Source organism: Priestia sp. AB (assembly GCF_028369225.1).
GTDB lineage: Bacteria > Bacillota > Bacilli > Bacillales > Bacillaceae_H > Priestia > Priestia megaterium.
The window spans coordinates 288,356-344,381 of the sequence record NZ_JAQMYN010000006.1 but is presented as its reverse complement, the minus strand read 5'-3'; the positions used below and the strand labels follow the sequence as shown (position 1 = coordinate 344,381).

General features: G+C 38.6%; 65 protein-coding genes and 1 riboswitch (2 of these 66 cut by a window edge). Of the genes, 14 read left to right on the top strand and 51 right to left on the bottom strand.

Annotation, left to right across the window (positions count from 1 at the left end):
- Together kapD and POF52_RS20000 are read right to left on the bottom strand one after the other, a co-directional pair.
- A protein-coding gene (gene kapD / locus POF52_RS20005) for a 3'-5' exonuclease KapD (RefSeq protein ID WP_013085312.1) crosses the window boundary here: on the bottom strand, nt 1–22 show its 5' end (the start). It extends 593 nt beyond the left edge of the window; 22 of the gene's 615 nt are visible here — the first part of the coding sequence; its start codon is at nt 20–22; its stop codon lies off the left edge, out of view.
- 348 nt (nt 23–370) lie between these two features.
- Nucleotides 371–754, bottom strand: coding sequence for a hotdog fold thioesterase (locus POF52_RS20000; protein ID WP_013085313.1), 384 nt, complete (start codon nt 752–754; stop codon nt 371–373).
- A gap of 106 nt (nt 755–860) precedes the next feature.
- Here POF52_RS20000 and POF52_RS19995 point away from each other — a divergent pair, with 106 nt between their 5' ends.
- From POF52_RS19995 to POF52_RS19985, 3 genes are all read left to right on the top strand, one after another.
- Nucleotides 861–1,229: a hypothetical protein gene (locus POF52_RS19995; RefSeq protein ID WP_271994324.1), complete on the top strand. Its 369-nt coding sequence runs from the start codon at nt 861–863 to the stop codon at nt 1,227–1,229.
- 176 nt (nt 1,230–1,405) lie between these two features.
- Nucleotides 1,406–1,942 (top strand): HD domain-containing protein, encoded by a 537-nt coding sequence (locus tag POF52_RS19990; protein ID WP_271994360.1) that lies wholly within the window; start codon nt 1,406–1,408, stop codon nt 1,940–1,942.
- Nucleotides 1,943–2,058: 116 nt separating this feature from the next.
- Nucleotides 2,059–2,250: a hypothetical protein gene (locus tag POF52_RS19985; RefSeq protein ID WP_271994322.1), complete on the top strand. Its 192-nt coding sequence runs from the start codon at nt 2,059–2,061 to the stop codon at nt 2,248–2,250.
- A gap of 51 nt (nt 2,251–2,301) precedes the next feature.
- Here the strand turns inward: POF52_RS19985 and POF52_RS19980 are convergent, their stop codons facing one another.
- Complete coding sequence (locus POF52_RS19980; RefSeq protein ID WP_016765810.1) at nt 2,302–3,621, bottom strand: Na+/H+ antiporter family protein; 1,320 nt, start codon at nt 3,619–3,621, stop codon at nt 2,302–2,304.
- Nucleotides 3,622–3,888: 267 nt separating this feature from the next.
- Entirely contained in the window at nt 3,889–5,382 is a 1,494-nt protein-coding gene (locus POF52_RS19975) for a leucyl aminopeptidase (RefSeq protein WP_271994318.1), read from the bottom strand.
- 245 nt (nt 5,383–5,627) lie between these two features.
- On the opposite strand from POF52_RS19975, the gene POF52_RS19970 reads away from it, so the two are divergent.
- Entirely contained in the window at nt 5,628–6,104 is a 477-nt protein-coding gene (locus POF52_RS19970) for a divergent PAP2 family protein (protein ID WP_013085319.1), read from the top strand.
- A gap of 42 nt (nt 6,105–6,146) precedes the next feature.
- On the opposite strand, the gene POF52_RS19965 is transcribed toward POF52_RS19970, so the two are convergent.
- The 3 genes from POF52_RS19965 to POF52_RS19955 form a co-directional block, all read right to left on the bottom strand.
- Nucleotides 6,147–6,794: a 3D domain-containing protein gene (locus POF52_RS19965; protein WP_271994357.1), complete on the bottom strand. Its 648-nt coding sequence runs from the start codon at nt 6,792–6,794 to the stop codon at nt 6,147–6,149.
- Between the two features lie 81 nt (nt 6,795–6,875).
- On the bottom strand, nt 6,876–7,199 hold the full coding sequence (locus POF52_RS19960) for a YuiB family protein (RefSeq protein ID WP_013085321.1): 324 nt from the start codon (nt 7,197–7,199) through the stop codon (nt 6,876–6,878).
- Between the two features lie 122 nt (nt 7,200–7,321).
- Nucleotides 7,322–8,536 carry an NAD(P)/FAD-dependent oxidoreductase gene (locus POF52_RS19955; protein ID WP_013085322.1) on the bottom strand — a complete coding sequence of 405 codons (1,215 nt, stop codon included), beginning with the start codon at nt 8,534–8,536 and terminating at the stop codon, nt 7,322–7,324.
- A 493-nt stretch (nt 8,537–9,029) separates the two neighbouring features.
- On the opposite strand from POF52_RS19955, the gene POF52_RS19950 reads away from it, so the two are divergent.
- Nucleotides 9,030–10,022, top strand: a complete 993-nt coding sequence (locus tag POF52_RS19950; RefSeq protein ID WP_176585282.1) for an NAD(P)/FAD-dependent oxidoreductase — start codon at nt 9,030–9,032, stop codon at nt 10,020–10,022.
- A 27-nt stretch (nt 10,023–10,049) separates the two neighbouring features.
- Here POF52_RS19950 and POF52_RS19945 read toward each other — a convergent pair whose 3' ends face one another.
- From POF52_RS19945 to POF52_RS19930, 4 genes are all read right to left on the bottom strand, one after another.
- The gene (locus POF52_RS19945; RefSeq protein WP_271994312.1) at nt 10,050–10,568 is read right to left on the bottom strand and encodes a hypothetical protein; all 519 of its coding nucleotides are present in this window, start codon (nt 10,566–10,568) and stop codon (nt 10,050–10,052) included.
- Nucleotides 10,569–10,716: 148 nt separating this feature from the next.
- A complete protein-coding gene (locus POF52_RS19940; protein WP_013059620.1) occupies nt 10,717–11,082 on the bottom strand; it encodes a HesB/IscA family protein in 366 nt (121 codons plus the stop codon).
- A gap of 75 nt (nt 11,083–11,157) precedes the next feature.
- Nucleotides 11,158–12,012 carry a diaminopimelate epimerase gene (dapF, locus tag POF52_RS19935; RefSeq protein ID WP_013085325.1) on the bottom strand — a complete coding sequence of 285 codons (855 nt, stop codon included), beginning with the start codon at nt 12,010–12,012 and terminating at the stop codon, nt 11,158–11,160.
- 302 nt (nt 12,013–12,314) lie between these two features.
- On the bottom strand, nt 12,315–12,554 hold the full coding sequence (locus tag POF52_RS19930; RefSeq protein WP_013059622.1) for a YuzB family protein: 240 nt from the start codon (nt 12,552–12,554) through the stop codon (nt 12,315–12,317).
- A 382-nt stretch (nt 12,555–12,936) separates the two neighbouring features.
- Here POF52_RS19930 and POF52_RS19925 point away from each other — a divergent pair, with 382 nt between their 5' ends.
- Nucleotides 12,937–14,001, top strand: coding sequence for an NAD(P)/FAD-dependent oxidoreductase (locus POF52_RS19925; protein WP_013085326.1), 1,065 nt, complete (start codon nt 12,937–12,939; stop codon nt 13,999–14,001).
- Nucleotides 14,002–14,044: 43 nt separating this feature from the next.
- On the opposite strand, the gene POF52_RS19920 is transcribed toward POF52_RS19925, so the two are convergent.
- A complete protein-coding gene (locus POF52_RS19920; protein WP_047931099.1) occupies nt 14,045–14,371 on the bottom strand; it encodes a YuzD family protein in 327 nt (108 codons plus the stop codon).
- A gap of 193 nt (nt 14,372–14,564) precedes the next feature.
- Here POF52_RS19920 and POF52_RS19915 point away from each other — a divergent pair, with 193 nt between their 5' ends.
- Nucleotides 14,565–14,795: a NifU family protein gene (locus tag POF52_RS19915; protein WP_013059625.1), complete on the top strand. Its 231-nt coding sequence runs from the start codon at nt 14,565–14,567 to the stop codon at nt 14,793–14,795.
- 89 nt (nt 14,796–14,884) lie between these two features.
- On the opposite strand, the gene thrB is transcribed toward POF52_RS19915, so the two are convergent.
- From thrB to yutH, 5 genes are all read right to left on the bottom strand, one after another.
- Nucleotides 14,885–15,799 carry a homoserine kinase gene (thrB, locus tag POF52_RS19910; protein WP_271994301.1) on the bottom strand — a complete coding sequence of 305 codons (915 nt, stop codon included), beginning with the start codon at nt 15,797–15,799 and terminating at the stop codon, nt 14,885–14,887.
- Nucleotides 15,793–16,854 carry a threonine synthase gene (thrC, locus tag POF52_RS19905; protein WP_026106720.1) on the bottom strand — a complete coding sequence of 354 codons (1,062 nt, stop codon included), beginning with the start codon at nt 16,852–16,854 and terminating at the stop codon, nt 15,793–15,795. The genes thrB and thrC overlap by 7 nt, the downstream gene beginning before the upstream one ends.
- Complete coding sequence (locus POF52_RS19900; RefSeq protein WP_013059628.1) at nt 16,854–18,155, bottom strand: homoserine dehydrogenase; 1,302 nt, start codon at nt 18,153–18,155, stop codon at nt 16,854–16,856. The genes thrC and POF52_RS19900 overlap by 1 nt, the downstream gene beginning before the upstream one ends.
- A 241-nt stretch (nt 18,156–18,396) precedes the next feature.
- The gene (locus POF52_RS19895) at nt 18,397–19,386 is read right to left on the bottom strand and encodes a 2-hydroxyacid dehydrogenase (RefSeq protein WP_271994299.1); all 990 of its coding nucleotides are present in this window, start codon (nt 19,384–19,386) and stop codon (nt 18,397–18,399) included.
- 117 nt (nt 19,387–19,503) lie between these two features.
- Nucleotides 19,504–20,505, bottom strand: coding sequence for a spore coat putative kinase YutH (yutH, locus tag POF52_RS19890; RefSeq protein ID WP_013059630.1), 1,002 nt, complete (start codon nt 20,503–20,505; stop codon nt 19,504–19,506).
- 176 nt (nt 20,506–20,681) lie between these two features.
- Between yutH and POF52_RS19885 the strand changes: the two genes are divergently transcribed.
- Nucleotides 20,682–21,182: a phosphatidylglycerophosphatase A family protein gene (locus tag POF52_RS19885; protein ID WP_013059631.1), complete on the top strand. Its 501-nt coding sequence runs from the start codon at nt 20,682–20,684 to the stop codon at nt 21,180–21,182.
- A 37-nt stretch (nt 21,183–21,219) separates the two neighbouring features.
- On the opposite strand, the gene POF52_RS19880 is transcribed toward POF52_RS19885, so the two are convergent.
- Together POF52_RS19880 and POF52_RS19875 are read right to left on the bottom strand one after the other, a co-directional pair.
- A complete protein-coding gene (locus POF52_RS19880) occupies nt 21,220–21,990 on the bottom strand; it encodes a TIGR01457 family HAD-type hydrolase (RefSeq protein ID WP_013059632.1) in 771 nt (256 codons plus the stop codon).
- A gap of 76 nt (nt 21,991–22,066) precedes the next feature.
- A complete protein-coding gene (locus POF52_RS19875) occupies nt 22,067–22,504 on the bottom strand; it encodes a DUF86 domain-containing protein (RefSeq protein ID WP_060745810.1) in 438 nt (145 codons plus the stop codon).
- Between the two features lie 162 nt (nt 22,505–22,666).
- On the opposite strand from POF52_RS19875, the gene POF52_RS19870 reads away from it, so the two are divergent.
- Complete coding sequence (locus tag POF52_RS19870; RefSeq protein ID WP_013059634.1) at nt 22,667–22,933, top strand: DUF3055 domain-containing protein; 267 nt, start codon at nt 22,667–22,669, stop codon at nt 22,931–22,933.
- 48 nt (nt 22,934–22,981) lie between these two features.
- On the opposite strand, the gene POF52_RS19865 is transcribed toward POF52_RS19870, so the two are convergent.
- Nucleotides 22,982–23,257 carry a YutD family protein gene (locus POF52_RS19865; RefSeq protein WP_013059635.1) on the bottom strand — a complete coding sequence of 92 codons (276 nt, stop codon included), beginning with the start codon at nt 23,255–23,257 and terminating at the stop codon, nt 22,982–22,984.
- A gap of 196 nt (nt 23,258–23,453) precedes the next feature.
- Here POF52_RS19865 and POF52_RS19860 point away from each other — a divergent pair, with 196 nt between their 5' ends.
- Nucleotides 23,454–24,095 (top strand): YhcN/YlaJ family sporulation lipoprotein, encoded by a 642-nt coding sequence (locus tag POF52_RS19860; RefSeq protein WP_176585277.1) that lies wholly within the window; start codon nt 23,454–23,456, stop codon nt 24,093–24,095.
- A gap of 38 nt (nt 24,096–24,133) precedes the next feature.
- On the opposite strand, the gene lipA is transcribed toward POF52_RS19860, so the two are convergent.
- The gene (lipA, locus tag POF52_RS19855; protein WP_013059637.1) at nt 24,134–25,033 is read right to left on the bottom strand and encodes a lipoyl synthase; all 900 of its coding nucleotides are present in this window, start codon (nt 25,031–25,033) and stop codon (nt 24,134–24,136) included.
- A gap of 316 nt (nt 25,034–25,349) precedes the next feature.
- On the opposite strand from lipA, the gene POF52_RS19850 reads away from it, so the two are divergent.
- Nucleotides 25,350–26,351: a M23 family metallopeptidase gene (locus POF52_RS19850; RefSeq protein WP_271994289.1), complete on the top strand. Its 1,002-nt coding sequence runs from the start codon at nt 25,350–25,352 to the stop codon at nt 26,349–26,351.
- A gap of 29 nt (nt 26,352–26,380) precedes the next feature.
- On the opposite strand, the gene POF52_RS19845 is transcribed toward POF52_RS19850, so the two are convergent.
- From POF52_RS19845 to POF52_RS19740, 22 genes are all read right to left on the bottom strand, one after another.
- Nucleotides 26,381–26,497 (bottom strand): methionine/alanine import family NSS transporter small subunit, encoded by a 117-nt coding sequence (locus tag POF52_RS19845; protein WP_080967536.1) that lies wholly within the window; start codon nt 26,495–26,497, stop codon nt 26,381–26,383.
- Complete coding sequence (locus POF52_RS19840) at nt 26,497–28,011, bottom strand: sodium-dependent transporter (RefSeq protein WP_034648496.1); 1,515 nt, start codon at nt 28,009–28,011, stop codon at nt 26,497–26,499. The genes POF52_RS19845 and POF52_RS19840 overlap by 1 nt, the downstream gene beginning before the upstream one ends.
- Nucleotides 28,012–28,258: 247 nt before the next feature.
- Nucleotides 28,259–29,011 (bottom strand): sporulation protein YunB, encoded by a 753-nt coding sequence (gene yunB, locus POF52_RS19835; RefSeq protein ID WP_013085335.1) that lies wholly within the window; start codon nt 29,009–29,011, stop codon nt 28,259–28,261.
- An 89-nt stretch (nt 29,012–29,100) separates the two neighbouring features.
- On the bottom strand, nt 29,101–29,403 hold the full coding sequence (locus tag POF52_RS19830) for a YunC family protein (protein WP_013059641.1): 303 nt from the start codon (nt 29,401–29,403) through the stop codon (nt 29,101–29,103).
- 131 nt (nt 29,404–29,534) lie between these two features.
- A complete protein-coding gene (locus POF52_RS19825; protein ID WP_013059642.1) occupies nt 29,535–30,389 on the bottom strand; it encodes a DUF72 domain-containing protein in 855 nt (284 codons plus the stop codon).
- A gap of 102 nt (nt 30,390–30,491) precedes the next feature.
- Nucleotides 30,492–31,889: a Fe-S cluster assembly protein SufB gene (sufB, locus tag POF52_RS19820; protein ID WP_013059643.1), complete on the bottom strand. Its 1,398-nt coding sequence runs from the start codon at nt 31,887–31,889 to the stop codon at nt 30,492–30,494.
- A gap of 45 nt (nt 31,890–31,934) precedes the next feature.
- Nucleotides 31,935–32,369 (bottom strand): Fe-S cluster assembly sulfur transfer protein SufU, encoded by a 435-nt coding sequence (sufU, locus tag POF52_RS19815; RefSeq protein ID WP_013085338.1) that lies wholly within the window; start codon nt 32,367–32,369, stop codon nt 31,935–31,937.
- The gene (locus POF52_RS19810; protein ID WP_074896357.1) at nt 32,359–33,579 is read right to left on the bottom strand and encodes a cysteine desulfurase; all 1,221 of its coding nucleotides are present in this window, start codon (nt 33,577–33,579) and stop codon (nt 32,359–32,361) included. The genes sufU and POF52_RS19810 overlap by 11 nt, the downstream gene beginning before the upstream one ends.
- Nucleotides 33,579–34,886, bottom strand: coding sequence for a Fe-S cluster assembly protein SufD (gene sufD, locus POF52_RS19805; protein WP_034648489.1), 1,308 nt, complete (start codon nt 34,884–34,886; stop codon nt 33,579–33,581). The genes POF52_RS19810 and sufD overlap by 1 nt, the downstream gene beginning before the upstream one ends.
- Before the next feature lie 17 nt (nt 34,887–34,903).
- Entirely contained in the window at nt 34,904–35,689 is a 786-nt protein-coding gene (gene sufC, locus POF52_RS19800; RefSeq protein ID WP_013059647.1) for a Fe-S cluster assembly ATPase SufC, read from the bottom strand.
- 239 nt (nt 35,690–35,928) lie between these two features.
- Nucleotides 35,929–36,294: a carboxymuconolactone decarboxylase family protein gene (locus POF52_RS19795; protein ID WP_013059648.1), complete on the bottom strand. Its 366-nt coding sequence runs from the start codon at nt 36,292–36,294 to the stop codon at nt 35,929–35,931.
- A gap of 122 nt (nt 36,295–36,416) precedes the next feature.
- Nucleotides 36,417–37,253 (bottom strand): MetQ/NlpA family ABC transporter substrate-binding protein, encoded by an 837-nt coding sequence (locus tag POF52_RS19790; protein ID WP_013059649.1) that lies wholly within the window; start codon nt 37,251–37,253, stop codon nt 36,417–36,419.
- A gap of 17 nt (nt 37,254–37,270) precedes the next feature.
- On the bottom strand, nt 37,271–37,939 hold the full coding sequence (locus tag POF52_RS19785; RefSeq protein ID WP_013085342.1) for a methionine ABC transporter permease: 669 nt from the start codon (nt 37,937–37,939) through the stop codon (nt 37,271–37,273).
- A complete protein-coding gene (locus POF52_RS19780) occupies nt 37,932–38,957 on the bottom strand; it encodes a methionine ABC transporter ATP-binding protein (RefSeq protein ID WP_176585274.1) in 1,026 nt (341 codons plus the stop codon). Before POF52_RS19780 ends, POF52_RS19785 begins: the two co-directional genes overlap by 8 nt.
- A gap of 131 nt (nt 38,958–39,088) precedes the next feature.
- Nucleotides 39,089–39,196, bottom strand: a riboswitch (SAM riboswitch).
- 180 nt (nt 39,197–39,376) lie between these two features.
- A complete protein-coding gene (locus tag POF52_RS19775) occupies nt 39,377–39,676 on the bottom strand; it encodes a thioredoxin family protein (RefSeq protein ID WP_013059652.1) in 300 nt (99 codons plus the stop codon).
- A 14-nt stretch (nt 39,677–39,690) separates the two neighbouring features.
- A complete protein-coding gene (locus POF52_RS19770) occupies nt 39,691–40,041 on the bottom strand; it encodes a toprim domain-containing protein (RefSeq protein ID WP_013059653.1) in 351 nt (116 codons plus the stop codon).
- A 181-nt stretch (nt 40,042–40,222) separates the two neighbouring features.
- Nucleotides 40,223–40,468, bottom strand: a complete 246-nt coding sequence (locus POF52_RS19765) for a YusG family protein (protein ID WP_013059654.1) — start codon at nt 40,466–40,468, stop codon at nt 40,223–40,225.
- A 79-nt stretch (nt 40,469–40,547) separates the two neighbouring features.
- Nucleotides 40,548–40,931: a glycine cleavage system protein GcvH gene (gcvH, locus tag POF52_RS19760; RefSeq protein ID WP_013059655.1), complete on the bottom strand. Its 384-nt coding sequence runs from the start codon at nt 40,929–40,931 to the stop codon at nt 40,548–40,550.
- 135 nt (nt 40,932–41,066) lie between these two features.
- Nucleotides 41,067–41,423, bottom strand: coding sequence for an arsenate reductase family protein (locus POF52_RS19755; protein WP_271994277.1), 357 nt, complete (start codon nt 41,421–41,423; stop codon nt 41,067–41,069).
- A 116-nt stretch (nt 41,424–41,539) separates the two neighbouring features.
- Nucleotides 41,540–43,324 carry an acyl-CoA dehydrogenase family protein gene (locus tag POF52_RS19750; RefSeq protein ID WP_013085347.1) on the bottom strand — a complete coding sequence of 595 codons (1,785 nt, stop codon included), beginning with the start codon at nt 43,322–43,324 and terminating at the stop codon, nt 41,540–41,542.
- A 23-nt stretch (nt 43,325–43,347) separates the two neighbouring features.
- On the bottom strand, nt 43,348–44,526 hold the full coding sequence (locus POF52_RS19745) for an acetyl-CoA C-acetyltransferase (protein ID WP_028409611.1): 1,179 nt from the start codon (nt 44,524–44,526) through the stop codon (nt 43,348–43,350).
- Nucleotides 44,527–44,538: 12 nt separating this feature from the next.
- Entirely contained in the window at nt 44,539–46,920 is a 2,382-nt protein-coding gene (locus tag POF52_RS19740) for a 3-hydroxyacyl-CoA dehydrogenase/enoyl-CoA hydratase family protein (RefSeq protein ID WP_271994353.1), read from the bottom strand.
- A gap of 184 nt (nt 46,921–47,104) precedes the next feature.
- On the opposite strand from POF52_RS19740, the gene POF52_RS19735 reads away from it, so the two are divergent.
- The gene (locus POF52_RS19735) at nt 47,105–47,254 is read left to right on the top strand and encodes a YuzL family protein (RefSeq protein ID WP_013059660.1); all 150 of its coding nucleotides are present in this window, start codon (nt 47,105–47,107) and stop codon (nt 47,252–47,254) included.
- 79 nt (nt 47,255–47,333) lie between these two features.
- Here the strand turns inward: POF52_RS19735 and POF52_RS19730 are convergent, their stop codons facing one another.
- The 6 genes from POF52_RS19730 to POF52_RS19705 form a co-directional block, all read right to left on the bottom strand.
- Nucleotides 47,334–48,251: a proline dehydrogenase family protein gene (locus tag POF52_RS19730; RefSeq protein WP_176585270.1), complete on the bottom strand. Its 918-nt coding sequence runs from the start codon at nt 48,249–48,251 to the stop codon at nt 47,334–47,336.
- A 173-nt stretch (nt 48,252–48,424) separates the two neighbouring features.
- Entirely contained in the window at nt 48,425–48,682 is a 258-nt protein-coding gene (locus POF52_RS19725) for a YusU family protein (RefSeq protein ID WP_271994272.1), read from the bottom strand.
- Nucleotides 48,675–49,445 carry an IucA/IucC family C-terminal-domain containing protein gene (locus POF52_RS19720; RefSeq protein ID WP_271994270.1) on the bottom strand — a complete coding sequence of 257 codons (771 nt, stop codon included), beginning with the start codon at nt 49,443–49,445 and terminating at the stop codon, nt 48,675–48,677. The genes POF52_RS19725 and POF52_RS19720 overlap by 8 nt, the downstream gene beginning before the upstream one ends.
- Nucleotides 49,435–50,262 (bottom strand): ABC transporter ATP-binding protein, encoded by an 828-nt coding sequence (locus tag POF52_RS19715; protein ID WP_013059664.1) that lies wholly within the window; start codon nt 50,260–50,262, stop codon nt 49,435–49,437. The genes POF52_RS19720 and POF52_RS19715 overlap by 11 nt, the downstream gene beginning before the upstream one ends.
- 26 nt (nt 50,263–50,288) lie before the next feature.
- Nucleotides 50,289–51,338, bottom strand: a complete 1,050-nt coding sequence (locus POF52_RS19710) for a FecCD family ABC transporter permease (protein ID WP_271994268.1) — start codon at nt 51,336–51,338, stop codon at nt 50,289–50,291.
- Nucleotides 51,335–52,339, bottom strand: a complete 1,005-nt coding sequence (locus POF52_RS19705; protein ID WP_013085355.1) for a FecCD family ABC transporter permease — start codon at nt 52,337–52,339, stop codon at nt 51,335–51,337. Before POF52_RS19705 ends, POF52_RS19710 begins: the two co-directional genes overlap by 4 nt.
- A gap of 181 nt (nt 52,340–52,520) precedes the next feature.
- Between POF52_RS19705 and POF52_RS19700 the strand changes: the two genes are divergently transcribed.
- Together POF52_RS19700 and POF52_RS19695 are read left to right on the top strand one after the other, a co-directional pair.
- Nucleotides 52,521–53,507: an ABC transporter substrate-binding protein gene (locus POF52_RS19700; protein WP_081363830.1), complete on the top strand. Its 987-nt coding sequence runs from the start codon at nt 52,521–52,523 to the stop codon at nt 53,505–53,507.
- Between the two features lie 111 nt (nt 53,508–53,618).
- Nucleotides 53,619–53,792: a YozQ family protein gene (locus POF52_RS19695; RefSeq protein ID WP_013085357.1), complete on the top strand. Its 174-nt coding sequence runs from the start codon at nt 53,619–53,621 to the stop codon at nt 53,790–53,792.
- Nucleotides 53,793–53,825: 33 nt separating this feature from the next.
- Here POF52_RS19695 and POF52_RS19690 read toward each other — a convergent pair whose 3' ends face one another.
- Nucleotides 53,826–53,963, bottom strand: coding sequence for a hypothetical protein (locus POF52_RS19690; RefSeq protein WP_014457868.1), 138 nt, complete (start codon nt 53,961–53,963; stop codon nt 53,826–53,828).
- Nucleotides 53,964–53,999: 36 nt separating this feature from the next.
- Nucleotides 54,000–56,026 carry the 3' portion of an efflux RND transporter permease subunit gene (locus tag POF52_RS19685; protein WP_271994263.1) on the bottom strand. It continues 1,084 nt past the right edge of the window, so 2,027 of the gene's 3,111 nt are visible here — the last part of the coding sequence; its start codon lies off the right edge, out of view; its stop codon occupies nt 54,000–54,002.

Here is a 56,026-nt window from a genome sequence, read left to right as displayed (position 1 = left end):
AATACTGAGAGTTCTTATCCAATATTATCACCCCTTTGTAAAATAAACCGCCCTACTATATTAATGCTATTATAGCACGATTGAACAATCGGAAGGTCTATTTTCTGTTCTTATTTTTAATATTATGAATATTCTAGTTGCTGAATAAAAAGAATACTTTACTACTACTATATTCTAGAGCATGTCTCTATGCGCAGGGTAACTGTCACGAATAGACATAATTTCGCTTCTTTTTTTTACCTATTTTTTCACTTTTTTATGTATCCGCTCTTCCAAATTCTCTTTAAGCTCTCACATCAGTGTGTGAGGCGGCTCCCTCCCGACTCCAAAAGCATACCTCACACCTTTTTAGACTAAGCCTTTCTTATATTTAAGCTTTAGGCAGAATAGCAAGCGTGCATCGGGATATACAGATTAAATTCTCTTCTTCATCTTGAATTTTCACTTCCCAAACCGCTGTTTTTTTTCCTTTATGTAAAGGAACGCCTATAGCTGTAACGATTCCGTCTTTTTTCCCTTTGATATGATTGGCATTAATCTCCAAACCCACGCAGATTTCTTTTTCAATATCTACACTTTTAATAGCACCTAGACTAGCCACAGTTTCGGCTAACGCCACCGATGCTCCTCCGTGCAAAAGCCCGAATGGCTGACGCGTTCGCTCATCAACAGGCATCGTCGCTTCCACTCTTTGTTCACTTGCGCTAATAATCTCAATTCCTAATGCTTCTAACAGCGTATCTTTTGTTTTCATATCCATACCTCCCTTTGTATCTAGTATACAATAACGGTTTTGCTACAACATATACGAACCCTCTACATATACATAATAAAAATCCGTTTTTTAGGAGGATTCTTATATGAAACCATTTGCTCCCTTGTCTTACTATTGGCCATCGTACTACATGCCTCACCCTTATACATACAGGGTACCTAGCTTACCTGAGGCGGACATAGCGACTTTCCAGCAATCTCTTAAAGTGATTCCCTCTACCATGCAAAGCGCTACCATATTTATTCAAAGAGCTAATACTTCGCCAGCTTTAATAAAAAAAATAAAAGCTGCTGCTCAAGAATCTAAAATGAGTGAAGTAAAAGGACTCATTCTTTCAACGGGCGTTAAGGCAAAAATTGATGTTTTTTATACGCCAGACTATATTAAAATTACGTTTATTCATCCCGATAACCAATTTGACTGCTGTCACGTTTCGTTAAATATTAAATGGTAAAACACAAGGAAAAAAGTCTTATTTTCTTTTAAAAAAGATGTACATGTTGTTTTGTTTCGAATATTATAATATATGCCATTTTTGGATGTAAAAACAAATTACACGATAATTGTATTTAGGAAATAAATATGATATTGTATTTGGAAATATATTTTTTCTTTAGGAGGGATGACATGATGAGACATGTTACACTAGTAGAAATTTTCACGCATCCTATCGCTCAAAAATATTTATCTCGATCTGGCGTTGCGCATGCTGTATCCGTCGCCTATCATGCGTTTCGTCTATCTGTCCAGCATAATGTAAACCCCGATTTAGCTACAAAAGCAGCGCTGCTTCATGATATTGGCCACTACGAATGGTACACAAATGGTCAGTGGGATTATGAGAAGTATCGTCAAAATGATATTCACGCTATTAAAGGTGCTGAACGTGCACATAAATTACTCATTCGTTTAGGTGAGGAACCTCAGGCAGCAAAAGAAATTGCCTTAGCTATTTTACTACACACAGACTCATATTTGCCTGAAGGAACCATTCAACAACGCCCTCTTCAAAAAGTAGTCAAACTAGCTGATGAAGCTGATGAAGAGCCAGGCGGCAAACACCATTACCGTGAAATGGAATATAATTTGGCTGTAAAGAAAATTAAGGAGCTTGATAAGAAAGTGCTTGAACTTCTACATTCCAACCAATTTAAACAGTTAGGCTGACAGGATTAACTCCTTTCATAAGAGTTAATCCTTTTTATTATTTCTCCTCATAATTCCCTGCAAATTACTCATACTACTTATTGATTCTCATTTTTGGTTAGTTAGGAGGAAGAAGAATGTCTAAAAACGCTAGAGGTTACGTGCAGGATTCTTGTACGTCATTAAATCAGGCAAAAGCAAGCCTTGAACAAGCTCTTCAAACAGTAGAGAAAGATTCAAATCGTGAACGTATTGAACAATCTCTTCAGGCTGTAGAGCAAGCATTAGGAACTTGTGACAGCACTGCTTCTACTCTTTCTCAATCATGAAAAAAAGCAGCCGGTTTTGATCGGCTGCTTTTTTCATTATAGACCCTCTATTTACAAGATAACCGAGGCAATCCATCCAAAAATAATGAGTGGAATGTTATAGTGAAGAAAAGTTGGTACACACGTATCCCAAATATGATCATGCTGACGATCGACTGCTAATCCAGATGTGGGTCCAAGCGTACTGTCTGAAGCTGGTGAACCAGCGTCTCCAAGCGCTCCGGCTGTACCAACAATACAAATCGTCGCTATTGGACTCATACCAAGTTCTAAGCAAAGAGGAACAAAAATCGTCGCGATAATTGGAATGGTAGAGAAAGAAGAACCAATGCCCATTGTGACTAAAAGCCCGATGACAAGCATAAGAAATGCCCCCAGCATTTGATTCCCTCCAATAAGAGCAACAGAATCTTTTACAAGCGCTTCTACATCTCCAGTTTCTTGAAGAACTTTTGCAAAACCAGAGGCTGACAGCATAACGAATCCAATGAAAGCCATCATTCTCATTCCGTTTGTTAATACTGGATCTGCTTCACTCCACTTCAAAGCTCCGCTGAAGTAAAGTACAACAATTCCTGCGAGCGCTCCAAAAATCATAGAATCCACTAAGAGCTGCACAGTTAAAGCTGCTACAATCGCAACCAAAGCTATAATAATGCCTCTTGTTGTATAACCTGTACTCTCTTCTGCACCTTGATCAATGTCAATGTCTTCATACCGACGTGGTTTGCGGTATGAAATAAAAACAGCAAACAATAAGCCCGCTATCATTCCTAAAGCTGGCAGAGCCATCGCTGCGGTAATATCTCCTTTATCAATCGTTAGTCCACTTTCTTTGATGTTAGTAAATAAAATATCGTGATAAATCTTACCGAATCCTGCCGGCAAATACATATAAGGTGTAACCAGTCCAAACGTAATAACGGTGGCGACTAATCGGCGATCGATTTTTAACTGATTAAATACTTTTAATAGAGGTGGAATTAAAAGCGGAATAAATGCAATGTGAACCGGAATAACGTTTTGAGAAAAACATGAAATAATAAGGATGATCAATAAGATCAGTACTTTTGACAGTGATTTCTTTTTCGTTTCTCCTTCTTTCCCTACTATTTTTAACGCTAGTTGAACAACTGCATCAGGCAGCCCTGTCCGCGAAACAGCCATTGCAAATCCTCCAAGCAAAGCATAGCTTAATGCAACAGAAGCACTATTTCCAAGACCATCTGTGTATATACTTACTGTATCTGTGAGGCTGATACCGCCAACAAGTCCTCCAATTAACGCTCCGACTGCTAAAGAAAAGACAACGTTGATACGCAATAAGCTCAAAATCAGCATCACGAGCACAGCTATTAATACTGCATTCATTTTGAAACCTCCATTTTTCTTTTTACTTTATCTCATTAAAACATTAGAGAGATAAACAACATGTTCATTATATTAGGTATAGAAAAAAAGTCAATCATCTTACTAAATAAACGTTTGTTTAACTTCTCTACACCCTTAACGATATAAGGATTTTTCTAAATAATCTTTTCTTACTAAAAAGAAAAAACATTATGTAAACATATTAAAAAAGAAGCATCATCGATGCTTCTTTTTACGTTTCTTTCTATCACTGCTATACTTTTTTCATTAATTGGCTTCAAATGAACAAACCATTGCAGCTAGTGTTCGCACCATCACGCCTGTTGCACCTGAAGGTCCTAACTCATGAGAAGCAGCGGATGTTGCAGTTCCAGCAATATCCAAGTGAACCCATGATGTTTGCTCTGCAAACTCACCAATAAAGGTTCCTGCCATAATTGCGTGCCCCTCTCGTCCAGGAGAGTTATTTAAATCTGCTACCTTACTTCCCCGAACACGCTTTTTATCTCGTTCTGTAATAGGCAGCTCCCAAATCGGTTCGCCTGTCTCAATGCTCGCTTTTTCTATTTTCTGCAATAAAGCAGAATCATTCGTCATTGCCCCCGTTGTATGTGTACCAAGAGCTACAATTACACCACCCGTTAATGTCGCCACGTCTACTAAATAATTTGCTCCGTGGTGTTTGGCATAGGAGATACCATCAGCTAACGCTAAACGCCCTTCAGCATCTGTATTCAGTACTTCTATCGTCTTTCCATTCATTGCTGTAATTACGTCATCTGGCTTAAAAGCACGTGCGCTAATAACGTTGTCAGTTGATGGAATGACAGCTACTACGTTTTGATGAGGTTTTAATTCTCCAATCGCTTCCATTGCACCAAGAACAGATGCAGCTCCGCCCATATCTGTTTTCATACCTACAATCCCGTCTTTAGATTTAATAGAGTAACCACCTGTGTCAAAGGTAATCCCTTTTCCTACTAACCCAATAACGTCTTCCCATTTTTCTTTTCCTTGATATTTCAGCACAATCATTTTAGGAGGCTCTGCGGAACCTTGATTAACTGCTAACAGTGCGCCCATTCCCAATGTTTCCATCTCTTCTTTTTCTAAAATTTCATATTCAAAACCATATGTATGTGCCATTTCCACTGCATAATTAGCTAAATCTGTAGCCGTTAGCATATTGCTTGGTAAGTTAACAAGGGTGCGCGCTGAGTTTGTTGCTTTTCCATACGTATATCCAACCAAAGCAGATTGTACAACGTCTTTATAAGAAGAAAACAGTTGAATTTTCTCCAGCTGCTTGTCAGGTTCGTTTGATTTCTTTTTGTAGTTTTCAAACTCGTACATAGCAAGCTGTTGAGCTTCTCCTAATAAAGCTGCAGTTTCTTGCTCTGACCACGCTCCTGTATCAAATGTAGAAAGGGCGACCGATGCGTTTGAAATCTTCGCTTCTTTTAACTTTTTAAATAACAGCCCAAAGCTCTCTTTGAGCCCATTTTTAGTTAACGCTTGCTTTCGTCCGAGCCCTACAAAATAAAGACGTTTTGCTCCTAATTTTCCTAGTGTATGAATCGTTGATATACGTTTTTCTTGTACACGTATATCCCCTTCTTTAATCAAATGAATGAGCTGTCCACCTAAAGCTTCATCAATTTCTTTTAGAAGGCCTTCAAACTGTTGGTTTTGATTAAATAACCCAATTACGAGCGCTTCTGTTTGATGATCAACACCAAATGTTTCTACATGCGAAAACATAAAATTCCTCCCTTTTACGTATAGAGATTTTATTTTTATTTATCATCTGCTTTGTTTAATCTATTCAGCAAGTGGAATATATATCATATTCACCACTGTTTTCATCTATATACATATGATAGCAGAAATACAATTTTTAATCACAGTTCAAAAACCTTAGTTTCACACATATACTTTCATCTACCGCTTTTTTCATCATACGGGTTTAGCTTTTCAGACATTTTAAGTTGAGGGAGGACGTCTCAATGGAGTTATTCTCAAATTTTCCACTTTGGAGTTCATTAATCGCTATTTTCTTTGCTCAATTTATTAAGATTCCCCTTTCTTTTGTAGCTACTAAGAAAATAGACGGCAGCTTATTTTTTAGTACGGGAGGTATGCCAAGCTCTCACTCCGCAGCAGTAACTTCCTTAGCCACTGCCATTGGGCTAGCAGAAGGTCTTAAATCCCCTATTTTTGCTCTCTCCGCTATTTTTGCCATTATTGTCATGTTCGATGCTAAAGGAGTAAGAAGACACGCAGGAGAGCAAGCAACGGTTTTAAATCGTTTAGTTGAAGACTTTCAGCGCGCGGTAAAAGAGGCAAAGCTGTGGACGACCAATGAAGAAGACGAAAAACAAGTGAAGCTAAAAGAGCTGCTTGGACATAAGCCTATTGAAGTTTTCTTTGGAGCCTTAACAGGGATAGCAGTTGCTTTTGTAACGTATTATGTATGGCCATAAAACATAAGAAAACACATGAAGAGTTCTTCATGTGTTTCTCGTTTATTTTACCTGCTGGCGAAAAACCTGCATCGACTTCTTTTCATTCAGCATTATTAACTCTTCTTCAGTTAAGCGGCCGTCCCCTGATTTTACTACATAGACGTTTAATTCTTTCTTACCCCATATGTTGTACACATCGGAAACAGTCTCAAAATATAAATCAAGATGATTGCCTTTAATAGCCCCACCTTTATCTGCTACCACTCCATAGCCATAGCCCGGAATAAACAAGATCGTGCCGATTGGAAATATGGTTAAATCAGCAGCGATGGTTGAATACAAGTCACGTTTTACTTTAACGCCCGAATATGTAATACCATACCCCGGATGATTGGGATTTTTCCCAGTTGATTCGTAACCAGCTGTGTAACCCGTAGCCAATACATTCTTAGTTGGATAACGCGACCAATCAAATGCTTCTTCAATCGTCAGACGCTCTTTGTCATTGCTAGCCGCTTCAGCTCTTAGTGGTTTTAGAAATGATGGCAAGAGCCTTTCATTCATTAGAGGATGCCCTGTACTGTTTATAAAAGGCATATATTTGATGACTGTGGTTATTGGGACGCCAGTAATTGCTTCATATGTTGTAAACAGCGCTCCGACCAGTAGTAGGCACATAATGAATCGCTTTGCTATTTTTCCAATCATTGTGATTTCCACAACTCCTCTCACGAATCTATTTGTTTCCAACATAAAAACAAATTATTCGTTTGCGAGAAGAATTTACATTTAAAACATTTGGTACCCTCTTGTTCGTAAAGATTTAATGGTAATGCCTGAAGCTAGTGCACCTATAAAACCAGCCATTAAAATCGCAATGTCAGCTGTGGCTAAAGATAGCACTTTTGTCCCTAGCTGCTGAAAGGAGTGAGCAGGATGTTGAATGTAATCAACCGCTCTTACATTATCAATAATAAAAATAAAAATCACGGGATAAATAATGGCCATAATCCAAGACATGCGAAGCAGCATATTCAATAAGAAACCGATTCCAAAAAACAAAACAAAAAACAACAAGATGGAGATAATTAGTACAGGCACACTCATTTCCATTGCTTTTCGCCTCCGTTATTCTTTATACTCTCAGTTTACTTAAGAGTAATGAAGGCGTCAATCACAGAAAAGTAAGTTAATACCAAAAAAGCAAAAGGCTTAAAGACCTTTTGCTTTTTGTTTTAAAAGAAATTAAATTTTCCTTTTTTCAATACAAGACCTGCTCCGCCTTGAAGGAAAAGCGAGCGATTATCAACAACTTTTTTCATAAAAGATGCGCTTGAGCCAAATAGTTTTCGACCGTATACAACGCCAATTGCGTCATCATGCCCTAACGAACATACCGTTCCTTTAATATCTGGTTTGAACTCGCTTAATTCTTTTTGACCTTTCATCAAACGGCTAATATTTTCAGCGCAGGTACCGCCTTGCTGCATAGCAATTTGAGCTGTTGGCGGATAAGGACGTTCTGTTTCAGGGTTAATCATTAGTGAACAATCTCCAATAACAAACACATCTTCATGCCCTGGTGCCAGCAAGCTATTGCTTACTTTTACACGTCCGCGCATGTTCTCAAATCCAGCTTTTTCAATCACATGACTGCCTCGAACACCCGCAGCCCATACAACTGTTGCTGATTTGATTTCTTCTACTTGGTCATCTTTTGATACAACAATTCCTTCTTCTGTACACTCTTTAATCGCTGTTCCGATCTTGAACTCGATTCCTTTTCGTTCTAGTTGTGTTACCGCATATTCTACAAGTTCTGGATCAAAACCTGGCAAAGCCGTAGGCGCTGCTTCTACACAAATAACGCGTACTTTTTCACGCGGAATATCAAACTCTTTGCAAAGTTGAGGGACTCGATTTGCTAATTCTCCCACAAATTCAATGCCGGTAAAGCCAGCACCCCCAACAATAATGGTCAGAAGTTCGTCTCTTTTTTCCACTTCATTGTTGTACGTCGCAAACACATAATCAATATGCTCACGAATTTGACGTGCTGCATTAATGCTCGTAATGGTAAATGCATGTTCTTTTAAACCTTTAATTCCGAAAGTTTCTGCTTCATACCCTAAAGCAACAACTAAATAATCGTACGTTAGCTCACTGTTTTCAAGAAGAACACGCTTTTCATCTAACTTAATATCTACGACCGTGTCTTTGATAAATGTAACCTTATTTGTATTAATTAAATTTTTAACAGGAACACGAGAGCGATCTTGATGAATTGTACCTGCTGATACTTCATGAAGCCATGTCGTTTCGTAATGGTAATCGTTTTTATTTACCAAAACAATTTCCGCATCACTAGCACCCAGTTTCTTTTGTAAATTAACAATTGTCATAATGCCGCCATACCCGGCACCCAAAATGACGATTTTAGGCTTTTTCATAGGAATGTCATCCACCTTTTTTAGTTATAGTCACAAGTATGTCTTACAAGTATAATGATAAGAGCAATTTTATTTAGTTTGCTTTTTTATGTTAGTTTGAGCAAGAACGATCATCGCTATCCATTTATTATTCACATAAGAAAAATAATGTGAATCACTTCACGTTCTTTTTTAAAAAAATACATTTTTTCTTTTTTAAAAAAATGTAAGCGTAAGTCCTAGCTTGATTTACACAAACATCTTATGCTTTTTTAATCGGTTTTTCAACCCTTCACTTTGTATTTACAAGCTTTTTAATTTTCAATTACTTTCCTGTATACCCAGTTTTATATTTGACCAAAACGTGTGGTTATGTTAATGATTACAAATACTGATCTTTAAGTTGAGAAAGTTTCTCAAACATTCCAGCGTGTTTTAATGATATTTTATAATTTACTATGCTATCATAAAGTAGAATATGCATTGGCACAGAACAATCTAGAGGTGATTATAAATGAAAGAAGATAAACAAGTATATGATATTACCATCATCGGAGGCGGCCCTACAGGCTTATTTACAGCATTTTATGGCGGTATGCGTCAAGCGAGCGTAAAAATTATTGAAAGCTTACCACAGCTTGGTGGACAGCTTTCTGCTTTATATCCTGAAAAATATATCTATGACGTAGCTGGTTTTCCAAAAGTGCGCGCTCAAGAATTAGTCAATAACCTAAGAGAGCAAATGGATCAATTTAAACCTGCAGTTGCGCTAGAGCAAGCCGTAGAAAAGGTAGAAAAACAAGCGGACGGCGTATTCCGATTAACTACTAATTCTGAAGTTCACTATTCAAAAACAATTATTATTACGGCTGGAAACGGTGCATTTAAGCCCCGTAAAATCGAGCTAGAAAACGCAGAACAGTTCGAGCAAACGAACCTTCATTATTTTGTGGATGATATGAATAAATTCAAAGGCCGCAAAGTATTAGTATGCGGGGGCGGGGATTCTGCTGTAGACTGGTCTCTTATGTTAGAGCCGATCGCAGAAAAAGTAACGTTAACGCATCGCCGAGACAAGTTCCGCGCTCATGAACACAGCGTAGAAAACTTGCATAATTCATCAGTTGATATTAAAACACCGTATGTACCGGTTGAATTTGTTGGAGATGACCGTATTACACAAGTTGTGTTAGAAAACACAAAAGGTGAAGAAAAGACAGTAGTAGACGTAGATGATGTTATTGTAAACTTTGGATTTGTTTCTTCTCTAGGTCCAATTAAAGAATGGGACTTAGATTTAGAGAAAAATGCAATTGTTGTTAACTCAAAGCAAGAAACAAACATTCCTGGCATCTATGCAGCAGGTGATGTCTGCACATATGATGGAAAAGTAAAACTCATCGTGGCAGGATTTGGCGAAGGTCCCACTGCCGTTAATAACGCTAAAGCATACATTGATCCAAAGGCTCGCTTACAGCCTATGCACAGTACGTCAATGTTCTCATAAAAAAAGCAGGCTCTCGCCTGCTTTTTTTCATTGCTGGATTGGTGTAACCATTCGATGAATGATTTCACTCATCATTTCCGCATCACTGCTTATTAAACAGATTTCATAAAAGGAATGGTTTCCTTCTTGACTAGTTACGCTCATCCTGTAGGTCTTCAAACCTTCGAGCTTGCCTAAATATGTTACTACCTCTGATTGACCGGCAATACGTTCAATCAGCAGAATATGCTCTCCTTCAACTGCTCCGTAGCTTTCAGCCAGAGATGCGTTAGCATTTTCATAATAGCGAATGTAAGGTTCAGAATGGTTAAGAGGCGCAGAGGACGAGTTTTGATGACAGGCTTCACCTGAGGAAAAAGGCAAATGCTGAACAAATAAATGCGATTCACTAAAATGAATACTTTTTGCATTCTTAGACTCCATTTTCCTACTTTCAAATTTTAACCAGTTTATAAACCCCTTCCATAGAATAGGCAGGGTGTTTTTTTTGCGAAAACTTCCGTAACCTCCTACTTGTTCCGCGTCGTAACGAGTCGCATCTATCAAATCCGTTCATCTCCTCTTTTTATTGAGTATAAAAAAGACTGATTATTCGGTCAACACATTTGACAGATGATGTAACATACAAAAATTTCTCACTAAAAAAGCTTTCTCCACCAGATGAGGTGAAGAAAGCTTCTTGATAAAAATATATTTAGCACTCTTCAGGAGCACCTGCGTTGCTTGCTGTACGGAAAGAAGAGCCGCAGCCGCATGCTGCAATGGCGTTTGGGTTATCAATTGTAAACCCTCCGCCTAGCATAGATTGCTTGTAATCAATTTTTACATCTTTTAAAATTGGAGCACTTTCGCTATCTACAAGAATCTTAATGCCATGTTGTTCAAACAGCGTATCGTTTTCATTTACTTCGTGAGCAAAACCCATGCCGTAAGAAAGACCTGAACAGCCTCCACCATTTACATTAACACGTAAATAAGCATTTTCTTCTTCATGTTCTTTCATCATATCTTTTATTTGAAAGCTTGCAGCTTCTGTAATTGTTAGGATATCCTGACTCATTTTTAAACAGACCTCCTTTTTTGTTTAGTATACGACGAAATGTCTGCGACGACAAATCGTCTGCTTCTTCATTTTTTAATAATAATACGCGCCGTCACAAATCACATTGGCTGGACCTGTCATTAATACATTGCCTTTATTTTGCCAAACAATCGTTAAATCTCCTCCAGCGAGGTGTACGACAGTAGGAACATCTTTTTTCGTCTTCTCATTTAATACAGACGAAACAACTGCAGCACATGCTCCTGTTCCACATGCTTGAGTGATACCCGAACCTCTTTCCCATACACGAAAATTCAGCTCTCTTTCGTTCACTACCTCGACAAATTCAACGTTCACTCCTTCTGGAAAACGCGAATCTTTTTCAACCACAGGCCCTAATGTAGTAAGAGGCGCTTGTTCAATATTATTTACGTAAAAGACAACGTGAGGATTTCCCATTGATACAGCCGTCCCTTTTAACCGTTCTTTTCCAAATTCCATCTCTTCATTAACGACTTGGTCTTGGCTTGCTCCCGTCATTGGAATTTGTTCTCTAGCTAAAATAGGTGCTCCCATATCGATTGTCACTTCTGGAACTTCATTTCCCTGCGGATGCACCGTTGCTTCTACAACTCCAGAAAGCGTTTCGATAAAAAATCTTTCGCTTGTTACTAAATTATGTTCATATGCATATTTAGCTACACATCTTAAACCGTTTCCGCAGTTTTTTGCTTCCGAGCCGTCATTATTAAATACGCGCATTTTCACATCTGCACGTTCAGATGGACAAATAAGAATCATTCCATCCGATCCAATTCCCGTATAAACATTTGAGACTTTTACAGCAAGCGGTGCTAACTCTTGCTCTTCTATATGTTCTTCAAACATATTTACGTAGATATAGTTGTTGCCAAGTGCATGCATTTTTGTAAACTGAAATTTTTTCATATTATCACCCATTATTTTTTTATGTAGCTCTAGTATAAAGTGATTCTCTTTTGTACACAATAATATCATCCCCCGTTTTTTTAGCTCCTTAATCATAAAGATTAAGGAGTTTTTTATTTTGTCCTCCTTTGGAGTATTAAAAAACAAAAGAAGCATTATGATTGTAAAGAGGATGGTTAAAGCACAGATATTTGCGCAAAAACGCATAAAAAAGCACGGCAAGACTAGCCGTGCTTACATCATCTATTCTATTAGCCTCGTGTCCCTCTTCTGATAAAAAGAGATACGACAGCGGGGATAGTTTAAAACATTGGGTTTTCTTCCAAATGAATGTAAATATTATCTACTAACTGTTCAGGTGTTTCCGCTGTAACAATCTCTCCGTTTACCAAGGCAAATAAAGATTGTGAACATTTCCCGCAATAACCTAAACATCCGTATTCAATAATATCTAGATTTGGATCTTTTTCAAGCTTTTCTAAAGCTGTTTGAGAACCACTGGCTAAATTGCTAACGCAAAATTCAATAATTGGCTGTATCACGTTTTTCACCTCTCTACTATTAGTTTATCCTATCTTCTTTCATTTTCAACGTCAACTTTGGAAATTCACGTTCATTTTGCGCACGCTTCTTAGCTTCACAGACTTTTTCAAAAAAACGTATAAATAAAGCTTTATTATAGGGATAGCTTTAAATTATGTTGAAACATATTGTGGTTTTTTATTAATTTAGTTATACTTTTATGTATAGAAAACCAAACAAGGTTATATTAAATTATTATTTAAGTAAAATATGTTATCTTATATAGCCTTTCATATCTTTTTGGCAACCATCCTTATTAACGGTAATTTGTACTCTCCTATTCTTAAAAGCAAGAATAATAGAGAGAAAACAAAAATGCATGAAGCTAAAGGGGAAATTCACATGAAGAACCTTGTCATACTGGGCGGCGGATACGGTGGTATGCGCGTTTTGCAGCGCCTTTTTCCGAATCAATTGCCTAATGATGTAGAAGTAACGCTTATTGACAAAGCACCTTATCACTCACTAAAAACTGAATTCTATGCACTTGCAGCTGGAACAATCTCTGATCAGCATGTTCGTGTTGCTTTTCCTGAACACCCTCGCTTAAAAATTCGCTACGGCTGTGTAAAACGCATAGACCTAAAAGAGAAATGTGTCTATGTGGATGATCAAATGATCGCTTATGATGACCTGATTGTAGGACTCGGATGCGAAGATAAATATCATGGAGTTCCCGGAGCTCTTGAGCATACATACAGCATTCAATCCATTGATGCTTCACGAGCAACTTATCAGACATTAAACAACTTGCCAGCCCACGCTACTGTTTCAATTGTAGGAGCTGGATTAAGCGGAGTAGAACTAGCAAGCGAGCTAAGAGAAAGCCGCCCGGATTTAAAAATCATCTTATTTGACCGCGGTAAATTAATTTTGTCTGCTTTCCCAGAACGTTTAAGTAATTACGTTCAAACTTGGTTTACTTCAAACGGTGTTGAAATCGTAAATAGTGCTAATATTACAAAAGTAGAACCGAACATTCTTTATAATCATGATGAGCCCATTCAAAGCGATGCAATCGTGTGGACAGCAGGTATCCAGCCAAATAAAGTGGTACGCGATTTAGACGTAGAAAAAGACCCTCAAGGACGCGTCGTCTTAACGAAATACCATAACTTGCCTGACGACGAAAATGTCTACATTTTAGGTGATTGTGCAAGCCTACCGCATGCACCAAGCGCTCAGCTGGCAGAAGGTCAGGCTGAACAAATCGTGCAAGTACTTCTTCACCGCTGGAAAGGCGAAGCGCTTCCGGATGAATTGCCAACTATTAAATTAAAAGGCATACTTGGTTCATTAGGCAAAAAGCATGGATTTGGCTTAGTTGCCGAACGTCCAATTACAGGACGCGTAGCTCGATTATTAAAATCAGGTATTCTTTGGATGTATAAACACCATAGTGGATAAAATAAAAGCCGTTAGATGACTGACAATCTAACGGCTTTTTTCATTATGATGCGCAGAAACCATACTTCTCCATTTCCTCAAATACGCGCTTTAATTTCGGGTTGCCTTCCCCAACAATTTCTCCGTTAATGACCACTACAGGATAGAATAAATCTTCTTCAATCACACGCTTGGCAAAAGCTGCTTTTTCCAGATCCGTATGCGGCTCGTTTATATCTACATACGTGATAGCAAACGGCTGATTCGGATATTTACGAGAAATAGCTGCCTCTAGCCAATCATAGGTGTCTTTTGAAGACGGCAGGTTAACGCAGCTTGCACAAACAATTTCAGCTCCATAAATACACACTTCTACCTCAGTTGATTGCATAGCACATCCCCCTTGAATCTTTACATTCAAACTGTACGATTATTCACACTTTTACTTCATTATGAATACTATTTTACACAAAACTGATTCATTGCACATCTTTTTCTTTTAAGGTAACATTACGATGTATACTCCGATAGATTTTTCATGAAAGACCGTTTATAATAAGAGTAGAAGAAAGGAGTCGATAGTTATGTCAGAAATGCACGAGCAAGTTCAAGAAGTATTAGAAAAACTTCGTCCGTTTTTACTTCGCGACGGTGGAGACTGTGAGCTAGTAGACGTAGAGGATGGTATTGTAAAGTTACGTCTTTTAGGCGCTTGCGGAAGCTGCCCAAGTTCAACAATCACGCTAAAAGCTGGTATCGAACGTGCCCTTTTAGAAGAAGTACCTGGTGTAGTTGAAGTAGAACAAGTATTCTAATCTCTTTGATTTTATTATAAAAGCAACCTCCCATTTTATTGGGGCTTGCGAATGAAAAATCCTCATTCAAATGAATGAGGATTTTTTTATTAACTCGTTGTGACTTCAGCTTCTACAAATACACCTTTGCGATCAATTTGTAAAACATCTATTTCGCAGTTCGGCAGTAAAGCATACATATGTTCAGCAATCGCTTTTCCTTTTCCTTTTGGTGCTAAACATAATACACTCGGACCGGCTCCGCTTAGTGACACACCGTATGCGCCGAGAGCTTTTGCTTCTTTTCGCACAAGAGAAAGCTCTGGCACGAGTCTCATACGATAAGGTTCGTGATATAAATCTTTCTCCATAAATTCGCCTACTAGAGGTAAATCTTTATTTAAAAGGGCTGCTACTAGCATGTTCCCGATTGCCCCAGCTTCTACTGCGTGGCGATAATTAATATCGGAAGGCAGCACATCACGAGCATCGGTTGTTTTTAATTCATATTCTGGAATAGCCATCACGATATCGACATCAAATTCAGGTATTTGAGCAATATATGTTTCATTTTCATGATGGTAACCAACAACGATGCCGCCGTAAATAGAGGGGCTGACGTTATCAGGATGTCCTTCCATTAAGCTGCTGATGCGAAGCTTTTCTCTTTTTGATAAACGCAAGTCACACAGTACATTGGCCAGCTCGATTCCAGCTACGATAGCCGATGCGCTGCTTCCAAGTCCCCTTGCTAATGGAATGTTGCTCCAAACAGAGACCTTCGCCCTTGGAAGATCAATGTTAAATTGACGAGCCACGTCTTGTGCCACTTCATACATTAAGTTATCTGTACCTGTAGGAATACTTTGCACTTCTTTCGTTTCAGGGATAAAAATCCATTCCTCATGACACTCTACTGTTAATCTTAAGTAGCGAGATAAAGCCACTCCAATGGAATCAAATCCTGGCCCTAAATTAGCAGAGCTAGCTGGGACCGTAATGACAAAACGCTCATTTTCTAGCATGAAGCAACGACACCTTGGATATACTCAAATACCTTTTCTTCATCATTTGGTAAAACCACTGGTTTTACATTATGAGCATCGATTGCTACGTTTGGATCTTTTAATCCGTTACCTGTTAGTACAGCTACAACCGTTGAACCTTTTGCAATTTTACCAGAAGCTACATCTTTAAACACACCAGCTATTGAAGCGCAAGAACCTGGCTCTGCAAATACACCTTCTTTGCGTGCAATTGTACGATATGCTTCTAAGATTTGTTCATCTGTTACTTCATCAATTTTTCCGTTTGATTCTTTTGCTGCGTTTACAGCATAATCCCAGCTTGCTGGATTTCCGATTCGAATAGCCGTTGCAATTGTTTCTGGATTTTCGATAACTTGATTACGCACGATCGCCGCTGCACCTTCTGCTTCAAACCCGTGCATGTGAGGAAGAGACGTTTGGTGACGCTCACTGTATTCTTTGAAGCCTTTCCAGTAAGCTGTAATATTTCCTGCATTCCCCACTGGGATAGCTAAAACGTCAGGCGCTTTTCCAAGCTGTTCACAAATCTCGAAAGAAGCTGTTTTTTGCCCTTCAATACGGTATGGGTTTACAGAGTTTACAAGTGCAACCGGTGATGTTTCACTCAGCTTACGAACCATAGAAAGTGCTTGGTCAAAGTTTCCTTCAATTGCTACAATTTCTGCACCATACATAACAGCTTGAGCTAATTTCCCCATCGCAATTTTTCCATTTGGAATAACAACGATACAGCGCATGCCAGCGCGTGATGCATAAGCTGCTGCAGCTGCGGATGTGTTACCTGTAGATGCACAAATAACCGTATTGCTTCCTTCTTCTTTTGCTTTTGCTACAGCCATTACCATTCCGCGGTCTTTAAATGACCCCGTTGGATTTAACCCTTCTACTTTCACATGTAGATCAATGCCTAGCTCTTTTGATAACTGAGCAAGATGAATTAAAGGCGTATTTCCTTCATGTAATGTAAGCATAGGTGTTTTCTCTGTTACAGGTAAAAATTCTTTATATTCAGCTAATAGACCTTTCCACATCATACTGTGCCAACTCCCTCTACGCGGTAACTGCTTTTTACATTTTCTACAATTGGTAAATCCCGAAGCTGCTGAAGGATTTCCTCATAATCTTTTTGAGATGTTTTGTGTGTAACTACAACAATCTCAGCTAATTCGCTTCCTTTCACAGGAAGTTGGATGATTTTTTCGAAGCTCACGCCACGCTCTGAAAATAGTGTTGTTAATTTTGCAAATGCTCCAACCTGATCTTTAACATGAATACGTAAGAAATGCTTCGAGAACATTTCATCTTCTGCTTTTAACTGTTTCGGATACTGAGGTGTTACCGCACTTTTACCATTCACACCTAAACGCATGTTTTTCATAACACCTACTAAATCGGATACGACAGCAGTGGCCGTTGGCAGGCTTCCCGCCCCTGGTCCATAGAACATAGTTTCTCCAACAGCTTCTCCGTATACATATACAGCGTTATACTCATCGCTTACTGAAGCAAGAGGATGTGTATCTGCTAAAAGAGTTGGTTGAACACTAACTTCTACATTGTCACCGTCACGATGTGCATATCCAATCAGTTTCATCGTATAGCCTAGTTGTTTACTATATTGCAAGTCTTCTTCCGTTACTTCTGTAATACCTTGAACACGAACATCATCCAAGTCAATTTTCATTGAAAATCCTAATGTAGCCAAGATTGCCATTTTACGAGCAGCATCTAAACCACCTACGTCAGAAGTTGGATCCGCTTCAGCATATCCTAAATCCTGAGCTTCTTTTAACACTTCATCATAGGCGCTTCCTTCTTTTGTCATTTTCGTTAAAATGAAGTTTGTTGTCCCATTTACAATTCCCATCATCTTCGTAATACGATCAGATGCTAACCCATCTGCTAATCCACGAAGGATTGGAATACCGCCAGCTACACTTGCTTCATAAAATAAATCACAGTTATTTTCAGAAGCTACTGTTAACAATTCTGAGCCGTAAACCGCCATTAAATCTTTGTTTGCCGTTACAACATGCTTTTTATTACGAAGAGCTGTTAAGATATAATCTCTTGTTTCTTCAACGCCACCCATTACTTCAATGACAACGTCAATCTCCGCGTTATGTAAAACGTCTTCAACATTCGTTGTTAATTTATCTTCACTGATCTCCACGTCACGTTTCTTATCAATATCTTTAACTACTACTTTTTTAACTTCTACAGGACACCCGACTTGATGACTTAATTTATCCTGATGATTTTCAATAATTTTGACTACTCCGCTTCCTACCGTTCCTAATCCTAATAATCCTACTGAAATACTTTTTGTCATATTCCTCACCTCTGTGTTCTTTCTACGTATACATTTGTTCTCTTATAGAGGACATTATAGACCTTATTTTTCTTTTTTACAAGGTTTACTTGCCATCTTTTCTCGTAAACTTGTTAAAAAAATTGGTATATAAAGATAAATGTAAATTTTTAAAATATTTCATTTTATTATCATAACATGGCTACTACTGTTTTTTAATAAAAAAAAGACAATTTCACCGAAATGAAATTGCCTTTTTCCATTATGATTTTTTCGCAAACGCTTCTTTATTTACAATTGTAATAGGAGACTCGTTTGTGAGCACTGCTTTAATGTTTTTTACGCATAAAGAAATCATTTCCGTGCGCGTTTCGATACTCGCACTGCCGATATGAGGAAGAGCTACAACATTAGGCAATTGAAGAAGAGGGTGAGAAGCAGAAACAGGCTCTTGATCGAATACATCCAAGCCAGCTCCAGCAATTTCACCGGATTGAACCGCATGGAACAGTGCTTGTTCATCAACCACTGCTCCTCTTGAAGCATTAATAAAAATCGCAGTTGTTTTCATCTGTTCAAATGCTGAAGCATTAAATAAATGTTTGGTTTCGTCCGTTAATGGTGTCAAACAAACAATAAAATCAGATCGTTCAAGCAGCTCATTTAACTCACAGTAAACTGCATTGAGCTTTTGTTCTGCTTGAAAGTTGCGGTTTCGGTTGTGGTACAGAATTTCCATATCAAAACCTGTAGCACGTTTCGCAAGCGTCTCTCCAATTTTCCCCATTCCAACAATACCTAATGTTTTATGATGAATATCTCTACCCGCTAACAAAAATGGACTCCAGCTTTTCCACTGATTTTCTTTCACGTATCCAGCAGCTTCTACTAAACGTCTAGCTACACTCATTAATAAACCAAACGTTAAATCTGCTGTTGTATCAGATAAAACATCGGGGGTATTAGAAACGATAATTCCTCGTTCAGTTGCCGCTTCTACATCAATATTATCGAATCCGACCGCCAAGTTAGCTACAAGCTTTAAATGAGGAGCTTGCGTAAGCAATTCACTGTCAATACGATCTGAAAGCATTGTTAATAGAGCATGTGCGTGCTTAGCTTTTTCACAAAGCAGCTCATGAGGGACTGCCTCATCTTCTTTATCCCACATTTCTACATTCGCTACTGCCTTTAAAGGTTCGATTAATTCATTCGGTATTTTTCTCGTAATAAATACAAACTGCTTGTCCATATGTACGCCACCTCTTTATCCTTTTTAAACTGCATGCATAAAAACAAAATAGAAAAACAGGTTTGGATTATCCAACACCTATTTTTCTATTTTATCATATTCTATAGTAATCGCTTTTTAATGAATCCATGTTAATTCAGGAATGTGATAACGAGACGTTGAAATACCCACCGACTGGTAAAAGCGCTTCAGAAAAGCTTCGTAGTGAGAAGAATGAGCTAATACTCCTTCCAGCTTCTCATAATACTTTTGTTTTTGCCTCTCATCTTGTACACTGTAATACCCTTCAATGACCTCAAAATAATGAACGGGAAAAAGAAGTCTAGCATATAACAGTCTCCATGAAAAAGAAGAAAGCGGGTTTACCTTTTCGTATTCACTTAAAAACTGATGCATGTGCCTTTCATCGACAGCGTATGTTAATAAATATTGTTCCCTTATATATTCAGCTATATCTCTGCTCGGATGATCGAAGACCCAATCTGCTGGGAGCTTGTAAACGTAGTCTTCCCCCCATGTTTTTTGCCCGAACCGATGATGACAAATCGTCGCAGCGTCAACTGAACGAGGCAAATCGTCAATTTCCGTGTCTACTAGGTATTGAATAGCATTTTCCGTTAATCCTAGGTAATAAGGAAAAGTTTCTAAAAACCGTTTTTCCATCTCTTGATTAGGCAAAGCACGTAATCTTCCATACCAAAATTGCTCCATCTGGTCGAGACGCTTCTCCCACATGGACTTCCATTGCCCTAGCCGGTTTGCTTTTTCCACTTCATAAGGAAACAGTCTCCCTTTTTGATGAAAAACAGCTAGCTCGTGCCCAGGTGAAAAGTTGGGGTTTTTCTCTTCCGCAAGACAGCGGCAAATGATAAATTTTTCAGTTTCAGTTTCTGTAATCATTTCACCATTCAAATTAGGCATAAATGTTGCCACATGGCGATCACCTTGGCCCATCAGAAATTGACTCATTTGATATAGTTCATTTAACTCGTCTTGTTCCATTTGTTTTACATTAATGATTGTATATAAAATATCTCGATACTGAAAACCTTCAAATTTACCTACGGGCATAAATTCATTTGGACGTAATCCGTAATGCTCATAAATGGTTTGTATCATTTTAATCCCTCTCTTCATTCATTCAAGAAATTATATGATGGAAAACAACATTACTTGTCATAATATTTACGGAGGAATGAATAGATTAGAAATACACCATTTATAGTTATTTACTCCGGGTTAGTAGTATGAAACAACTTTAGACTTAAAAATATATAGAAAACAGGTGATGATACTTGGAGAAAAAACATACACAAAGTGAGTTAGAAAAAAAAGCAAGAGAATGGTTAATAGAACGCGGCGTGGCTCTTACAGACATTGCTGAACTGGTCTATTACTTGCAAAAAAAGTATCACCCAAACTTAACAATCGAAGACTGTTTATATAATGTTGAGCGCGTCATTTCTAAACGAGAAGTTCAAAATGCTATTTTAACCGGTATTCAACTAGATGTCCTCACGGAAAAAAAAGTGATTGAGCCGCCTCTGTTGGATATTCTTGAGAAAGACGAAGGTTTATACGGTATCGACGAGATTTTAGCATTATCGATTGTAAATGTGTACGGATCAATCGGCTTTACCAATTACGGGTATATTGATAAACAAAAGCCGGGTATTTTAGAAAGATTAAACGATAAATCTACTGGAGAGTGCCATACTTTCTTAGATGATTTAGTAGGCGCAATTGCTGCCGCTGCTTCTAGCCGGTTAGCGCATCGGGCTGCCAGTCAAGAATAGGTTTTAAAAACAAAAAAAGCTGTCAATTGACAGCTTTTTAAATTCGCTCCATCCACTCTTTTAGTGAATCTACTGTATAAGTTGGCTTTTTCTCATATCCTTCTAGTAACTCTCTTGTTGTTACCCCTGTATGGACTAATAATGTATCTAAGCCTGCATTCATCCCTGCTAAAATATCTGTATCATAGTAATCACCAATCATGATTGTTTCTTCTTTTGGCGTACCGATGACTTCAAGGGCTTGCTCCATAATAATACTTTCTGGTTTACCAATAAATACTGGATTTGTTTGAGTAGAAACCGTAATAACGGACGTGATAGATCCATTACCAGGCAGTAAGCCTCTTTCAGTAGGAATCGCAATATCTCCGTTCGTTGAAACAAAAAAGGCGCCGTTTCGAACGTTTAAACATGCTTTTGCCAATTTTTCATATGTAATTTCCTGATCCAAACCAACAACTACAAAATCCGTATCTTCCTCTTCAATGGTAAATCCTTTTTCAAGCAATGCATGTCGGATTCCTTCTCCACCAATTACATAAGCTGAAGCGTTTGCTTTGCGTTCATGCAAATAATTAGCTGTTGCCTGACTCGTTGTAAAAACTTGCTCTTCTGTTGCAGGAATGCCAAATGCCTCTAGCTTTTCAGCTACTTTATCGGGCGTTTTTGTTGAGTTGTTTGTTACAAATAAATAAGGAATTCCTTTTTCCTTTAATTTAATAACAAAATCACGCGCCTCGGCAATTAGCTCTGTTCCTTTGTACATTGTTCCATCTAAATCAATCAAATATCCTTTATATTCCTTCATGTTGTGTGTGATCTCCTTTCAAGTCTCATACTTGAAATCATAGCTTATTTTTTATACAACTACAACTTGCTTGCCTTTAGTTACGAAAAGCAGACACAGGCCCTAACTCTGTCTCTAGATATGTCCTTACGCGCTCTGAAAATGCTGCCAGTACGTCTTTATGCTGCATCACTTTTTGATAAATATCCTGATGATTAACATCCACATATTCTTGAACAAGGCTTTTACGCAATTGAACGATCTCTTTTAAGGGCGTTTCTTCCTCTTTTTTAACCACTTTCTCATCAACTAAAATGTCAATGATATCGTCGTAACTGCCGGGATCTCTCATAATAAATCCATCAATCATTGCATTTCCTACATCTAAAACGTTTTCAATTAAAAGATGTACAATTCTCTCTAATGCCTTTTTCTCTATTTCTGTGTTCCAGCTCGAATGCTCAGTAAACAAACGAACGTGCTCATCAAAAAAAACAAGCGTGGCTTCTATTTTTTCACGATCTACAAAGTACATATTATTTCCTCCCTAGTTGTCAGCTCTCTATAAATCTTTTTTCATAAACAAACGGGGTTCCTGTTCTATTTTATCATGACCCATTATCCATTTGATAAATTCATTTTTGTTTTTGACCTTATTTGATATGATACAAATACAACCTATGAAAGGAGTATACCTATGAGCGAACGCTTTTATCTATATGACGATGTCGTATCTACAAAGACCCGTTTTGTCAGCTTTATGGGCGAAAATCAACGATTTGATTTAGCTATTATCCAAACCGACCGTTATTATGGCAAACAAGTTGTTCTTGATATTCAAGGAGGACGCTTTGCCATCATTGGACAAGATGACCTTGAAGAACCAAACTATCTTGAAGAAGTATTTAAATTAAACAGTGAAGACGGTCAGGAACTTCGCGAATTTTTATATGAAATCATCTAAAAAAAAAGGCAGCGTGAAGGACAATTAGTGTCTTCGGCTTGCCTTTTTTTACTTATGGACTTTTTTTAAGACAAAATACGCACAGCCAAAATTACAATATTCATGTAAATAGTCTTGAAGCGTACTAATCTTCGTATCATACGTTGCCTTTTGATTTCGGTCATCAAAAAAGCCTCGCAGTCGAAGCTGATTGTATCCCCAATCTCCCACAATATAGTCATAGCGGCTCAGCACGTCAATAAAGCGACCTCTAAACGCCTCTTCATTAAATGCTTCGCGCTCATCTTTTAATACTTCATAACAAATATTATTGATACAGACCATTGCTCACACCTCTTCTCTTAAAATTTACCATACCATAATTATGATGATGAAACCATCAATTAACATGAAATTTTTCACGTATAAGCAGCACTCTAATCCTGTAGGAGTTTTATCGGTATACCTACTGATCTTTTATGCTCCACATGAGGGTTCGCCGGTTTACCTGGCGTACGATATTTAACTACAGGAGGTGGAAATGGTGAAGAAATCTATTCTTGGAATCGCTTTGATAACAAGTATTTTAACCATTGGCTGTCAAAATAAAAATACAGCTGAAAATGAAAATTTATCACCAAACAACCCAGATGCCATTAATGTAAACGAGCCTAATCATTATTATAATCCAAATAATAATAGCGGCACAAATTATGGATATGTCCGATACACCAAAAACACAAATGAACAAAATTCCAATATGAACCAAGTAGGAACATTTAATCGAGAGGAAGCAGCCGACAATATTAGTAAACTGAGCACCGCTATCCCAAATATTAAACAAGCCGCTACGCTAGTGACGGATAAAGATGTGCTTGTTGCTTATAAAACAGATGCTAAAAATAGGAATAACGCAGCCGATCAGGTAAAACGTACAGCTATGTCTGTAGTCCCTCGTTATTATCATGTATACGTCTCAGATAATTCGCAACAGATGGACCAAATCGAAAATATCAGTGAAATGAATACACAAACGAATGATGCTAGAAAACGAATCGATGCCGTTATTCAACAAATGCTAAAATCTCCCCAAGGGCGTAAAATGAACGGCGGAGAAGATGCAAATGGAAGAGAGAAAAACGAATTGAATGAACCGATGACGGACAAAAATATGGTGGAATAAACAAAAAAGGTGATGAGCATATCATCACCTTTTTTACCTTATTTGCTTTCTTGTGCTTTGTTTTTTGCAGCAGCGTTAACTTGCTCATCTGCATGGTAAGAAGAACGTACAAGAGGACCTGCTTCAACATGGCTGAATCCTTTTGATAATGCAATTTCTTTTAGCTCTTCAAATTCATTTGGATGGTAATATTTTTGAACTTTTATGTGCTTTTTAGTTGGCTGTAGATATTGGCCTAGCGTCATAATATCTACATTATTCGCACGCAAATCATCCATCGTTTCAATAATTTCTTCTTTTGTTTCTCCTAGACCAAGCATGATACTTGATTTCGTAGGGATATCCGGCTGCATTTCTTTTGCACGGCGAAGGAACTCAAGAGAACGCTCATATTTAGCACGAGCACGAACACGAGGCGTAAGGCTGCGTACTGTTTCAATATTATGATTTAAAATGTCAGGACGTGCATCCATTACAATACGTAAGTTCTCTTCCACACCGCCCATATCAGAAGGCAATACTTCAATTGTTGTGAATGGATTTTTACGACGAATCGCACGAATTGTTTCAGCTAATACACTTGCTCCTCCGTCTTTTAAATCATCGCGAGCTACAACTGTAATAACCGCATGTTTTAAGTTCATTAGCTGAACAGAATCCGCTACGCGTTCTGGCTCTTCTAAATCTAATTCTGTTGGTAAACCTGTCTTAACCGCGCAAAAACGACAGGCACGTGTACATACTTCTCCTAAAATCATAAAAGTTGCCGTACGACGAACAGCCCAACACTCATGAATATTCGGACATCTTGCTTCTTCACAAACTGTATGAAGGTTTTTCTCACGCATCATTTTCTTTAAGCCTGTGTAATTTTCGTTTGTGTTTAGCTTAATCTTCAGCCACTCGGGTTTGCGGACATGCTCTTCTTTTGTTGCCATATTATCAACTCCACCAATCTAGAAAATGTCTATAACCTATATGCTTAATTTTAACTACATATTAAAAACATAACTATATGTCACTTTATCATAAAAAAGTGAGATTCGACAAGTTGTCTGCTCTTTATTTTCCTCAGTTTTCTTCTATTTTTCATTCAAATGTGTGCGTTTTCATCCTCCGTATAATTTCCATTTATCTTCTGAATAAAATTCTTTAAAAAAGTTTTGAAGCGATTTCCATTAATTAATATTTATGAAATCTTTTTTCTCGCTGCAAACTAGTATTACACACTATTTTTAGAAAGGGGGAAACACGATGCGCAAAACGATTATCTTACTTTTTATGTTCATGTCTATATTCACAGGATGGCACCACGTAACAGCTGAATCATCAGCAGATCAAGAAAAAATACTTATTCAAAAGAGATTAGAGCTGTATAAACAAATGGAAGCCGCTACTACAATTCCTTGGTATTACTTTGCTGGGATTGACCAGTATGAACGAAATATTCGACGCTCTCATAAAGATATTCCAAGAGAAAAAGGCGCGATCGCCATTTATTATCCTCCAGAAAAATGGTCAGGTTCTCTAAATCCAAATTTGGAAGATACAAACCCACTTACTATTTCTCTGCTCGGGGGAATGGGCAAAGATGGGAACGGAGATAAAAAAGCAGACCAATTTAATGATGAAGATATGCTTTTTACAATGGCAGATTATATTCGGACGTTCGGGGTGTCCGAAGACTATATTAAAATTGCCCTTTGGAACTATTATCACCGGGCTAAAGCAGTTGATATTATTTTAGGGAATGCCAAAATTTTTCGGCATTATGGACGCATTGATTTAAAAGGTTCTTCATTTCCGGTGCCTCTGCGTGCGAACTACAGTTATCGCAGTACATGGGGAGATGCGCGCGGCTGGGGTGGCAAACGAATTCATGAAGGAACAGACATTTTTGCAGATTACGGAGTTCCAGTAAAATCCCCTTGCTATGGCATTATTGAGCTTAAAGGGTGGAATAAATATGGAGGCTGGCGAATCGGTATTCGTGACCTTCATAATAACTATCACTATTTAGCTCATTTAAGCGGATTTGCAAAAAATTTAAAAGTAGGACAAATTGTAGAACCAGGAACACCCATTGGCGGAGTAGGAAGTTCCGGTTATGGACCTCCTGGAACTTCTGGGAAATTCCCTCCTCACTTACATTATGGAATGTATAAAGATAACGGTAAAAATGAGTGGTCGTTTGACCCATATCCTCAGTTAAGAACGTGGGAACGAAATGATCGTTTAGAACTAAAGAAAAAATAAAAAAACAGGAAGCTGATGCTTCCTGTTTTTTATCCTGATGTTTTGCTTTCCTTTGCTTTTTTCACAGCATGAGCAATACTCGCGGCCAATCCGCCCCATATGATGACCATTCCTACAACCATCATTGTTATTGAACTTCCATCCATTATTTAGAAACCCCCTTCTCTTTAACTGACAAACGAATCGTCCCATCTTTCCATCGTGCAAAAGAAAAAGCAATTCCTAAAATAACTGCCAGAGCTGCCACGCCCCAACCAAAAGGACCTACAAAAGTTGTTGCATACTGCTCGTAATTTTCCGAAATATTTTTTCGGAAGTTATCAAACATCATATACCCAAGTACAAGTGGTGTAACGACTCCTAAACATATTTTCCACCATGAACCGATTCGGATATCAGAAACTTCGTTTGCATGCTGCTGAAGGCTGCTCAACTTTTTAAATACCCAAGCAACTAATACAACTTCTACTAAGCCTGCTAAAGCAACTCCAAAGTTATTAATGAAATAGTCGACCACATCTAAGAAATAAAGTCCGCCTTGTGTTGCAAATAACAGCGAACAAATTGAAGCGATTCCTCCGCCTATTAATACAGATTTTGTACGTGAGATAGTAAATTTATCTTGAATGCCCGCTACAAAGGTTTCAATGATTGAAATAAGTGACGTTAATCCTGCTAATGTTAAGGAAGCAAAGAATAACATTCCAAACAGCTGTTTAAAGGCCGGAAATTCATTAATAATTTGCGGAAAAACAACAAAGGCTAGTCCTACTCCTCCCTGAACCACCTTATCGATTGGGATACCTTGCTGAGTAGCCATAAAACCTAGTGCGCTAAACACACCGATTCCCGCTAGTAATTCAAAAGCGGAATTACCGAATCCAGTAATAAACGCATTATTAGTTAAATCAGATTTTTTAGGAAGGTAACTGGAATAAGTGATCATAATAGCAAAACCAACAGATAAACTAAAGAAAATTTGACCATATGCTGCAATCCAAACCTTTCCATCTCCAATTGCGCTCCAGTTTGGTTTAAAGAAAGCGTGCAGACCTTCCATTGCTCCGTCCAATGTTACTGCTCGAATGACGATGATTAAAAATAGAACAATTAGTGTTGGTAAAAAGATTTTGTTTGCCGCTTCAATTCCTTTTTTGATTCCCTTTAATAACACACCCAACGTGACAATCCATACAAGTACAAGCGGAATTAAAACATGTAATACAATGCTTCCTGTTTGTCCTGGTGCTTCAGCTAATTTTAGGTAATCTCCATATAAAAACGCTTCCGTATCCTTTCCCCAGCTTAACTTAAATGAAAAGATAAAATACGACATCGCCCACGCGATAATAACGGAATAGTAAATTGAAATAAAAAAGGAAATAGCTACTTGCCACCAGCCTAGCCACTCAGCCTTTGGACTTAGTCTCGCTAAGGATAAAGGAGAAGAACCTTTATATTTATGACCTATAGCAAACTCCATGATTAAAATAGGAATTCCCGCCGTCAACAGAGCAAATAAATAGGGAAGAAAAAATGCTCCTCCTCCGTTTTCATACGCAGTAGCTGGAAACCTCCATATATTCCCTAGTCCAATTGCTGAACCTGCTGCTGCTAAAATAAAACCTGCTCTTGATCCCCACTGCGGCCTATTTTCCACCGTAATTCCCCTCTTGTTCTCTCCCTACTCTCTTTTTATCGTAGATCAACAAGAATTTTTATAATTTTTAGATTATTCTTTCTATAACTTCCTATCTCAAATTATAGAAGGGAGAAGATAGTATGTCAAAATACTTTTTATAGAAAATTCAGATAAATTACCCAACAAATAAAAGCAGGTGTGAAAGTCTTTTTGAACTTCCGCACCTGCTTTTTTAATAACACTTTATCACGTTAATATAATATTGTTAATTTTTCTTCGGAAGTTCAATCGCCGGAGAAGACGAGTTTCCACCGTTAAAATAGTCAGGAACATTTCCGGGAATAACGGTGCCTCCGACCGGGATTGTAGCCGTAACGGTTGTTTTTTTAGTTGCAAATGGGATAATGATTTGCATGTTTACTTTTACTTTGATAGATACTTCAAGAAACGCATTATTTATTCCATACTCCTCGATTTTTCGCACTACGTCTGTTTGAACATCACCAATAGCATGAAATTTAACCGGAATCAGCGGACCTAGATTTCCAAGCAGCGCATTATTAGTCGCTTGCCCAAGCGGAACTTGGTATACAATTCCTTGATTCCGCAACTTTTCACTTTTTTCAATACGAATATCTGTTGGAAGTTCAAGTGCATCTAAATTCCCTTTCTCTGCTTCTTTTAAGTTAGCCTGGACAAATGACGTAGTTTGAGCTCTAACCCGATTTACAAGCGCTGTGTCAATTTTAGCTACTTGACCGTTAGGTGTAGATTCCACTTTAATAACATCTACGTCCAATTGATCAAGTACCTGTTTATTCACCGCTTTATTAATAACTAAAGTTGCAATCTCTTTTGTTTGTGCTTCAGCATATTTCATTAACGTCGGTTCAATCCCTCTATTAATTAGCCATAATCCTACCCCTGTAGAAAGCATAAAAAAAAGAAAGGTGAGCAACAGAACGTAACGAAAAGGAAGCGGGCCTTTTCTTGTTAATTTCCGACGAAGTTTAACCAAAAAAAATCCCTCCTTACAAGCTATATGTATGCATGTATAAGGAGGTTCACGCTTCTTTTAAAAAGTTTTATCTTAAATTCTCGACTATATTAAAGCATTTTCAATAAAGCATCTTTGCCAATTGTTCCTTTAAAAATCCCTCTTTTTTCAGCTTCAAGCGTTACAGATTCAAGAGGCGCTTCAAGAAGCTGCTCAATTGTACGTACACCTACAGCTCTTCCAGCTATTATTTGACGATCAGCTAATTTATCATTTAATAGACCTACGTCTAGTGCTCCGCACATAATGTAACCTTTATCTGATGAGATTGTTAACAGAGTTGTTTTTGGCAGCAATACGGTAACTGCATTAAACGTATGACCTTCAATTACGATAGGCGCTAAGGTAATCATAGTAACTCACTCCTTTCTTAATCAATTTATGATTTTGAAAGAAAAAAGTGAGGTTTTACATATACTTTTCTACCTATTTGACGTTTATATTCCTTCTTCCTTATTTATATAAACTTTTATAGGACTCAGTGCTAAAATTCATTAAAAAAATCTAATTGTTTAGGAGCTAAATTCTCATATTCAATATTTAATAAACTCATGAGCTGTTTGGCATTATGTACAGCATCTCCGCCCGAGTTATTATTAAATAACAGGTAAATGTCCTTCGTTTGTTTTTGCAGCTTTTCAAGCCGTTCTTTCCACTCTAGGAGCTCTTTTTCATTGTAACGATACAAAAACCTTACTGCTCGCCAATTGCCTTCTGCGGGCTTATTCCAACCGTGTACGTTTCGTCCGTGAAAACGGATAAGTGTTTTCTGTTTATCTGTAGCATGAATCACAATAGGAATAGAGCCTTCTCCTGCCTGCGGTTCATCACAAATACCGTGAATCCACTTCTCTTGTTCCATAAATGTCAGCGTTTTATCGTAGAAAAATGGCTTAAACCAAGATTGATTTCGAAACTCAAGCGCTACTGGCAAATCGCCAAACTTCTCGCGGCTATATCTCAAATAGGCTACATTTTCTTTTGTACAGTCAAACCAGGGCGGCATTTGAAATAAAATCATACCAAGTTTATTCGATGTTACGTAAGGCTTCACTGATTCTAAAAACGCATGAAACATTTCTTCTTTGCTATCAAACGGATTTCCTTCTCTCATATGCCCTGTCATACCTTGATAGGCTTTTACCACAAAACGAAAAGATTCCGGTGTATCGTTCACCCATTTTTCTACATTTGATGTTGGTTGAATTGCATAAAAAGATGAATCGACTTCAACAATTGGAAAATGGCCTGCATATACGGCAAGCTTGTCTCTTGATGAAACCCCCGCTTCATATAATGAATCATGATCTCCCCAGCCTGTAACTCCAATATAAATCATGCCACTCCTCCTCTATGTTCTTAGCTTCGCTTTTCTTTATTTTAATACAAACGATACAAAAAAACTCGTTTGCATAAACAGCAAACGAGTTTTGATCTATTATTAACCGATTGAACCTTCCATTTCAAATTTGATTAGACGGTTCATTTCTACTGCATATTCCATTGGAAGCTCTTTTGTAAATGGCTCAATAAAGCCCATTACAATCATTTCTGTTGCTTCTTCTTCAGAAATACCGCGGCTCATTAGATAGAATAATTGTTCTTCAGATACTTTCGATACCTTCGCTTCATGCTCAAGTGAGATGTTGTCATTTAAAATCTCATTGTACGGAATTGTATCAGAAGTTGATTGATTATCCATAATCAGCGTATCACACTCAATGTTCGCACGTGCACCTTCTGCTTTACGGCCGAAGTGTACGATACCGCGGTATGTTACTTTACCGCCTTGTTTTGAAATTGATTTTGATACGATCGTTGAAGATGTGTTCGGTGCTAAGTGAATCATTTTTGCACCAGCATCTTGGTGCTGTCCTTTACCAGCAAGGGCAATAGATAATGTCATACCACGTGCACCTTCACCTTTTAAGATAACAGCTGGATATTTCATTGTTAACTTAGAACCGATGTTTCCATCAATCCATTCCATTGTTGCGTTTGCTTCACAAACCGCGCGTTTTGTTACAAGGTTGTATACGTTGTTCGCCCAGTTTTGAATTGTTGTATAGCGGCAATACGCATCTTTTTTGATGATGATCTCTACAACGGCACTGTGAAGAGAGTTTGTTGTATAAACAGGTGCTGTACAGCCCTCTACATAGTGAACGTGTGAGCCTTCATCAGCAATAATTAACGTACGCTCAAACTGTCCCATATTTTCAGAGTTAATACGGAAATAAGCTTGTAATGGTGTATCTACTTTTACGCCTTTTGGTACGTAAATGAATGATCCACCAGACCAAACCGCCGAGTTAAGTGCAGAGAATTTGTTATCCGTTGGCGGGATAACTTTTCCAAAATGCTCACGGAAAATATCTTCGTTTTCTTTTAGCGCCGTATCCGTATCTTTAAATACGATACCTTGTGCTTCAAGATCTTCTTTCATATTGTGATAAACAACTTCAGATTCGTACTGAGCTGATACACCCGCAAGATACTTTTGCTCTGCTTCAGGAATACCTAGTTTATCAAACGTTTGTTTAATTTCTTCAGGAACTTCATCCCAAGAGCGTTCAGACTTCTCAGATGGTTTTACGTAGTACGTAATTTCATCAAAGTCTAAGCTTGCCATGTCTCCGCCCCATTGTGGCATTGGCATGTTGTAGAAGTGCTCTAGAGATTTCAAACGGAAGTCAAGCATCCATTGTGGTTCCTCTTTCATACGAGAAATTTCTTCTACGATTTCTTTCGTTAAACCGCGTTTTGAGCGGAAAATTGATACGTCTTTATCGGAAAATCCATATTTATAATCGCCGATTTCTGGCATTTTTTTAGCCATCTTTTATTACCCCCTACTTGATAGGATTGGGAATGAATGAAGGTCTTATTTTTGTTCGTTAAGACCTTTTTCCATCGCTTTCCACGCTAGTGTTGCACATTTAATACGCGCAGGAAATTTTGCTACACCTTGAAGTGCTTCAATATCTCCTAAATCTATACTATCATCATACTCTTTACCTTGCATCATGTCAGAGAAGATATGGGCCATTTTAAACGCTTTGTCTACTTCTTGACCTTTAATTGCTTGTGTCATCATTGAAGCTGATGACATTGAAATTGAACATCCTTCACCTTCGAACTTTGCATCCACCACTTTGCCGTCCTCTACTTTTAAAGAAAGTTCAATGCGGTCTCCACACGTCGGATTATTCATATGAATGTTCACAGTATCTTCATTCAATGTTCCACGATTACGCGGATTTTTATAATGGTCCATAATTACTTGACGATAGAGAGTATCTAAATTATTAAAAGCCATTTGTAAAATACTCCTTCGTTTTTATTAATGATGATACCAATTTATCTACTTCTTCTTCCGTGTTATACAAATAGAAGCTTGCACGTGCAGTAGAAGATACGTTTAAATATTTCATCAGCGGCTGCGCACAGTGATGACCTGCACGAATCGCAATTCCATCAGCGTCTACTACTGTTGCAACGTCATGCGGATGCACATCTTCAATATTAAACGTCACAACACCCGCTCGCTCTTTCGGTCCGTAAATCGTAATTCCATCTACTTGCGATAAGCGATCCAGTGCATACTGCGCTAACTTGTGCTCATGTGCTTGAATATTATTTAAACCAACTTCTTCTAAGAAATCAATCGCTGCACCTAAACCAATTGCACCTGCAATGATTGGCGTACCTCCTTCAAATTTCCAAGGAAGCTCTTTCCACGTTGATTCGTATAGGTTTACGAAGTCAATCATTTCGCCGCCAAACTCGATTGGTTCCATTTTTTCAAGAAGCTCTTTCTTTCCATAAAGAGCCCCGATTCCAGTCGGTCCGCCCATTTTATGTCCAGAGAAAGCAAAGAAATCACAGTCTAAATCTTGTACATCCACCTTCATATGAGGCGTACTTTGCGCACCATCCACAACCATTACTGCACCGTTAGCATGTGCAATTTCTGCAATCTCTTTTACTGGGTTAATTGTGCCCAATACGTTAGATACTTGCATAATCGATACAATTTTGGTGTTGGATGTAATCGTGCTTTTTACCTCTTCTAGTGAAAGTGCATGATCTTCTGTTAATGAAATATATTTTAACGTTGCACCTGTTTCCTTGGCAACTTGCTGCCAAGGAATGATGTTGCTGTGATGCTCCATATAAGTAATCACAATTTCATCACCAGGTTTGAGATTAGCACGGCCATAGCTTGCAGCTACTGTATTAAGAGCTGTCGTTGTACCGCGCGTAAAAATAATCTCTTCCGTTGATTTTGCATTAATAAACTTACGAACCTTTTCACGAGCACCTTCGTATCCGTCTGTTGCTCTTGTACCAAGCGTGTGAACACCTCGGTGTACGTTTGAGTTATATTCTTTATAATACTTCTCAATTGCTTCAATTACAGCAAGCGGCTTTTGTGAAGTTGCTGCACTGTCTAAATAAACGAGTGGGCTGCCATTTACCTCTTGGTCTAAAATAGGAAATTGTTTACGAATATCAGAGATATTCATTATCGAACTTTCCTTTCAATTAAATCTGTTAATTGCTTTTTAACCGTTTCGATTGGCAACTCGTTTACAACTGGTGCTAAGAACCCGTGGATAACTAGACGTTCTGCTTCTGTCTGCGGAATACCGCGGCTCATTAAGTAGTAAAGCTGAATTGGATCTACGCGTCCAACAGATGCAGCGTGTCCTGCTGTTACATCGTCTTCATCAATTAGAAGAATTGGGTTTGCGTCTCCACGTGCTTTTTCACTTAACATTAACACACGAGATTCTTGCTCAGCGTTTGATTTAGACGCACCGTGTTCAATTTTACCGATACCGTTAAAGATTGAAGACGCGCTTTCTTTCATAACGCCGTGTTTTAAAATGTAGCCTTCAGAATGTTTTCCAAAATGTACGATACTTGTTGTTAAGTTTTGAGACTGCTCTCCACGTCCAACTGTTACCGTTTTTGTATCTCCATATGAACCGTCGCCCATTAGATACGTTGTATTTTCTGAAACTGTATTTCCTTCACTCATTAAGCCTAAAGCCCACTCAATGCGACCATCTTTGCCCGCTACGCCGCGGCGGTTCACATAAGTAGTTGTGCCTTTAGCTAAGTAGTCAACAGCTCCAAACGTTACTTTTGCATTGCTGTTAGCGAATACTTCCGTCACGATATTGACAACACCGTTTGACTCTTCAGCAGTCGCAATGTAGTTTTCTACATATGTTACTGAGCTGTTGTCTTCAGCTACAACAATCACATGGTTGAATAAAGCTGCTTCTTCATCTTCACGGACAAATACAGCTTGAAGCGGCTCTTGTATTTCTACATTTTTAGGAACATATACAAATACACCGCCGTTTAATAACGCTGCGTTTAATGCAGTTAAACGGTGCTCATCTACTTTAACTCCGTCTTTCATGAAGTACTTCTCAACAAGGTCGCTATGCTCTTTAGCGGCTGTTTGAATATCTGTGAAGATAACGCCCTGAGACTTTAGCTCTTCTGTTAAAGTTGAGTATGCAGCTGTTTGGTCACGCTGAACATATAGATTTTTAACAGCTTCTGTATCAATCAATGCTTTAACCACTTCTGGAAGCTCGTCTACAGATGAGATTGTGCTTGCCTGTGAAGTGTGCTTGTCAAAAGCAGTAAAATTCCATTTCGAAATGTTTGTTTTATCTGGCTTTGGAAGTGCAAGATCTTCTGCTTTTGCAAGAGCTTGTAAGCGAAGATCTAACAGCCAACTTGGTTCATTAGCTTCTTTTGAAAAGCTGCTGATGTACTCTTGATCAAATGGTAATTTCGTATCAATAGTCATAGAGATCCTCCTAACTCTTAAGCTTCTTGCTCTACAGTTTCGTCTTCAATACCTAATTCTTGTTTGATCCAGTCATAACCTTCTGCTTCTAGACGCTGTGCTAATTCTGGTCCGCCTGATTTTACAACGCGACCTTGCATCATAACGTGAACTTTATCTGGTGTAATGTAGTTTAATAAACGTTGGTAGTGAGTAATCATTAAGCAACCGAACTCGCTGCCGCGCAGTTCATTAATACCTTTTGATACAACTTTTAACGCATCGATATCTAATCCAGAGTCGATTTCATCTAAAATTGCAATTCCTGGTTGAAGCATCATTAATTGAAGAATTTCGTTACGCTTCTTCTCACCGCCAGAGAAACCTTCATTTAGGTAACGCTGTGCCATGTCTTGATCCATTTCTAAGAAATCCATGTTTTTGTCTAATTGACGGATAAATTTCATTAGTGAAATTTCTTCGCCTTCTTCACGACGAGCATTGATTGCTGAACGTAGGAAGTCTGCATTTGTTACACCGCTGATTTCACTTGGATATTGCATCGCTAGGAATAGACCTGCACGAGCGCGCTCATCTACTTCCATCTCAAGTACATCTTCGCCGTCTAGCGTGATGCTTCCTTGTGTAACCTCGTATTTAGGATGTCCCATGATTGCTGAAGATAATGTTGATTTACCAGTACCGTTTGGTCCCATGATTGCATGGATTTCGCCGCCCTTAACTTCTAAATTAACACCTTTTAAAATTTCTTTACCTTCAATTGCAACATGAAGATCTTTAATTGTTAAAGTTGACCCTGCCATATTAAAACCTCCAGTTATAGACGTATATAGTAAAAAACGATATACCTATATCTTTTTAATTATTCTCATTTTATTCTCATTACAATCTTATAACAAATGAAAACTTATAGCAACCTTTTGACCCAAAAGGTTTTAAACCATTATGTACATTTTTCAAGACTAAATCCACTCATAAAAAAGTTGCCTTAAAAGACTCCATAGAGCCTTCTAAGACAAGCTTTTTTACCCTCTTTATTTACTTAGTGCGTGTGGCTAGTCAGTTCTGAAATACACTCTTGGACAAGCGTAACGGACTGACTCATCGCTGCGCCTCCGCCAAATGCTGCTGACACTCCGCATGCTTCTAAAATTTCTTGTTCAGTTGCACCTTGATCAATGCAGCCTTTTGTATGATAAATCATACAGTACTCGTCTTGAGCTACTACGCTGATTCCTAACGCGATTAACTGCTTTTCTTTTTTAGAAAGAGAACCTTCTCCAAAACATGCTTCAGTAAACGCATTAAACGTTTTTGTTACTTCCGGCAATTTTTCGCTAAATTTCCCAACACCCATTTTATAATCATGAAGTGCTTGCTCAGTTGAATGACGTGCCTCTTGCTGCATAACGTCAGCTCCCATCATCAGTAAAGTTTTCACGGTTAGTATGCGTGAGAAAAATAAGAGTTATTCGTTTTCCCGCATACAAAAAAAGCACTTGCCCAGAGTGGGCAAGCGCTTTTCTTCTATTATTTATTTACCGGCAGTACTCCGCCTTTGTATTTTTCTTTAATGTAGTCCTGAATTTCTTTAGAGTGAAGAACTTTTACTAAAGCTTTCACCGTATCTTTATTTTCGTCGCCTTTGTGAACCGTAATAATGTTTGCATAAGGGTTATTTTCCTTGCTTTCAACTGCGATTGGATCTTTTACTGGATCTAAACCAGCATCGATAGCATAGTTAGCATTGATAACAACAGCGTCACCTTCATTGTTTTTGTACATTTGAGGTAACAATCCGCCTTCAACATCGGCTTTAAATTTTAAATTTTTAGGGTTTTCTACAATATCTTTAATTTGTGCATCTATTTTCTTTACGCCTGGCTTTAATTTGATCACGCCAGCTTTTTCAAAAATCGACAATATACGTCCTTGCTCTGCTACCGCATCACGCATAATAACTGTACCGTTTTTCGGAAGATCTTTTAAGCTTTTGTATTTTTTAGAGTAGATACCAATTGGTTCAATATGAATGGCACCGGCACTTACGAAATCATACCCTTTTTCACCCTTGTGATCTTTTAATACTGAATTCATATAAGGAACATGCTGGAAGTAGTTTGCATCAATTTCATTGTTTGCAAGAGCTGTGTTCGGTAAGATGTAATCTTGGAATTTTTTAATTTCTAAGTCAATTCCTTGTTTTTCTAAAATCGGTTTTGCTTGTTCTAAAATTTCAGCATGAGGCGTATTAGATGCACCCACGACAATTTTCTTTTCATCTTTTGATCCATTGTTAGATCCACACGCAGCTAATCCTACTACTAGTGCAGATGTTAATGCTAAAGCCGAAAGCCATTTTTTCATAATAAATAATCCTCCCTTTATCTTTTATCAATTTTTGCAGTAATCGCATCCCCAATAAGTTGGATAATAAATACAATAATCAAAATTAAGATTGTAGCGGCTAGCGTTACGTCATTATGACTGCGCTGGAATCCTTCTAAATATGCAAGGTTTCCAAGACCTCCAGCTCCAATCACACCCGCCATTGCCGTATAGCCGACTAATGCAATCGTCGTTACCGTCAAACCAGAAATTAAAGCTGGCAGCGATTCAGGTAACAGCACTTTAAAGATAATAGTACTTGTTGTTGCTCCCATTGATTTAGCAGCTTCAATAACACCTTTATCAATTTCACGCAGACCAATTTCTACAAGACGCGCATAAAATGGTGCTGCTCCAACAATTAAAGCAGGTAACGCTGCATTAGCACCTAAAATACTTCCTACCAATGCTTTGGTAAATGGAATCAGTAAAACAATTAAAATAATGAATGGAATGGAACGAAAGATATTTACAACTGCTGACACAATGGCATATAAAGGTTTGTTTTGCCAAAGCTGTCCTTTGGACGTTAAAAATAAAAGCAAGCCCAATAAAATACCTAGAACAAACGTGGCTATAACTGAAATAGCCGTCATATATAGTGTTTCATTTGTCGCTTGAATAAAATCATCTAAAATAACATTTGGAAATAGTTTCTCAAGCATTTGTCATTACCTCCACTTCTACCTGCTGCTCATGAATGTATGCAATGACTTTTTCAACTTCTGTTAATTCTCCGTCTAAATGAACGAACAACGTTCCGTATGAACCTGTTTGTGTATGAGAAATCTTTCCTTGCAAAATATTAATCGTTACATCAAACTGTTTTAAAATCGTTGTAATGAGCGGTTGCTCTGCTTTTCCGCCAACAAACGTCAGCTGAATAATTTGCCCGCTTGGATATAACTCCTGTACTTGTTCAATTGTTTCAAACGTTTCTTCTGGTTCAGAAATCTGTTGAACGAATCGTTTTGTAATCGGCTGCTTAGGTTTTCGGAACACTTCTAGCACTTGCCCTTCTTCTACCACTGCTCCATTTTCCATAACAGCTACCCGATGACAAATTTTACGAATAACGTGCATTTCATGAGTAATCAATACAATGGTTAACCCTAGCTTCTCATTAATATCTACTAACAGATCTAAAATGGAATCTGTCGTTTGAGGATCAAGCGCTGATGTTGCTTCATCACACAGCAATACTTTTGGGTTATTGGCTAGCGCTCGAGCAATACCAACACGCTGCTTTTGTCCACCGCTAAGCTGTGATGGATAAGCATTTTCACGCCCTTCAAGCCCGACTAGCTTGATAAGCTCGTCTACTTTTTTCATTCTTTTTTCTTTTGAGATCCCTGCTATTTCTAACGGAAAGGCAATATTTTCTCGCACCGTACGCGACCACAAGATATTAAAGTGCTGAAACACCATACTAATTTCTTGTCTAGCTTTTCTGAGTTTTCCGCCTTTAATTTTTCCAATATCATTACCTGCTACTTCGACCGTTCCTGTCGTTGGTGTTTCTAACCCGTTTAGCAAGCGAATTAAAGAACTTTTCCCCGCTCCGCTATAACCAATAATTCCGTAAATTTCACCTTGATTAACGGTTAGATTCACATTATCAACAGCTGTTACTTGACCGCTTTTAGCCTGATAAATTTTTGTAACGTCTGTTAATGTAATCATATTTCTTCACCTTCTTTAGTAAAAACTTAATTATGTTAGATTGCCCTATAGGATGAAAAAGCCGTAAAACAATTTTCCCCATCAAAAAAGCCTCTCTGCGCATGACAGAAAGGCTCTATATTTAATCCTTTCTCTCATCTTTCAAAGCGCATAGCTTTGCAGGAATTGGCACCATTTCAGTTAGTCTGACGGTTGCCGGGTTTCACAGGGCTCAGTCCCTCCACCTCTCTTGATAAGAGTTCGCAACAATTATTTTGTTTTTGGGAAATATTCATTCATTTATGAACATTCATGAGTGTGATTTTAGCATGTGTCAGATAGGCTGTCAACAGATTTTGTTCTTGGGATAATATCCCAATATTTCAACAGCCCCAACGGTTTGCTCTCTTTCAATTTCTTCATTTTAAACAAACGTTTGATTATCGAAGCTCTTCAAGTACGTGCTCGATGGAATGAAACGCATAGAGTTTTTTTACCATTTCGCCATTTTTCACTTCAATCAAACAAGGTACACTTTCAATTGAAAATACTTCTGCTTTTGAAGGCATATAATTTAAATTGCTCATTCCGATGGTCACACCGGGCAGCATCGCTTCTGCTACGGTTAACATTTTTTTTGCCAGCTGACATGTCCCGCAAAAAGGTGTATGGAAAAAGATAAACGCTCTTTGTCCTTCTTTTAACTGATCGTCAAGCTGTTTTTCGCTCCATTCTTGCATGTTGCTCATTCCTTTTATGTTAAAAATTCTGCATTAACATCGATATTGGCACTCAGTAATACTGTTGCTATGTGATGTCTAGGGGCGGCAGCAACCTCTCGGTACATTTTATCAATATATAGATGCTCTGCTTCCGGAAGCTCTCGTTTAAATTGTTTTCTTAGCTTATTCCCTGAATCATCAGAGTCAACGAGTATGTATACCTCTTTGTTAAACGTAAAGTCAATAATTTCATCCAGCTTTGATAAACTAATCGTACCGTTTGTACAAATAATTTCAATTGGTTCTCGAATGATATCTTGGATACGTTTTTTATCTGATTTTCCTTCAACAATAATTACTTTTTCAATTTCAATTAGCCCCATTTTCATCACCCATAATCGTCAGTTGTATAGTAACATCATTTCTTTATGCTATACAATATTCGTTAATGTATCACAGTTCACCTGTTTTTTAAAAGAAATTTGCAAGAAAGAACTGTTTTAAAAGGCAGCTTAAGCCATATTGTTTCCATAAAACAAGAAAAACAGCGGCAGTTGCCACTGTTTAGCACCATCCTGCTTCTTCGTCGCAGTCTGTATATTTTTGCGTTTCACCTTGCTTTTGTACATCCGTATATTGGTAGAACTTATTATTTTCTTGCGAATATCCTTCTTCAAAGCGGTATTCATTGCCGCTTGTTCCGTAACTAACTTCACCAATTGGCTGCTTATCAACATATAATTTCATGCCGCCGTCATGAAATTTAGCTGTAACGCGATCTGTAACGTCCATTTTTTGTTTTTCAAACATAAAAAGACACTCCTTTAGCTTGTTTACTAATAGAGTGTCCAGTCAAAAACTTTTCATAAAGACAATTTATGGAGGAATATTATCCTTCGTTTGTCATTTCTTCGTATTGCTCTGCTGTCATTAGCTTGTCTACTTGAGAAGCATCAGACGGTTTGATTGTAATCATCCATGCTTCTTCGTATGGAGATTCATTAACAAGTTCAGGGCTATCGCTTAAGTTATCGTTTACTGCTACAACTTCACCGCTAATTGGTGCGTAAAGCTCAGAAACTGTTTTTACTGATTCAACGCTGCCAAACGGCTCGTCAGCTTCTACTGTTGCTCCTACTTCTGGCAGTTCAACGAATACGATGTCGCCAAGCTCAGCTTGAGCGAAATGTGTAATACCTACACGGACAACGTCTCCTTCTGTTTTTACCCATTCATGCTCTTCAGAATAACGCAAATCTTTTGGTGTACTCATCTTAATCCCTCCAAAATATGTATCTTAATTTGTTTATATAAAAAGCGCCTTCAACGTGGAGAACACTTTCTACAACCTAAAATAACTTCCTATTAACAGTGTAACGTAAAAGGTAAAAATTTTCTATTTGAAAACTTACTTCCACACGTCCTCAAACTGCTCTTCTTTGAAGCCAAGCGTTACTTTTTGTCCATCTGTTAGCAGCGGACGCTTAATTAACATGCCATCTGACGCAAGAATAGACAGCAGTTCGTCTTTACTCGCACTGCTTACTTTATCTTTAAGCCCTAATTCGCGATACTTTTTACCGCTTGTATTAAAGAATTTTTTTAATTCTAAGCCGCTGTTCTGATAATAAGACTGCAGTTGCTCTTTTGTTGGCGGGTTTTCTACAATATGAATTTCTTCATATGCTACTCCGTTATCATCCAGCCACTTTTTTGCTTTTCGGCACGTACCACACTTTGGATATGAATAAAAAAATAATGACATTTCGTCAACCACCCTTTATTTTAAGCTTTTTTCGTATTTTAACACATCCTTTATCATTTACCTAGATAGAGGCTTCTTAAACAAAAAGAAGCTCGCGAAGCGAGCTCCTTTTTCCCTTAAACTGTGAACTTCTCTACTTCTAGAAGTGTTTTTGCAATCTCGCGCTTTACGCTAATCACATTGATTGGTGTATAGCGCGTTAACTTGCGAAGAGACGAAAGCATGACTCTAAGCGTATCACCTTGTTCAACGCCAATTAACGTTTCTTTTGCATCTGCTTCAATTCGATTAAATGCTTCTTGGCAAAATACTTGCGTATATTTTACTTTCAAGCTGTTTTGATCTGCACCTGTTTTGGAAATCGCTTTTTCAGTACGTAAAACAGTGGATTCCATTGCATATACGTTACTAATCATATCGGAAATATTAACGAGAATTTCTTGTTCTTTCTCTAATTCTTTGCCATACTTTTGTGCAGCTAGACCTAAAAGCAAGAGCGCAATTTTCTTTCCATTTTGCACAAGCATTTTTTCTTGATCTAACGGCTCATTGCCTACTTCCTGCGGCATAAGCATCATCAATTCTTCTTGAAGCGTTTGTGCTTTTTGAAGCAGCGGAAGCTCTCCTTTTAGCGCTTTGCGTAAATACGTGCCTGGTACTAAGAGACGATTAATTTCATTTGTCCCTTCAAAAATACGGTTAATGCGGGAATCGCGATACAAGCGCTCGATTTCATACTCACTCATAAAACCATAGCCTCCGTGAAGCTGCACCCCTTCATCTACGATGTAGTCAAGAGATTCCGTGGCAAACACTTTGTTTAATGAGCATTCAATAGCATATTCAGCAATGGAAGCGGCAATTTGTTTTCCGTCTTTTTGCTGTTCTTCTGAAAGCTGGCCCATATGGTCTTCAAAAAGTCCTACCGTACGATAGACGGAGCTTTCAGTTGCGTACAATTTAGAAGCCATTGTTGCTAACTTTTCTTGGGTTAATGAAAATTTAGCAATGGGCGTTTTAAACTGCTGACGCTGGTTAACATATTGAGACGTAATTTCTAACGCACGTTTACCTGCTCCAACTGCTCCAACCCCAAGCTTATAGCGCCCAATATTTAAAATGTTAAACGCAATCACATGACCTTTTCCAATTTCACCCAACACGTTTTCTTTTGGAACAAGCGCATCTTCAAGAATCAACGTTCTTGTTGATGAACTCTTGATTCCCATCTTCTTCTCTTCCGGTCCAACCGAAACGCCTGGGAATTCTCGTTCAACGATAAAAGCAGAAAATTTATCGCCGTCGATTTTCGCATACACCACGAACACATCAGCAAATCCGGCATTCGTAATCCACTGTTTTTCTCCATTTAACACATAGTGTGTACCTTCTGCATTAAGGCGAGCTGTTGTTCGAGCACCCAGGGCATCGGAACCAGAACCAGGTTCTGTTAACGCATATGCTGCTATTTTTTCCCCAACTGCTAAAGCAGGTAAATATGCTTGCTTTTGCTCTTCTGTTCCAAATAAGACGATTGGCAATGACCCAATTCCTACGTGAGCACCATGAGTGATGGAAAATCCGCCTGCTCGAGACATTTTTTCAGCAATTAAAGCCGAGGTAATCTTATCTAAACCGAGTCCACCGTATTCTTCCGGTACATCTGCACCAAGTAAACCTAATTCACCAGCTTGTTTTAATAACTTTACAGAACGGTCAAACTCATGCTTTTCTAAATATTCCACTTGTGGAAGGACTTCATTTTCTACAAATTCATCTGTCGTCTTGGCAATCATCTTTTGTTCAGATGTATAATCCTCCGGCGTGTAGACGCGGCTTGCATCGCCTTCTTCAATTAAAAAGCTTCCACCTTTAATCATTTGTTTTGTTTTATTTGACATGTTCATATCCCCCTTTGAAATGATTATGCTAACAATTCAAATACACCAGCAGCTCCCATTCCTCCGCCAATACACATCGTGACAATTCCAAACTGCTCATTTCGACGCTGCATTTCGTGCATTAAGCTAAGAGTCAGCTTAGCTCCGGTACAGCCTAATGGATGACCTAAGGCAATAGCGCCTCCGTTTACATTTACTTTATCTTCATTAATATTTAATTCACGAATAACGCCAAGTGCTTGAGAAGCAAATGCTTCATTTAATTCAAACAATCCGATATCAGAAAGCTCCAGCCCTGCTAGTTTAAGAGCTTTAGGAATGGCAGCTATCGGGCCAATCCCCATTACTTCAGGCGGAACTCCTCCAACTGCAAATGAGCGAAACTTAAGCAAAGGCTTTAACCCTTCTGCTTCAGCTTGCTCTTTATCCATTAGAAAAACGGATGCAGCTCCGTCACTTGTCTGCGAAGAGTTTCCAGCTGTTACGGATCCTTTAACCGAAAAAGCTGGACGAAGTTTTCCTAATACATCCGCAGTTGTGCCAGGACGAACTCCTTCATCTTGAGAGAACATCAGTTTTTGTTCACGGAGCTTATTGTTTTCATCCACTTTTCGAAGCGTCACTTCCACCGGAACAATTTCGTCGTTAAACTTCCCTTCTTGAAGTGCTTTTGCTGCTTTTTGATGGCTGCGTACAGCAAACGCATCCTGGTCTTCACGTGAAATGCCGTATTTCATCGCTACTTGTTCTGCTGTATGTCCCATGCCCATATAATATTCCGGCGCATTTTCAACCAGCTGAACATTTGGACGCGCTACGTTTCCAAACATCGGAACAAAGCTCATTGATTCTGCTCCTCCAGCTAACACGGCTTTGGCTTGCCCTAGCATAATTCGTTCTGCACCGTAGGCAATACTTTGCAAACCTGATGAACAATAACGATTAATCGTTATTGCTGGCACCGTATAAGGCAAACCCGCAAGAGCGCCAATATTTCGAGCCATATTCAAACCTTGTTCTGCTTCAGGCATCGCACAACCAATAATTAAATCATCAATTGGTCCTTCGTATCCGCCTGCTCGGCGAAGAGTTTCTTTAACCGCAATGGCTCCCAAATCATCAGGCCTAACACTTGCCAGTGAACCTTTTTTTGCTTTTCCAACCGGTGTCCTAGCACCTGCTACAATAACTGCTTCTCTCATTTTTTCTCCCCCTTAATTACGCAGTGGTTTTCCTTTAACTAACATGTGCTGCATACGTTCTTGAGACTTCGCTTCTCCAACAAGGCTTAAAAACGCTTCTCTCTCTAAGTCCAGCAAATACTCTTCATCAACTTCCGAACCAAACGCTACACGTCCTCCGGCTAACACAAATGCTAACTTACTAGCAATTTTATAATCATGTTCTGATATATATCCTGAATACTTCATGGATTGAGCTCCTAGCAGCAACGTTGCATATCCTGTTTCTCCAACCACAGGAATTTTAGTTCTTACAGGCGGTTTATAGCCCGTGTCATGTAAAGCAAGGACTGAGTTCTTCGCATCATTCAGCAAGTGATCTCCGTTTACGCTGATGCCATCATGGCGGTTTAAAAAGTTTAGCTGTCTAGCTTCTGCAGCAGAAGCAGATACTTTTGCAGTAGCAATTGTTTCAAATGTTTTATTGGCAATTTGCTGAAGATCGAGCGTTACACCGTTAGGTAAACCATTTAGCTGTTTGATATAAAGCTCCTTATTACCTCCTCCACCAGGAATGAGTCCGACTCCTACTTCTACAAGGCCCATGTAAGTTTCAGCAGAAGCTTGAATTTTAGCTGACGGTAAGCAAATTTCTGCTCCGCCTCCAAGAGTCATCGCAAATGGAGCTGCAACAACCGGCTTTTCATTGTATTTCACCTTCATCATTGCCTGTTGAAATTGTTTAATGACAAATTCAATTTCAAAATAATTGTCATCTTGCGCTTCCATTAAAATCATAGCTAAGTTAGCGCCAACGCAGAAATTTTTCCCTTGATTTCCTATGACCAGCCCTTTATAGTTCTTATTCACTTCTTCAAGAGACTGATTTAATAAACTAATAATATCTAGCCCGATTGCATTGTTAGGAGAGGTGAACTGCAGGCACGCCACATCATCTCCTAAATCAATTAAGCTCGCTCCGCTGTTTTCTAAAATGACATTATTTTGAGAACGTAAAGATGACAGGTGAATCACCTTTTTATTTTCTTTTACCGCTTTATACTCTTCATCTTCGTAGTAAAGCGTTTGACCTTCCATTTCTTTATAGAAGCTTGTAAATCCATTTTCCTGCATTTGTTTTACCCACTGCGGAACTGCTAAACCAGACTGCTCCATCTTCTCAATTGACTTTTCTAAACCAATTGCATCCCATGTCTCAAAAGGACCCATTTTCCAGCCAAATCCCCACTTCATAGCTTGATCAACGGCCACGATATCGTCGGCGATTTCATTTTTTAACTGTGCTGCATATACAAGAACGGGACTGATCACATTCCAAAGAAGCTGTCCGGCACGATCATCAGAATATATAAGCGCTTTCATTTTATTTTGCAGCCCTTTTGCCTGCTTGCTTAATTCGGTAGAAGCTGTTTTTAACTTCTTTCTCTCGACGTATTGAAGTGTACTAGGATCAAGTTCCAAAATTTCCTTTCCTTTCTTCAAAAAGAAGCCTTGCCCTGACTTGCTTCCCAGCCAGCCATTTTCCTGCATCTGTTTCATAAATAAAGGGACATCGAACACTTCTTTTTCTTTGCCTTCTACTTTGTCAAATACATTATTGGCCACATGAATAAATGTGTCTAGACCCACTACGTCTAGTGTTCGAAACGTTGCGCTTTTTGGTCTTCCAATTAAGGGGCCCGTCACAGAGTCGACTTCTCCCACGCTGTAATTGCCTTTTAACATTTCTTGAACGGTCACAAGTAAACCGTACGTACCGATACGGTTGGCGATAAAGTTAGGCGTATCTTTTGCAATAACTACTCCTTTACCTAATACATCTTCACCAAACGTTTTCATATATTCAACAATTTCTGATTTTGTGTCATGAGTTGGAATGATTTCTAATAACTTTAAATAACGCGGTGGATTAAAAAAGTGCGTTCCTAGAAAATGCGCTTTAAAATCATCTGAGCGTCCTTTAGCCATTTCGTGGATCGATATTCCTGAAGTATTTGAACTTACGATACTTCCTTTTTTTCGTACACTGTCAATTCTTTCAAACAACTGCTGTTTAATATCAAGACGTTCCACTACTACTTCAATAATCCAATCACACTCGCTTAACTGCTGTAAATGATCTTCAAGATTTCCTGGCGTAATTAACGATAGTGATGACTTCGACGTTAAAGGTGCCGGTTTTTGCTTCGTTAATTTAGCTAGAGCAGTTGTACTCAACCGATTTCTCACTTGCCTATCTTCAAGCGTTAGCTGTTTTTTTTCCTCGTCTGCTGTTAATGAAGTTGGAACCACGTCTAGCAAAAGCGTTGGAATTCCTACATTTGCTAAATGAGCTGCAATTCCAGAGCCCATAACTCCTGAACCTAAAACGGCGGCTTTTTTTATGTTCATAATTATCCCCACATCCCCTTTAATATATTGAATGAATGGTCATTCATTTTATGCGTAAAAAAAGAGAGTCACTGTTAATCTCTGTTTTTACTATAAAACATTTTTTAAATTTTCGCAATATATTCACAATATTATCTCTAACTATTTTTGATGTGTTTGGTTATCTTAATACACAGGAGGTGATTTTGTGAGCAAATTAAAGAAGGATCCATCGTCAGCAGGCGTAAGCGCAGCAAGCGTAAAAGGAAATGCTGGACCGGTTAATGAACCGCACGGCCGCGGCAAAAAGACATCTCAAAACCAACAGTACACAAAGCATAACACTCAAGGACATTAACCTCAAAATCGAACATGAGTAATCGAATCATGTTCGATTTTTGATTATTTCTTACTTTGTCATCACGACCATTTCATTATTATTTTTTTACGATTCCTTTTAAGACAAATGCGACATTTGCAGGTCTTTCTGCAAGGCGCCTCATAAAGTAGCCATACCAGTCCGTACCATAAGGAACGTACACTCTCATTTTATATTGTTCTGCTACGAGCTGAACTTGCCTTTCTGATCGAATGCCGTATAGCATCTGAAATTCAAATTGATTCATTGAAATTCCATGCTTTTTAACAAACTCTTTTGCATACTGAATGATTCGTTCATCGTGAGTAGCAACTGCTGTGTAGTGACCGTTTAATAAGTGGAGCCCAATTATGTTTTTGAAGTTTTCGTCTACGTCTTCTTTATCAGGAAACGCCACGTCTGCTGCTTCTTTGTACGCCCCTTTCACTAACCTTAATTTAGGAGCATAAGCATCTAATTCACGGATGTCACTTTCTGTTCGATATAAGTATGCTTGAAGCACCGTCCCTACGTGTTCATACTCATTTTTTAATTGTTTAAATAGCTTAATCGTCTTGCTGCATCGCTTATAGTCCTCCATATCAATCGTCACAAATACGCTATATTTTTCCGCTTCTTCAAGAATACGCCGCATATGATGAAGTGCCAAATCTTCTGAAATATCCAGTCCCATAGACGTTAATTTTAAAGAAATTTCTGAATCTAACCTTTCTTTGTGTATAAGGTGAATGGCCTTTATGCATTGAGCTGCGGCATGATCAACTTCAGCTTCACTTTCCACAAACTCGCCAAGATAATCAATCGTTACTTTTAATCCCTGTTCATTTAGCTTTTTTATCACACTAACAGCTTCATCGATGGTTTCCCCTGCAACAAAACGTGCTGCTCCAAAACGTAAGCCATAGCGCTTAGCCAGCTTTGTTAACTTTTTGCTTTTTGATAACAATAAAAAAAAGTTTTTTATCGTTTGTTCCAAAGCAACCCCCCGCCTTCACTTGTCATACGCCTCACAAAATTTATTTAATTATCATTAATTTTACCATTTTCCAAACTAGATAGGCACCCTTTATTAACATATGCACACAAAAACCAAAAGCGACCGAGAGCTTTTGGATAAAAAAACATCCATCAGCTTCGTGATGAATGTTTTTATTCTGGTTTTCGCCGTGACGCTCGATGCGCTTCATTCAGCTCTTTGATTTCCTTTACAATCTCGACCATTTCCGCTTTTGCTTCCGGATATAATTGATTCCAATGCTTTGTTAAAGGCGGCATAGATTTTGAGATATGGTTGTAAAGTACCCACATTTTTACTTTTTCCTGCAGCTGTTCGTCACTTTGACCAACCATTAGTTCCGTATACTTTTCAATTAAACCGTCGAATTGCTCTTGAAAGGTTTTACTCATGCACAATCACTCCTTTCTTTGGTTTACAAATAACCGGACACGTTTGACAATAAGTCTTTTTAGCTCCTGTTTGGTAAGATAAACAGCACGTTTGCCGAACCCTTATCTCCTGCTTTTGCTTCTCTAAATATGAAGGAGGTGAACTGTACCGAGCAAGCGGATTATGATGGTATGAGCCAAAGTGATGACCCTCAGCTTCTTCCAACACATATCGTAAATTCTTTTGCACTTGCACATTTTCTATTTCTTCATTTGCTAAAAGCAAATTATAAAGCCAGTGGATATAAACAGCTACGTTTTCCCACAGCGTCAGCTTCGAGATTTTTGTCACTTTACGCAGTGATGACCATATCCGCTCAATGTGATGAGCAAACAATTCATCAAGAAGTTCATCAAGAAGAATTTTCCGATTGTCCTCTGTTACTTCTTTCGTCTCAATTTCTGAGATGAACACTTTTGGGAGCCACATCGTTTCAGCGTCTTCTGTATGCAACGAAACATTTTTAGTCGATGCGTTTATCTTTTTTTGAAACACAATAAATGAATACAAAGCCGCCACCACAACAAAGCTATACCGCTTCGCTAACATGGAAGCAGCTGCTCTCAAGTTATCAGCCTCCATCGTCTGTTGAATCCATAGCAGCTGCACCCTCAGCGTGCTTTCGTCCATGCAGCTGGAGGGAGACAATCTATACAGCGAGTTATCTTCAAACGTACAGCGGAATTTTTCTGCTAACTCGCTTTGCTCTTTCTTATTGAGCATGCTGCGTTTCAACGCGCAACTTATTCACAATACATCGTCCGCGCCCATGAGGAATACAAAGAGGCGTTCCAAATAACGGATCCACCGTCACTTCACAGTTCATATTAAAGACTCGCTGTACTAAATCGCAGTTAATGACTTCTTCTGGTCTTCCCTGTGCATAGATTTTTTTATCTTGAAGCGCCACAATATGATGAGCATAGCGGCAGGCTAAGTTTAAATCATGCAGCACCATTACGATGGTACGATTTTCTTTTTCATTCAGTTCAAACAACAAGTCCAAGATCTCAATTTGATGCGTCATATCTAAATACGTTGTCGGTTCATCAAGTAAAATAATATCCGTATCTTGTGCTAATGTCATAGCAATCCATGCGCGCTGACGCTGTCCTCCAGAAAGCGAATCAACTTGACGATCAGCCAAGTCTGCTAACCCTGTTGCTTCGAGTGCATTTTGTACTTTTTCTTCATCTTCTTGAGACCACTGACGGAACCAATTTTGATACGGATAGCGCCCTTGTTTAACAAGCTGAAGCACTGTCAGCCCTTCAGGTGCAACAGGACCTTGCGGAAGAATTGCTAGCTGCTTTGCAATTTCCTTGGTAGGAAGAGAGGAAATTTTAGAGCCTTCTAGTAAAATAGAGCCGGCATGTGGCTTTAATAATCTTGCTAGTGAACGCAGCAGCGTAGATTTTCCGCATCCATTACTGCCGATAAAAACCGTAATCTCACCCTTTGGGATGGTAACGTCAAGCTCATCTATAATCATCGCTTCTCCATATGATAATGTTAGCGATTTTGTTTCTAACGAATGCATGCGAATCGCTCCTTCTACAAAGAATGCTATACGTTTCTTTGTTTGTATAGTAAATAAATGAAGTACGGTGCGCCAATTGCAGCTGTAAATACACCTGCTGGCACTTCGATTGGCAAGAAAAATGTTCGGCCAATTAAATCTGCTGCTGTGATTAAAATCGCTCCGATTAGTGCCGATAGCGGTATTAAAGCTCCGAATGAAGAACCTACCAGCTTTCGGGCAATATGTGGAGCAAGCAATCCTACAAAGCTAATTCCGCCGGCAAATGCAACGGCGCTTCCTGTTAAAGCTGTACTCATCAGTAATAGTGCCAATCGATTTTTTTGAACGCGACTTCCAACGTTAGTCGCAATTTCTTCACCTAATTCTTGAACATTTAAATTCCGAATCATTAAAATCGTGATTATAACCAGCCCTATTGTAACAGGAACTAGTACGGAAACACTGGCCCAGTTTGAGCCATACACCGTTCCTGTAATCCAAATATTTGCCTGGCTGGCGCGGTAGATAGGACCCATAATCATAAACAGCGTGGTCATAGCTTTCGTTAACGCTGTTAATCCAATTCCTATTAATACTAGTGTAATAGGAGAGACGCCATTTTTCCAGGCAAACACATAAAGTAAAAGCGCCACTGACAATGCACCTAAAAATGCGCTAACAGGCATCCAATTAATACTTACGGTTAACGAGTTGCTTTTATCACTAAATAGTGTCAAAAATAACACTACACCGACTGACGCTCCCCCTGTTAATCCAATTAAGTCTGGTGAAGCAAGCGGATTTCGCACAAGCCCCTGCAAGATAGCACCTGCAATGGCTAAACAAATACCGGCACAAATGGCAACGATAATGCGCGGAAGTCTAAAGGAGGTAACAACTAACCGTTCAAACTCCAGTCCATGACCCGCTAAAATGTTAATCACACGAAAGGGATTGATAAATAAGTCACCCGTACCTGCACTTAATAAAAAAAGAGCAATAAGTGCAGCTGAAAAACCAGTGATAATCAAAGCTGCTTTTATGTTAACTAAAAATGAAATCCGCTTTAAGCGAAGAGATAAGTATGTTTTCATGACGCCTTGGCCCCTTTCCTTGCCATATAGATAAAGAAAGGTGTACCAATAACAGCAGTCATGACTCCAACAGGGATTTCTTGAGGCATAATGACATACCTGGCCGCAACATCAGCTAATAAAATTAAAATCCCGCCGGCAACCGCACTATAGGGAAATACCCAGCGATAATCTTGTCCTACAATTGCTCTTACAACATGAGGAACAATGATTCCAACAAAGCTAATCGGACCGGCTACTGCAACGGCTCCACCAGCTAAAATAGCAATAATGATCCCGCTTATAATTTTCACAAGAGCCGTTCTTTGACCTAATCCTTTAGCTACATCTTCACCAATCGTTAAAATATTAATTTTTGAAGCAATAAAAAACGTGACAATAATTGCCAGCACTACATAAGGCAGTATGCCATACAGCATTTCCACCTTGCGCCCTTGAACAGACCCAGCCAGCCAAAAGAGAACTTGATCAAGTGAAGATTCATCGACAGCCAGCAGACCTTGTGTTAAAGAAGAGAAAAAGGCTGCAATAGCCGCTCCTGCGAGCGTCAATTTAATAGGCGTTAATCCTTCTTTTCCGATGGACCCAAGAAAATAGACAACCACTACGGTTAATGCCGCTCCTACAAATGCAATCCATGTAAAAGCTTGAAGTGAATTGACCGAAAAAATCATCACTGCAACAACAATAAAAAAGCTGGCCCCAGCGTTCACACCAATAATATCTGGTGAAGCAAGTGGGTTTTTCGTTAACGCCTGCATCATTGCTCCTGCAATTCCTAAACAAATACCTACCACAGCACCGATTATAGCGCGCGGCAATCGAATATTTTGAATAACTATGTGCTCATTCGAACCGTTAAACGCTTGAAAAGCTTCAAATGCTGTCTTGATACTTGTATCTGTGTATCCGAGTACGATACTTAATCCAATACAGATTAAAAGCAGCATGATTCCAATGATGAGCCCCATTACTTTCATTTGAACACTGCGTAGCATCATTTTCATTGCTCTCCTCTAAGATGATTCCTATATATATATCTAACCTTTAGTTTAGGAAACATTGAAAAAAGTGTCAATGATTTTGAGAATCATTTTCAATTTTTAATTGACACCGCTTAAAAGTTAGAATATTATCTTAATTGTTAATGAAAATCATTATCACTTAAGAGGAGGAAGAGATGTGAATACATATTCTAAAGGCAAGTTGTCATATTTGTTATCCATTCTTACCATTATGACACTGCTTGTGCTGGCAGCCTGCGGTAATTCAAACAGCGCTGACGATAATAAAAAAGAAAAAACTGAGGGTTCTGGCGAAACTTATACAGTAAAACACGCAATGGATAAAACAGAGATTAAAGGAACACCTAAACGAGTAGTCGTTTTAACAAACGAAGGTACTGAAGCTCTTCTTGCAATGGGTGTAAAGCCTGTGGGTGCTGTTCAATCATGGTTAGGAAATCCGTGGTATGACCATATTAAAGGTCAGATGAAAGGCGTTAAAAGTGTAGGTACAGAAAGCGAGCCAAGCTTAGAAGCAATCGCAGCTTTAAAACCTGACTTGATTATCGGAAATAAGATGCGCCAAGAAAAAGTATACGATCAGCTGAGTCAAATTGCTCCGACTGTATTTTCTGAAGAGCTGCGCGGAGACTGGAAGTCAAACTTTAAGCTATATGCAAAAGCTGTGAATAAAGAGGAAAAAGGTAAAGAAGTATTAGCTGACTATGACAATCGCGTAGTAGATTTAAAGAAACGTCTTGGTGATCAGTTAAAACAAAAAATCTCAGTTGTACGCTTTACAGCTGGAGACGTTCGTATCTATCATAAAGATTCGTTCTCAGGCGTTATTTTAGATCAGCTTGGCTTTGCTCGCCCTGAATCTCAAGACAAAAATGATTTTGCTGAAATGAATGCAACAAAAGAACGCATTCCGGCAATGGACGGCGATCAGCTATTCTACTTCTCTTATGAAACGGGAGACGGCGAAGCAACAAAGCTTGAAAAAGAATGGATAAACGACCCGCTTTTCAAAAAGTTAAAAGTAGCTCAAGAAGACCATGTTCATAAAGTAGATGATGCTACTTGGAATACAGCAGGCGGTGTGTTAGCAGCTAATATCGTACTTGATGATATTGAAAAAATCTTCTTAGATAAAAAACAATAATAATATGAAAGAAAGAGCTTCGACGAATCGAAGCTCTTTTTGCATGTATAATGTATTTCCTTTCATCACACACTAACCGTGGTCTCACTTTATTAAATAGGAGTGGTGAAAATGAATTCAAAAAAACAGCCTAAAAAGCAGCCTGATACAAATGAAATGGCTGACCGTCAGTTCGAAACAGAAGATTATAACCGACAAGATGCACTCTCACAAGGCCTAGCAGAAACACATGAGCAAGTAAGCGACGCCTATCAAGAAGGATCATTTGAAGATACAGATCGTTAATAAAAAAAGAGCTGACTCTAAGTCAGCTCTTTTTTATTTTGAATGCTGCCATGCCGTTTTAGGCAATGACATGGACATCCACTGCTGGCGCTTTGATTTATCAATCGTTACTTTCTTTGCTTTAATTCCTTGTTGAATCAGCTGTTTCATTAGTTTATCAATTGACTTCATCGCTATTCACCTCAAAAGCGGAAATTTGTTTTGCTTCTACTTTTTTACTTTTTTGCGCTTAAACTTCATAAAAAACTCATAGACAATTGGAACGATAATGAGCGTAAGCAGCGTAGAACTTGTTAGTCCTCCGATTACCGTAACCCCTAGCCCTTTTGAAATAAGGCCTCCACCTTCAAACCCAAACGCTAATGGAAGCAGTGCACCAATCGTTGCAATAGCTGTCATTAAGATCGGGCGAAGACGTGTCATTCCAGCCTCTAGTAACGCTTCACGCGTCGACAGACCCTCTTGCTCTTTATGAATCACGCGGTCAATCAGCACAATTGCATTTGTTACCACAATTCCAATCAGCATAAGAGCTCCAATCATCGAAGAAATGCTGATTGTTTCTCCAGAGATTAACAGCGCCACTAGTGCACCAATAAGTGTAAATGGAAGTGAGAATAAGATAGCAAACGGTGCTAGCCCTCCACCAAATGTCAGTACTAGTATGAAGTACACGATACCGATGGCTGCGAGCATAGCAATTCCTAATTGACTAAATGAGTCATTAATTTGCTCTGATGCTCCGCCAAAGTTAATATCCATATCACTTGGCAAATCAATTTTCTTCACTTCTTTTTGGACGTTAGAAGAAACGCCGCCTACATCGTCACTCTTAATATCGGCACTTACCTCTGCATAAATTTTATTATCACGACGAGTTACCGTATTCGATGTTTTACCTTTTTTAATATCGACAACTTCATTTAAAGTAACTTCCTGTCCAGTTTGAGAGGTCACTTTTGTGCTTGAAAGTTCGGCAAAAGTAGAGAAATCCTCTTTTTCTTTTGGAAGGTATACGTTAATTTCGTTTCCATCTTTTTGGATAGTCGTTAATACTTCACGCTGTCCAAGGTTCGAAATTTGCATGCCGATTTGACTAGCAGACAAGCCGAGTTCAGCGGCTTTCTTTTGATTCGGTACTAGCGTATATTCATCAAACGTATCTGAAAGCGTAGAATCGACATTTTTCAGTTCTTTATGCTTTTCTAGAACATGCTGAACTTTATCAGCATAAGGTTTGATTTCATCTAAGCTATCTCCGTAAATAAGGACGTTTAATGAATTATTGCTGCCGCTAGACGCTGTATTCATTGAGCCCCATTCACCTTGATTCGCTTGTTTATTAAGAGCTTTTAATACTTTATCCTGCTCTTTATCAAAGTTTTGTGTATCCTCGTCATATTGCACAAATGTTAAAACGTTATTTTTGCTTCCCGGATTAAAAGAGTTACCTTCACCGAACGAATACTGAACCGTTTTGACACCATCTCGCTTCATCAAGTACGCTTCTGCGCGATTTGCTGCTTTTTCTACGTCGCTTTGAGACTGTCCGGCTTTCGGTGTATACGTAAGCGTCAGCGTTTTTTCTTGATCGGATGATAAGAAGCTCACGCCAATAGAAGGAACTAAGAATAAACTTCCTACTAACAGTAGTACGGCTAACCCAAAGGAAATAAGCTTATGGTTTAGCGTCCAGTTCAAAATTCGCTTATATCCGTGCGCTAGTTTGCTTGTTTTTTCTTCTTTTACTTTTACATTTGTTTTAAATAACGAATGAGCAAGCATTGGCACGAGTGTTACCGCTACTAGCAGTGATGCTAACAGTGCAAAAACAACGGTTAACGCAAACGGTAAGAATAGCTCTCCTACCGGTCCTTCTACTAGACCTAACGGTAAGAATACGGCCACGGTTACGATTGTAGAAGAGAAAATTGGAACAAACATCTCTTTCGTTGCCGCGACAATTAAATCTTTTCCTTTAAGCTTTTCTTCCTGATAAGCCATGCGGCGGTAAATATTTTCAATAACGACAATGGAATCATCTACAACCCTTCCGATGGCTACAGTCATCGCTCCGAGCGTCATAATATTTAAAGAGATATCCATTGATTTGAGCGCTAAAATGGCGATTAATAACGAAAGCGGAATCGAAATAACGGCAATAATCGTTGAACGGATATCACGTAAAAATAAAAGAATAATAATAACCGCAAAGACCGCACCGATAATAGCTT

Bases quoted from the DNA above. Each gene is read 5' to 3' on its own strand.
- POF52_RS20000 (WP_013085313.1), bottom strand. From the start codon at position 754: ATGAAAACAAAAGATACGCTGTTAGAAGCATTAGGAATTGAGATTATT.
- POF52_RS19995 (WP_271994324.1), top strand. From the start codon at position 861: ATGAAACCATTTGCTCCCTTGTCTTACTATTGGCCATCGTACTACATG.
- POF52_RS19990 (WP_271994360.1), top strand. From the start codon at position 1,406: ATGAGACATGTTACACTAGTAGAAATTTTCACGCATCCTATCGCTCAA.
- POF52_RS19985 (WP_271994322.1), top strand. From the start codon at position 2,059: ATGTCTAAAAACGCTAGAGGTTACGTGCAGGATTCTTGTACGTCATTA.
- POF52_RS19980 (WP_016765810.1), bottom strand. From the start codon at position 3,621: ATGAATGCAGTATTAATAGCTGTGCTCGTGATGCTGATTTTGAGCTTA.
- POF52_RS19975 (WP_271994318.1), bottom strand. From the start codon at position 5,382: ATGTTTTCGCATGTAGAAACATTTGGTGTTGATCATCAAACAGAAGCG.
- POF52_RS19970 (WP_013085319.1), top strand. From the start codon at position 5,628: ATGGAGTTATTCTCAAATTTTCCACTTTGGAGTTCATTAATCGCTATT.
- POF52_RS19965 (WP_271994357.1), bottom strand. From the start codon at position 6,794: ATGATTGGAAAAATAGCAAAGCGATTCATTATGTGCCTACTACTGGTC.
- POF52_RS19960 (WP_013085321.1), bottom strand. From the start codon at position 7,199: ATGGAAATGAGTGTGCCTGTACTAATTATCTCCATCTTGTTGTTTTTT.
- POF52_RS19955 (WP_013085322.1), bottom strand. From the start codon at position 8,536: ATGAAAAAGCCTAAAATCGTCATTTTGGGTGCCGGGTATGGCGGCATT.
- POF52_RS19950 (WP_176585282.1), top strand. From the start codon at position 9,030: ATGAAAGAAGATAAACAAGTATATGATATTACCATCATCGGAGGCGGC.
- POF52_RS19940 (WP_013059620.1), bottom strand. From the start codon at position 11,082: ATGAGTCAGGATATCCTAACAATTACAGAAGCTGCAAGCTTTCAAATA.
- dapF (WP_013085325.1), bottom strand. From the start codon at position 12,012: ATGAAAAAATTTCAGTTTACAAAAATGCATGCACTTGGCAACAACTAT.
- POF52_RS19925 (WP_013085326.1), top strand. From the start codon at position 12,937: ATGAAGAACCTTGTCATACTGGGCGGCGGATACGGTGGTATGCGCGTT.
- POF52_RS19920 (WP_047931099.1), bottom strand. From the start codon at position 14,371: ATGCAATCAACTGAGGTAGAAGTGTGTATTTATGGAGCTGAAATTGTT.
- POF52_RS19915 (WP_013059625.1), top strand. From the start codon at position 14,565: ATGTCAGAAATGCACGAGCAAGTTCAAGAAGTATTAGAAAAACTTCGT.
- thrB (WP_271994301.1), bottom strand. From the start codon at position 15,799: ATGCTAGAAAATGAGCGTTTTGTCATTACGGTCCCAGCTAGCTCTGCT.
- thrC (WP_026106720.1), bottom strand. From the start codon at position 16,854: ATGTGGAAAGGTCTATTAGCTGAATATAAAGAATTTTTACCTGTAACA.
- POF52_RS19900 (WP_013059628.1), bottom strand. From the start codon at position 18,155: ATGACAAAAAGTATTTCAGTAGGATTATTAGGATTAGGAACGGTAGGA.
- POF52_RS19895 (WP_271994299.1), bottom strand. From the start codon at position 19,386: ATGGACAAGCAGTTTGTATTTATTACGAGAAAAATACCGAATGAATTA.
- yutH (WP_013059630.1), bottom strand. From the start codon at position 20,505: ATGATACAAACCATTTATGAGCATTACGGATTACGTCCAAATGAATTT.
- POF52_RS19880 (WP_013059632.1), bottom strand. From the start codon at position 21,990: ATGAAGGAATATAAAGGATATTTGATTGATTTAGATGGAACAATGTAC.
- POF52_RS19875 (WP_060745810.1), bottom strand. From the start codon at position 22,504: ATGTACTTTGTAGATCGTGAAAAAATAGAAGCCACGCTTGTTTTTTTT.
- POF52_RS19870 (WP_013059634.1), top strand. From the start codon at position 22,667: ATGAGCGAACGCTTTTATCTATATGACGATGTCGTATCTACAAAGACC.
- POF52_RS19865 (WP_013059635.1), bottom strand. From the start codon at position 23,257: ATGGTCTGTATCAATAATATTTGTTATGAAGTATTAAAAGATGAGCGC.
- POF52_RS19860 (WP_176585277.1), top strand. From the start codon at position 23,454: ATGGTGAAGAAATCTATTCTTGGAATCGCTTTGATAACAAGTATTTTA.
- lipA (WP_013059637.1), bottom strand. From the start codon at position 25,033: ATGGCAACAAAAGAAGAGCATGTCCGCAAACCCGAGTGGCTGAAGATT.
- POF52_RS19850 (WP_271994289.1), top strand. From the start codon at position 25,350: ATGCGCAAAACGATTATCTTACTTTTTATGTTCATGTCTATATTCACA.
- POF52_RS19845 (WP_080967536.1), bottom strand. From the start codon at position 26,497: ATGGATGGAAGTTCAATAACAATGATGGTTGTAGGAATGGTCATCATA.
- POF52_RS19830 (WP_013059641.1), bottom strand. From the start codon at position 29,403: ATGATTACCTTAGCGCCTATCGTAATTGAAGGTCATACGTTTAATGCA.
- POF52_RS19825 (WP_013059642.1), bottom strand. From the start codon at position 30,389: ATGATTTATATTGGAGTTACAGGCTGGGGAGATCATGATTCATTATAT.
- sufB (WP_013059643.1), bottom strand. From the start codon at position 31,889: ATGGCTAAAAAAATGCCAGAAATCGGCGATTATAAATATGGATTTTCC.
- sufU (WP_013085338.1), bottom strand. From the start codon at position 32,369: ATGGCTTTTAATAATTTAGATACTCTCTATCGTCAAGTAATTATGGAC.
- POF52_RS19810 (WP_074896357.1), bottom strand. From the start codon at position 33,579: ATGAATATCTCTGATATTCGTAAACAATTTCCTATTTTAGACCAAGAG.
- sufD (WP_034648489.1), bottom strand. From the start codon at position 34,886: ATGACTATTGATACGAAATTACCATTTGATCAAGAGTACATCAGCAGC.
- sufC (WP_013059647.1), bottom strand. From the start codon at position 35,689: ATGGCAGGGTCAACTTTAACAATTAAAGATCTTCATGTTGCAATTGAA.
- POF52_RS19795 (WP_013059648.1), bottom strand. From the start codon at position 36,294: ATGCAGCAAGAGGCACGTCATTCAACTGAGCAAGCACTTCATGATTAT.
- POF52_RS19790 (WP_013059649.1), bottom strand. From the start codon at position 37,253: ATGAAAAAATGGCTTTCGGCTTTAGCATTAACATCTGCACTAGTAGTA.
- POF52_RS19785 (WP_013085342.1), bottom strand. From the start codon at position 37,939: ATGCTTGAGAAACTATTTCCAAATGTTATTTTAGATGATTTTATTCAA.
- POF52_RS19780 (WP_176585274.1), bottom strand. From the start codon at position 38,957: ATGATTACATTAACAGACGTTACAAAAATTTATCAGGCTAAAAGCGGT.
- POF52_RS19775 (WP_013059652.1), bottom strand. From the start codon at position 39,676: ATGCAAGAATGGAGCGAAAAACAGCTTGACGATCAGTTAAAAGAAGGA.
- POF52_RS19770 (WP_013059653.1), bottom strand. From the start codon at position 40,041: ATGGGGCTAATTGAAATTGAAAAAGTAATTATTGTTGAAGGAAAATCA.
- POF52_RS19765 (WP_013059654.1), bottom strand. From the start codon at position 40,468: ATGTTTGAAAAACAAAAAATGGACGTTACAGATCGCGTTACAGCTAAA.
- gcvH (WP_013059655.1), bottom strand. From the start codon at position 40,931: ATGAGTACACCAAAAGATTTGCGTTATTCTGAAGAGCATGAATGGGTA.
- POF52_RS19755 (WP_271994277.1), bottom strand. From the start codon at position 41,423: ATGTCATTATTTTTTTATTCATATCCAAAGTGTGGTACGTGCCGAAAA.
- POF52_RS19750 (WP_013085347.1), bottom strand. From the start codon at position 43,324: ATGTCAAATAAAACAAAACAAATGATTAAAGGTGGAAGCTTTTTAATT.
- POF52_RS19745 (WP_028409611.1), bottom strand. From the start codon at position 44,526: ATGAGAGAAGCAGTTATTGTAGCAGGTGCTAGGACACCGGTTGGAAAA.
- POF52_RS19725 (WP_271994272.1), bottom strand. From the start codon at position 48,682: ATGAGTAAAACCTTTCAAGAGCAATTCGACGGTTTAATTGAAAAGTAT.
- POF52_RS19720 (WP_271994270.1), bottom strand. From the start codon at position 49,445: ATGCTCAATAAGAAAGAGCAAAGCGAGTTAGCAGAAAAATTCCGCTGT.
- POF52_RS19715 (WP_013059664.1), bottom strand. From the start codon at position 50,262: ATGCATTCGTTAGAAACAAAATCGCTAACATTATCATATGGAGAAGCG.
- POF52_RS19710 (WP_271994268.1), bottom strand. From the start codon at position 51,338: ATGAAAACATACTTATCTCTTCGCTTAAAGCGGATTTCATTTTTAGTT.
- POF52_RS19705 (WP_013085355.1), bottom strand. From the start codon at position 52,339: ATGATGCTACGCAGTGTTCAAATGAAAGTAATGGGGCTCATCATTGGA.
- POF52_RS19695 (WP_013085357.1), top strand. From the start codon at position 53,619: ATGAATTCAAAAAAACAGCCTAAAAAGCAGCCTGATACAAATGAAATG.
- POF52_RS19690 (WP_014457868.1), bottom strand. From the start codon at position 53,963: ATGAAGTCAATTGATAAACTAATGAAACAGCTGATTCAACAAGGAATT.